The sequence below is a fragment of the Lysinibacillus sp. AR18-8 genome (assembly GCF_001705465.1).
GTDB classification, from domain to species: Bacteria; Bacillota; Bacilli; order Bacillales_A; family Planococcaceae; genus Lysinibacillus; species Lysinibacillus capsici.
On record NZ_MDGU01000005.1, the window covers coordinates 57,672 to 115,342 of the forward strand.

At 37.4% G+C, this 57,671-nt stretch carries 57 protein-coding genes, 1 pseudogene and 1 riboswitch (2 of these 59 cut by a window edge); of the genes and pseudogenes, 45 read left to right on the forward strand and 13 right to left on the reverse strand.

Translation table 11 applies throughout. The features are described from left to right. The 3 genes from BFM98_RS03800 to BFM98_RS24390 all read left to right on the forward strand — a co-directional run. Positions 1 to 180, forward strand: partial view of a histidinol phosphate phosphatase domain-containing protein gene (locus tag BFM98_RS03800; RefSeq protein ID WP_048391480.1) — the 3' end only. 831 nt of this gene lie to the left of the window's left edge; 180 of the gene's 1,011 nt are visible here — the last part of the coding sequence; its start codon lies beyond the left edge, outside the window; it ends in the stop codon at positions 178 to 180. Between the two features lie 115 nt (positions 181 to 295). Further along, a complete protein-coding gene (locus BFM98_RS03805) occupies positions 296 to 1,564 on the forward strand; it encodes a carboxylate--amine ligase (RefSeq protein ID WP_066036565.1) in 1,269 nt (422 codons plus the stop codon). 51 nt (positions 1,565 to 1,615) lie between these two features. Then, on the forward strand, positions 1,616 to 1,744 hold the full coding sequence (locus tag BFM98_RS24390; protein WP_255409654.1) for a hypothetical protein: 129 nt from the start codon (positions 1,616 to 1,618) through the stop codon (positions 1,742 to 1,744). A gap of 1,397 nt (positions 1,745 to 3,141) precedes the next feature. Here BFM98_RS24390 and BFM98_RS03810 read toward each other — a convergent pair. Continuing rightward, positions 3,142 to 3,870, reverse strand: a complete 729-nt coding sequence (locus tag BFM98_RS03810) for a hypothetical protein (protein WP_233732487.1) — start codon at positions 3,868 to 3,870, stop codon at positions 3,142 to 3,144. A 349-nt stretch (positions 3,871 to 4,219) separates the two neighbouring features. On the opposite strand from BFM98_RS03810, the pseudogene BFM98_RS24215 reads away from it, so the two are divergent. The 12 genes and pseudogenes from BFM98_RS24215 to BFM98_RS03875 form a co-directional block, all read left to right on the forward strand. Continuing rightward, a pseudogene (locus tag BFM98_RS24215) lies at positions 4,220 to 5,423 on the forward strand (IS3 family transposase); the annotation flags it as partial. 782 nt (positions 5,424 to 6,205) lie between these two features. Continuing rightward, on the forward strand, positions 6,206 to 7,759 hold the full coding sequence (gene miaB, locus BFM98_RS03825; protein WP_004225844.1) for a tRNA (N6-isopentenyl adenosine(37)-C2)-methylthiotransferase MiaB: 1,554 nt from the start codon (positions 6,206 to 6,208) through the stop codon (positions 7,757 to 7,759). Next, positions 7,760 to 8,197: a YlbF/YmcA family competence regulator gene (locus BFM98_RS03830; protein WP_048391473.1), complete on the forward strand. Its 438-nt coding sequence runs from the start codon at positions 7,760 to 7,762 to the stop codon at positions 8,195 to 8,197. A 134-nt stretch (positions 8,198 to 8,331) separates the two neighbouring features. Next, entirely contained in the window at positions 8,332 to 8,985 is a 654-nt protein-coding gene (gene cotE, locus BFM98_RS03835; protein ID WP_175400709.1) for an outer spore coat protein CotE, read from the forward strand. A 128-nt stretch (positions 8,986 to 9,113) separates the two neighbouring features. Beyond that, positions 9,114 to 11,684 carry a DNA mismatch repair protein MutS gene (gene mutS, locus BFM98_RS03840; protein WP_066036566.1) on the forward strand — a complete coding sequence of 857 codons (2,571 nt, stop codon included), beginning with the start codon at positions 9,114 to 9,116 and terminating at the stop codon, positions 11,682 to 11,684. 15 nt (positions 11,685 to 11,699) lie between these two features. Next, positions 11,700 to 13,562 carry a DNA mismatch repair endonuclease MutL gene (gene mutL, locus BFM98_RS03845; protein WP_066036567.1) on the forward strand — a complete coding sequence of 621 codons (1,863 nt, stop codon included), beginning with the start codon at positions 11,700 to 11,702 and terminating at the stop codon, positions 13,560 to 13,562. Positions 13,563 to 13,580: 18 nt separating this feature from the next. Continuing rightward, entirely contained in the window at positions 13,581 to 15,074 is a 1,494-nt protein-coding gene (gene glpK, locus BFM98_RS03850) for a glycerol kinase GlpK (protein WP_054550562.1), read from the forward strand. An 18-nt stretch (positions 15,075 to 15,092) separates the two neighbouring features. Further along, positions 15,093 to 16,739, forward strand: a complete 1,647-nt coding sequence (locus tag BFM98_RS03855) for a glycerol-3-phosphate dehydrogenase/oxidase (protein WP_066036568.1) — start codon at positions 15,093 to 15,095, stop codon at positions 16,737 to 16,739. A gap of 3 nt (positions 16,740 to 16,742) precedes the next feature. Beyond that, positions 16,743 to 17,660 carry an alpha/beta fold hydrolase gene (locus tag BFM98_RS03860; RefSeq protein WP_066036569.1) on the forward strand — a complete coding sequence of 306 codons (918 nt, stop codon included), beginning with the start codon at positions 16,743 to 16,745 and terminating at the stop codon, positions 17,658 to 17,660. After that, positions 17,647 to 18,549 carry a tRNA (adenosine(37)-N6)-dimethylallyltransferase MiaA gene (gene miaA / locus BFM98_RS03865; protein ID WP_066036570.1) on the forward strand — a complete coding sequence of 301 codons (903 nt, stop codon included), beginning with the start codon at positions 17,647 to 17,649 and terminating at the stop codon, positions 18,547 to 18,549. The genes BFM98_RS03860 and miaA overlap by 14 nt, the downstream gene beginning before the upstream one ends. A 97-nt stretch (positions 18,550 to 18,646) precedes the next feature. After that, positions 18,647 to 18,877 (forward strand): RNA chaperone Hfq, encoded by a 231-nt coding sequence (gene hfq, locus BFM98_RS03870; RefSeq protein ID WP_004225825.1) that lies wholly within the window; start codon positions 18,647 to 18,649, stop codon positions 18,875 to 18,877. A 95-nt stretch (positions 18,878 to 18,972) separates the two neighbouring features. Then, entirely contained in the window at positions 18,973 to 19,275 is a 303-nt protein-coding gene (locus tag BFM98_RS03875; RefSeq protein ID WP_009371183.1) for a rhodanese-like domain-containing protein, read from the forward strand. Between the two features lie 43 nt (positions 19,276 to 19,318). Here the strand turns inward: BFM98_RS03875 and BFM98_RS03880 are convergent, their stop codons facing one another. Next, entirely contained in the window at positions 19,319 to 19,714 is a 396-nt protein-coding gene (locus BFM98_RS03880; RefSeq protein ID WP_048391393.1) for a hypothetical protein, read from the reverse strand. 408 nt (positions 19,715 to 20,122) lie between these two features. Further along, positions 20,123 to 20,298: riboswitch (cobalamin riboswitch) on the forward strand. A 92-nt stretch (positions 20,299 to 20,390) separates the two neighbouring features. Here BFM98_RS03880 and cobT point away from each other — a divergent pair. Further along, positions 20,391 to 21,446, forward strand: coding sequence for a nicotinate-nucleotide--dimethylbenzimidazole phosphoribosyltransferase (gene cobT, locus BFM98_RS03885; protein ID WP_066036571.1), 1,056 nt, complete (start codon positions 20,391 to 20,393; stop codon positions 21,444 to 21,446). A gap of 51 nt (positions 21,447 to 21,497) precedes the next feature. Here cobT and BFM98_RS03890 read toward each other — a convergent pair whose 3' ends face one another. Then, entirely contained in the window at positions 21,498 to 22,103 is a 606-nt protein-coding gene (locus BFM98_RS03890; RefSeq protein WP_004225816.1) for a trimeric intracellular cation channel family protein, read from the reverse strand. Between the two features lie 341 nt (positions 22,104 to 22,444). Here BFM98_RS03890 and BFM98_RS03895 point away from each other — a divergent pair, with 341 nt between their 5' ends. The 3 genes from BFM98_RS03895 (at position 22,445) to glnA (ending at position 25,620) form a co-directional block, all read left to right on the forward strand. Further along, a complete protein-coding gene (locus tag BFM98_RS03895; protein WP_066036572.1) occupies positions 22,445 to 23,698 on the forward strand; it encodes a methionine gamma-lyase family protein in 1,254 nt (417 codons plus the stop codon). Positions 23,699 to 23,852: 154 nt separating this feature from the next. After that, a complete protein-coding gene (locus BFM98_RS03900; protein ID WP_004225812.1) occupies positions 23,853 to 24,230 on the forward strand; it encodes a MerR family transcriptional regulator in 378 nt (125 codons plus the stop codon). 55 nt (positions 24,231 to 24,285) lie between these two features. Further along, complete coding sequence (glnA, locus tag BFM98_RS03905) at positions 24,286 to 25,620, forward strand: type I glutamate--ammonia ligase (protein ID WP_004225810.1); 1,335 nt, start codon at positions 24,286 to 24,288, stop codon at positions 25,618 to 25,620. Positions 25,621 to 25,718: 98 nt separating this feature from the next. Here glnA and BFM98_RS03910 read toward each other — a convergent pair whose 3' ends face one another. Continuing rightward, positions 25,719 to 26,024 carry a CotD family spore coat protein gene (locus tag BFM98_RS03910; RefSeq protein ID WP_016991980.1) on the reverse strand — a complete coding sequence of 102 codons (306 nt, stop codon included), beginning with the start codon at positions 26,022 to 26,024 and terminating at the stop codon, positions 25,719 to 25,721. A gap of 558 nt (positions 26,025 to 26,582) precedes the next feature. Here BFM98_RS03910 and BFM98_RS03915 point away from each other — a divergent pair. From BFM98_RS03915 to BFM98_RS03935, 5 genes are all read left to right on the forward strand, one after another. Then, positions 26,583 to 27,593: an ABC transporter substrate-binding protein gene (locus tag BFM98_RS03915; RefSeq protein WP_066036573.1), complete on the forward strand. Its 1,011-nt coding sequence runs from the start codon at positions 26,583 to 26,585 to the stop codon at positions 27,591 to 27,593. Positions 27,594 to 27,716: 123 nt separating this feature from the next. Then, positions 27,717 to 28,733, forward strand: coding sequence for a FecCD family ABC transporter permease (locus tag BFM98_RS03920; RefSeq protein ID WP_066036574.1), 1,017 nt, complete (start codon positions 27,717 to 27,719; stop codon positions 28,731 to 28,733). Further along, positions 28,726 to 29,766 carry a FecCD family ABC transporter permease gene (locus BFM98_RS03925; RefSeq protein ID WP_066036575.1) on the forward strand — a complete coding sequence of 347 codons (1,041 nt, stop codon included), beginning with the start codon at positions 28,726 to 28,728 and terminating at the stop codon, positions 29,764 to 29,766. Before BFM98_RS03920 ends, BFM98_RS03925 begins: the two co-directional genes overlap by 8 nt. A 48-nt stretch (positions 29,767 to 29,814) precedes the next feature. Beyond that, on the forward strand, positions 29,815 to 30,642 hold the full coding sequence (locus BFM98_RS03930) for an ABC transporter ATP-binding protein (protein ID WP_054550571.1): 828 nt from the start codon (positions 29,815 to 29,817) through the stop codon (positions 30,640 to 30,642). Further along, a complete protein-coding gene (locus tag BFM98_RS03935) occupies positions 30,639 to 31,400 on the forward strand; it encodes an IucA/IucC family C-terminal-domain containing protein (protein WP_048391377.1) in 762 nt (253 codons plus the stop codon). The genes BFM98_RS03930 and BFM98_RS03935 overlap by 4 nt, the downstream gene beginning before the upstream one ends. A gap of 63 nt (positions 31,401 to 31,463) precedes the next feature. Here BFM98_RS03935 and BFM98_RS03940 read toward each other — a convergent pair whose 3' ends face one another. Next, a complete protein-coding gene (locus tag BFM98_RS03940) occupies positions 31,464 to 32,036 on the reverse strand; it encodes a TetR/AcrR family transcriptional regulator (protein ID WP_048391376.1) in 573 nt (190 codons plus the stop codon). Between the two features lie 165 nt (positions 32,037 to 32,201). On the opposite strand from BFM98_RS03940, the gene BFM98_RS03945 reads away from it, so the two are divergent. The 5 genes from BFM98_RS03945 to BFM98_RS03965 all read left to right on the forward strand — a co-directional run bounded on the left by BFM98_RS03945 (position 32,202) and on the right by BFM98_RS03965 (position 37,921). Beyond that, positions 32,202 to 33,125 carry a DsbA family protein gene (locus BFM98_RS03945; protein ID WP_066036576.1) on the forward strand — a complete coding sequence of 308 codons (924 nt, stop codon included), beginning with the start codon at positions 32,202 to 32,204 and terminating at the stop codon, positions 33,123 to 33,125. A 14-nt stretch (positions 33,126 to 33,139) separates the two neighbouring features. Further along, positions 33,140 to 33,460 (forward strand): monooxygenase, encoded by a 321-nt coding sequence (locus tag BFM98_RS03950; protein WP_066036577.1) that lies wholly within the window; start codon positions 33,140 to 33,142, stop codon positions 33,458 to 33,460. 384 nt (positions 33,461 to 33,844) lie between these two features. Next, a complete protein-coding gene (locus tag BFM98_RS03955; RefSeq protein WP_066036578.1) occupies positions 33,845 to 35,200 on the forward strand; it encodes a YjiH family protein in 1,356 nt (451 codons plus the stop codon). Between the two features lie 306 nt (positions 35,201 to 35,506). Then, positions 35,507 to 35,758, forward strand: a complete 252-nt coding sequence (locus tag BFM98_RS03960) for a phage holin (RefSeq protein ID WP_054550579.1) — start codon at positions 35,507 to 35,509, stop codon at positions 35,756 to 35,758. An 81-nt stretch (positions 35,759 to 35,839) separates the two neighbouring features. Further along, on the forward strand, positions 35,840 to 37,921 hold the full coding sequence (locus BFM98_RS03965; RefSeq protein ID WP_066036579.1) for a DUF2339 domain-containing protein: 2,082 nt from the start codon (positions 35,840 to 35,842) through the stop codon (positions 37,919 to 37,921). Positions 37,922 to 37,994: 73 nt separating this feature from the next. Here BFM98_RS03965 and BFM98_RS03970 read toward each other — a convergent pair whose 3' ends face one another. Genes BFM98_RS03970 through BFM98_RS03980 form a run of 3 tightly spaced genes read right to left on the reverse strand, consistent with a single transcriptional unit; the run spans position 37,995 to position 40,212 of the window. Beyond that, positions 37,995 to 39,299 carry a hypothetical protein gene (locus BFM98_RS03970; RefSeq protein WP_066036580.1) on the reverse strand — a complete coding sequence of 435 codons (1,305 nt, stop codon included), beginning with the start codon at positions 39,297 to 39,299 and terminating at the stop codon, positions 37,995 to 37,997. Next, positions 39,299 to 39,733, reverse strand: coding sequence for a prepilin-type N-terminal cleavage/methylation domain-containing protein (locus BFM98_RS03975; protein WP_066036581.1), 435 nt, complete (start codon positions 39,731 to 39,733; stop codon positions 39,299 to 39,301). Before BFM98_RS03975 ends, BFM98_RS03970 begins: the two co-directional genes overlap by 1 nt. Before the next feature lie 11 nt (positions 39,734 to 39,744). Continuing rightward, positions 39,745 to 40,212: a type IV pilus modification PilV family protein gene (locus BFM98_RS03980; protein ID WP_066036582.1), complete on the reverse strand. Its 468-nt coding sequence runs from the start codon at positions 40,210 to 40,212 to the stop codon at positions 39,745 to 39,747. Positions 40,213 to 40,763: 551 nt separating this feature from the next. On the opposite strand from BFM98_RS03980, the gene BFM98_RS03985 reads away from it, so the two are divergent. The 11 genes from BFM98_RS03985 (at position 40,764) to BFM98_RS04035 (ending at position 51,115) form a co-directional block, all read left to right on the forward strand. Continuing rightward, positions 40,764 to 42,095 (forward strand): G5 domain-containing protein, encoded by a 1,332-nt coding sequence (locus tag BFM98_RS03985; RefSeq protein ID WP_066036583.1) that lies wholly within the window; start codon positions 40,764 to 40,766, stop codon positions 42,093 to 42,095. Positions 42,096 to 42,112: 17 nt separating this feature from the next. After that, the gene (locus tag BFM98_RS03990; protein ID WP_483306194.1) at positions 42,113 to 43,783 is read left to right on the forward strand and encodes a GspE/PulE family protein; all 1,671 of its coding nucleotides are present in this window, start codon (positions 42,113 to 42,115) and stop codon (positions 43,781 to 43,783) included. An 11-nt stretch (positions 43,784 to 43,794) separates the two neighbouring features. Next, on the forward strand, positions 43,795 to 44,841 hold the full coding sequence (locus BFM98_RS03995) for a type IV pilus twitching motility protein PilT (RefSeq protein ID WP_048391346.1): 1,047 nt from the start codon (positions 43,795 to 43,797) through the stop codon (positions 44,839 to 44,841). Further along, a complete protein-coding gene (locus BFM98_RS04000; RefSeq protein WP_036080216.1) occupies positions 44,838 to 46,043 on the forward strand; it encodes a type II secretion system F family protein in 1,206 nt (401 codons plus the stop codon). Before BFM98_RS03995 ends, BFM98_RS04000 begins: the two co-directional genes overlap by 4 nt. A gap of 125 nt (positions 46,044 to 46,168) precedes the next feature. Next, complete coding sequence (locus BFM98_RS04005; protein WP_066036584.1) at positions 46,169 to 46,645, forward strand: prepilin-type N-terminal cleavage/methylation domain-containing protein; 477 nt, start codon at positions 46,169 to 46,171, stop codon at positions 46,643 to 46,645. 56 nt (positions 46,646 to 46,701) lie between these two features. After that, the gene (locus BFM98_RS04010; RefSeq protein ID WP_048391342.1) at positions 46,702 to 47,163 is read left to right on the forward strand and encodes a prepilin-type N-terminal cleavage/methylation domain-containing protein; all 462 of its coding nucleotides are present in this window, start codon (positions 46,702 to 46,704) and stop codon (positions 47,161 to 47,163) included. Between the two features lie 122 nt (positions 47,164 to 47,285). Then, complete coding sequence (pilM, locus tag BFM98_RS04015) at positions 47,286 to 48,260, forward strand: type IV pilus biogenesis protein PilM (protein WP_066036585.1); 975 nt, start codon at positions 47,286 to 47,288, stop codon at positions 48,258 to 48,260. Next, positions 48,260 to 48,853, forward strand: a complete 594-nt coding sequence (locus tag BFM98_RS04020; RefSeq protein ID WP_066036586.1) for a PilN domain-containing protein — start codon at positions 48,260 to 48,262, stop codon at positions 48,851 to 48,853. The genes pilM and BFM98_RS04020 overlap by 1 nt, the downstream gene beginning before the upstream one ends. Beyond that, positions 48,850 to 49,542, forward strand: coding sequence for a hypothetical protein (locus BFM98_RS04025; protein ID WP_066036587.1), 693 nt, complete (start codon positions 48,850 to 48,852; stop codon positions 49,540 to 49,542). The genes BFM98_RS04020 and BFM98_RS04025 overlap by 4 nt, the downstream gene beginning before the upstream one ends. A gap of 64 nt (positions 49,543 to 49,606) precedes the next feature. Further along, a complete protein-coding gene (locus BFM98_RS04030) occupies positions 49,607 to 50,359 on the forward strand; it encodes a prepilin peptidase (protein WP_054550590.1) in 753 nt (250 codons plus the stop codon). A gap of 33 nt (positions 50,360 to 50,392) precedes the next feature. Further along, entirely contained in the window at positions 50,393 to 51,115 is a 723-nt protein-coding gene (locus BFM98_RS04035; protein ID WP_066036588.1) for a gamma-glutamyl-gamma-aminobutyrate hydrolase family protein, read from the forward strand. Positions 51,116 to 51,222: 107 nt separating this feature from the next. Here the strand turns inward: BFM98_RS04035 and lexA are convergent, their stop codons facing one another. Further along, positions 51,223 to 51,840 (reverse strand): transcriptional repressor LexA, encoded by a 618-nt coding sequence (gene lexA / locus BFM98_RS04040; protein ID WP_004232118.1) that lies wholly within the window; start codon positions 51,838 to 51,840, stop codon positions 51,223 to 51,225. A gap of 166 nt (positions 51,841 to 52,006) precedes the next feature. Here lexA and yneA point away from each other — a divergent pair, with 166 nt between their 5' ends. Then, a complete protein-coding gene (gene yneA / locus BFM98_RS04045; RefSeq protein ID WP_066036589.1) occupies positions 52,007 to 52,321 on the forward strand; it encodes a cell division suppressor protein YneA in 315 nt (104 codons plus the stop codon). Continuing rightward, positions 52,318 to 52,983 carry a YneB family resolvase-like protein gene (locus BFM98_RS04050; RefSeq protein WP_066036590.1) on the forward strand — a complete coding sequence of 222 codons (666 nt, stop codon included), beginning with the start codon at positions 52,318 to 52,320 and terminating at the stop codon, positions 52,981 to 52,983. Before yneA ends, BFM98_RS04050 begins: the two co-directional genes overlap by 4 nt. Positions 52,984 to 53,010: 27 nt before the next feature. Here BFM98_RS04050 and def read toward each other — a convergent pair whose 3' ends face one another. From def to BFM98_RS04070, 4 genes are all read right to left on the reverse strand, one after another. Further along, entirely contained in the window at positions 53,011 to 53,586 is a 576-nt protein-coding gene (gene def, locus BFM98_RS04055; RefSeq protein WP_066036591.1) for a peptide deformylase, read from the reverse strand. After that, entirely contained in the window at positions 53,579 to 53,770 is a 192-nt protein-coding gene (locus BFM98_RS04060) for a helix-turn-helix transcriptional regulator (RefSeq protein WP_066036592.1), read from the reverse strand. Before BFM98_RS04060 ends, def begins: the two co-directional genes overlap by 8 nt. A gap of 98 nt (positions 53,771 to 53,868) precedes the next feature. Continuing rightward, a complete protein-coding gene (locus tag BFM98_RS04065) occupies positions 53,869 to 54,402 on the reverse strand; it encodes a DJ-1/PfpI family protein (RefSeq protein WP_048391323.1) in 534 nt (177 codons plus the stop codon). Between the two features lies 1 nt (position 54,403). Continuing rightward, positions 54,404 to 54,937, reverse strand: coding sequence for a GNAT family N-acetyltransferase (locus BFM98_RS04070; RefSeq protein ID WP_066036593.1), 534 nt, complete (start codon positions 54,935 to 54,937; stop codon positions 54,404 to 54,406). Positions 54,938 to 55,124: 187 nt separating this feature from the next. Here BFM98_RS04070 and BFM98_RS04075 point away from each other — a divergent pair, with 187 nt between their 5' ends. The 3 genes from BFM98_RS04075 to BFM98_RS04085 form a co-directional block, all read left to right on the forward strand. Further along, entirely contained in the window at positions 55,125 to 55,358 is a 234-nt protein-coding gene (locus BFM98_RS04075) for a DUF896 domain-containing protein (RefSeq protein ID WP_004232132.1), read from the forward strand. Between the two features lie 127 nt (positions 55,359 to 55,485). Continuing rightward, positions 55,486 to 57,480 (forward strand): transketolase, encoded by a 1,995-nt coding sequence (gene tkt, locus BFM98_RS04080; protein WP_048391318.1) that lies wholly within the window; start codon positions 55,486 to 55,488, stop codon positions 57,478 to 57,480. 109 nt (positions 57,481 to 57,589) lie between these two features. Next, positions 57,590 to 57,671, forward strand: partial view of an HAD family hydrolase gene (locus tag BFM98_RS04085; RefSeq protein WP_066036594.1) — the beginning only. It continues 566 nt past the right edge of the window; 82 of the gene's 648 nt are visible here — the first part of the coding sequence; the start codon lies at positions 57,590 to 57,592; the stop codon falls past the right edge of the window.

The window sequence follows — 57,671 nt, forward strand, 5'->3', positions numbered from 1 at the left end:
GGTCCTCGTTTTTTACAAACCTTACTTGAGCATGGAGTTGCTTTTACTGTATCCTCTGATGCACATTTCCCAGATGATTTAGGTAAATATACATTTGCCAATACAGAGCTGCTAAAGGGTTATGGCGTTCAAGCTATTGCCTCCTTTGAACAGAGAGTGAAAAAAATGATGACGTTATAGGTTGAGTAAAGGGCACTAAAGCTTCAATGTAGTGCCTTTTATTCGTATTACATAAGTACAATTTTACTCGCATACAAATGATTAAATTCATTTTTATAATGTGAGGCGATTCAGATTGACATCTATTAAAGAACAACCCTTTTTACCTATTATTATACAATCGGGTCAGCATGCGTACGGGGTAGCACGCTCATTTTATGCAGCCTACCGCATGAAAAGTCTTGTCATTGAGCCAGCAAAAAAAGGGAGGACGATGCGCTCACTCCTTTTGAAAGGCTCACAGGGAATTGCCACGCAGAATAGCGGTATTCTGGATTTTCAATACGTTGAACATTTAGATGATCCTACCCGTTTTGTACAAGTGCTAGTGGGATTGGCCATGCAGTGCCAACAAAAGAAATTGATTTTATTAGTTTGTGACTGCTACTATGCAGAGCTTATCATTGAAAATAAAGAGCAGCTTGAAAAGTACTTTATTTTACCTTACATTGATCAGGCTTTACTAAATAGGGTGCAAACAAAGGAGAAGTTCTACAGGCTTTGTGATAAATATCAGTTAAAATACCCCAAAACCATCATTATAACAAAGGAACATCATCCAAATAGAGAAATTCCAATCCAGTATCCCATTATTATTAAACCCTCCAATACCGTGGCATATACGAACTGTTCCTTTCCTGAAAAGAAAAAAATATATCTAGTGCACGATGCAGATGAGATGCAGCACATTATTCGCTGTATTTATCGTTCTAGCTATCAAGACACCTTAATCGTTCAAGAATTTATTCCAGGCGACGATTCCTATATCCGTGTTCTAGATGTATATGTAGGAAGAGATCGAAAAGTAAAATTAATGTGTCTTAGCAACAAGCTACTCGAAGATCCATCTCCACAAAACAAAGGTATTTCTTTAGCTGTTATGACCGATTATGATGAACAGCTAATGGAATCCATTCGGCATTTTTTAGAGGACATCGGCTATACGGGCTTTGCTAATTTTGATATGAAATATGATGCAAGGGACGGGAAATACAAGCTATTTGAAATGAATTTGCGAGCAGGGGCTTCAAGCTACTATGTGACCGCAAGCGGGTATAATTTAATGCAATATGTGGTGGATGATTATTTATACCAGGTTAATCATGAACGAACATATGTCCAGACGAAGCATGTATGGTCACTACTTCCTGCAAAAACGCTATTTAAATACATGAAGAATGAAAAATTAAAAATAGAAGCAAAGCAATTAATGAAAGAAGGGCAATACACGGATGCATTACTATATAAAGAAGATATGAATATCAAGCGTTGGATAAAGCTGAAATTGTATCATTCATATTTACAGATAAAATACAGCAAGTATTTTAACAAAAGCAATGGTTAGCATATGTGAAATGAAGGATAGGGCTTTAAGATTCGTATTTATTATTTCATTTTGTTAAGTGATTTAGATATTGAAAAGCGTTATGAGACATTAAATTTAGGTATAGAAAATGCTTTAATAAGAATGAATCAAAGAAAGGATTATCTTTTAGATGAAATTGTTTTAGAAAGCTTCGAATAACTGATAAATAAAATTGGTACCTTCAAATATAGTAAAAAAATATTGTAGTACAGCTTTATTGGAAATAACGGATGAATTGCGCAAAAATAAAATTGAAAATGATGGGTATTTCAATTTGTTAAAAATAATTAGTGAATATAATATTGATTATGCTTATAAAATCTTTTAATAGCGAGTTCACATGTGTATGACAATAGGGTTAGGAAAGACTCTTTTGAGAGAGCTGTGGATAATATCGAACAATTAAAAGCTATAGAGTATTTTCATAAATTGTATAAATCAGAAATCAAATTATTTAAAGTTTATCTAATGAATTTAAAGATATAAAGATTGATTTGTTGACTTTAGAAGAAAAACTAAACCAACAGTAGGAAAAGATTTAACCAATAATCTTATTAATATTGAAATGATATCAACGAAAACATCTCAAAGATTTTTTCGATGGAGACTTAATTCGCTTAATTGATTATCTAAGAGAAAGTAGCTATTCAGATTACAGATATAACAATTATGTATCTGATACAATACATTATATAGTTGCTGCGGCTTTTAAAAAAAGTCACTTAGATATCAAATAAAAATAGTGGGGCACTAAGGTTATTTTGAATTACTTCAAATATATTCGCTTTTAGAAGGAAGTGGAGATAGAGAGAAATGTAGAGAATTATTTAGTTTCCTATAAAATTAGTAGAATTATTGGTCTTTTAAAGAAATAATTTTTAAAAATGAAATGATAGAATCTTATCTTTACAGACTGTGCTTTTTCTTTTGGTTATTTATTGCAATAACAGTTTCGGAATATTCAAACATATTTTGATGAGAATATTTAAATTTTACCGATTTATATTTGCCGAATCGACAAATCATACTTATAGCTCAATCTCTTATCACCTCTTAAAAAGGTATATTTGTTATTTTAAGTTATTCTTTAATCCCCACTATTATCATATCAATTTATGTTTAAATGACAAAATATATAAGTGAAAATGAGTGTGTATTTTATGGTAATTTTATGACATTGTAAATATAGTGTAGTATAAGAAAAGGCGTGTGCGCACGTGACCTAGAATAGCATAAAAAAGAACACTCATTTGTTTTTAACTCTAAAACAAATGAGTGTTTTTTCAGCTTTCATCGTTCTGAATAGTAGTCTGATTCAGAGGTTCTGCTCATTCCCACTTCAAAAAAATAACAATGTTATTTAATGAAATAGTGCAGAATACAATAGCACTAAAAAACTAAGTAGAGTGAAACTAAATAGAATTATTAGAGGTAATTTCTCTTTACGTTCTTTGATTCGATTCATTCTAAGAAATAGTACAATACAAAGGGTGAGTGAAATACCAAAAAGAATAATAGGAACTATAGATAACACAACTATCCCCCTTTATTAATAATTAACATTGAGAACCTATCCAGAAAGGATCTGGATTTACTGTACCTGTCCATTTAATCCATAATCCACAGTCCTTAACGCTTGATAAGTTTAAGGCAGTTGCCCCAATATCAATTAATCCTATTGCAATAATAGTAGCTAATCCAAGAGGAGGAGCAATAAAGGCAGCGATAGCAGCTCCAAGTGTAGCTATTCCTGCTCCAATTTGAATATAAGTTATTATCTTGGAAGCTTGACAACTATCAAAGTAAGTATAGAATCCAACTGAAGTCTTTTCATACTTACTTTTACCGTTACATGCAGCTAACGGCTGGACAGAATTCATTAATTCAAAGTCTTTTGTAGTAGACTCAATTAAGTCTTCAGATACATTTTCTTTTCTAGCTGACTCTTCATCAAAATAAAAACCATTTTCATCATATGTTACAAATGGCTGTATAGCCAATGTATCGTTTATTATTTGATTATGTTCATTTACTTTTGATATTGCAAGCTTGATATCAGAATCTGTTGCACCTTGTTTTTTTGCTAAATTAGTATCTATAGCAATATAGTCTCCATCGAAACCTATTGTTTTATCAAATTCTTTATCTAATTCTAATACACTTGTAAGAATAGTCGATAAATTATCTATTGTTTCATTTTCTATTTGTGCTGCGGTTGCGGGAAACTGCGTTGTTATTGAAAACATAAAAATTATTGCAACGATTCCTGTAATAATTTTTTTCATTTTTTATCCCATCCTTTTAATAATATGATTCTCAACACTGTGTGACAACCAATATCTAGTAAACTATATTATTTCCATTTAGTAACCTCCTTCTAGTAGATTATTTATATAATAACGTAATAATTTACAAAAATAAACAAATATTAACAATTTTGATAATGATTATCCAATTGTGGAATTATTAATAGGGTTTTAACCAAAGATAAAATTATATAGCTTTTCATAATCTTTATTTAACGTAGTGCTTTATTTAAATATTCGATTTATGAAATATTAAATCTGTACATTTTAAATTTAAATAATTTATTAAATCTGTGCAAATATTGCATAAGTAAATAGTTCTATATAAGGAAGAAAGAAAACGTTTGAGGAACATATTCAAATTGTCAACTACTGTTTAAAGAGCCAGAAAAATTATCAATTAGCAGCACAAGCCTATGATGTTTCGTATCAACAGGTATACCATTGGGTGAAGAAATTTGAAGCGACTGATGAAGAGGGATTACGTGATCATCGCGGTCGAACAAAAAATGAAGTTGAATTAACAGCCGAAGAAAAACTTAAGGTTAGAAATCAAACGAATCGAGCGTGAAAATGAGTGCTTACGTGCTGAAAATCTATTTTTAAAAAAGTTAGAGGAAATCGAAAGGAGGCGTCGCTAAGCCAAATTCGCTTACAACAACGCTATTTAGCAATTCAAGAATTACACCAAGAGGAGAAACTTTCGATTCTTTTATTATGTGAAATCGTGGGTGTTTCGCGCGCCGCTTACTATAAGTGGCTAAGTCGTAAGCCATCTAACAGAGAAGTTGAAAATGAAGCCATTTCAAAGGATATTGATCTCCTTTACCACCAAGTAGATGGCATTTACGGCTATTGTCGTATGACATTGACAATCAATCGTCAGCGAATAAAGAATAATCAAGCGACGGTTAACGAGAAGCGTATTTATCGTTTAATGCAGGTGAGTGGATTGAAGTCCGTTATTAGGCGAAAGAGAAAGCCTTATCGTAAATCTCCAGCGCATCAGTGGCGGAGAACGTATTAATCGGGCATTTACCTCGGAAAAGCCAAATGAAAAATGGTGTACAGATGTCACAGAGTTTAAGTATAGAAACGGGAAAAAACCTTATTTAAGTGCAATTATCGATTTATATGATGGTTCAATTATGAGTTATGTGTTAGGTCATTCGAATAATAATTCCCTTGTTTTCAAAACAATAAAATCAGCTATTCAATCATTACAATCAGGCGAGCAGCCATTAATACATAGTGATCGAGGTTTTCAATATACATCGAAGGGATTTAAACGAATTGTGGAAACAGCCAATATAACACAAAGTATGTCCCGTGTTGGTCGATGTATTGATAACGGACCAATTGAATCATTTTGGGGCACATTGAAGTGTGAGAAGTATTATTTGCATAAGTTCGATTCATATGAAGGGTTAAAACTAGCGATTGATGATTATATTCATTTTTATAATTACTATCGTTATCAGAAACGATTAAACGGCTTGAGTCCTTTAGAATTCAGGGCTCAAGCCGCTTAATACATTTTTTATTATTTCCACTGTCTACTTGACAGGGAGCAGTTCATTACTCTGGTGTCTTTTGTTATTTATTATTGATCAATAATATCTCAATCTTTCAATGTTCGTACATTTTCGTATTCATTAGCTTTAGTTTTATAACTTTGAGGGTGTTGCTTCCAAAATAATATTAGTATAGCCTGTTTTGATTGTAGAACAAATAATCTGAAAACAAATTGTTCGACACAGTTTTACCATCAACAATAACAGTTTGAGCTAAAGCCATTATATATTTTGAACCGCCACCTTCTTTAGCTAAAAGAGGTGTAAATTCTTCACTTGTAACCTTTGATAATAATGCAATCTGTCCAAAGCTGTGCCTCCATTTACAACTAACAATTCATCTTTTGCAGTTGAATGTAAGTCATAAATTGAAGTAATATCATTATCTACTCAAAAATACCCTGGTTTGTACTCAAAATTACTTATGTCGGGTTTTCCTTCAAGATCGTTTGTAATTCCACTGATTTGTCAGCTACAACAGTAAAGCCTATAACGCCTAAACTCCTTTGTTTTATATAAATCAATAATAACAAAGGTTTGGAATTATTTATAAACTATTCTAATTATTGTTATAACTATTGAGAAAGGTGAAGTTTCATCTATTATAAAGGATTAGTAAAAATTATTTGTATGGACAGGAAATGTGACGTTTTAGTTTTGTAACAATTACTTTTTGCTTATTAATGATAAAACATAAAAATAATTGTATAATTCATTTGTGAGGAAGGAGCGTCCGTTTAGTGAGTGAAGAAATGAGAACAGGTAAGAGTGTTTTTGAATTAGAGCAAGAACAACTGAAAACATTACCGAAAAATAAAAATAAAGAATCAGAAAAAGATTATTCAACATATTTTCAAGGGCCATCAATGATCGATGGAAAAAAACGTAAAACAGTAGCTGAACATATTCAATATGCTTTAGAAAACGGTTTCCGTGGAATAGGCGAGGGAAAAAGTTATCATATCATGACTTATGGCTGCCAAATGAATGAGCATGACACAGAAGTAATGGCCGGGATTTTTATGCAGCTAGGCTACACACCAACAGAGGTGATTGAAGAGGCTGACGTTGTCTTGCTAAATACATGTGCTATTCGTGAAAATGCAGAAAACAAAGTATTTGGAGAACTTGGTTTCCTGCTGAAATATAAACGAAAAAACCCTGAGATGCTAATCGGGGTTTGTGGCTGTATGTCGCAAGAGGAATCTGTGGTTAATAAAATTTTAAGAAGCTATCCACATGTCGATATGGTATTTGGTACACACAATATTCACCGTCTGCCAAACATTTTAAAAGAAGCCTATATGTCGAAAGAAATGGTCATAGAGGTTTGGTCTAAAGAAGGCGATGTCATTGAAAATCTGCCGAAGAAACGTCTTGGCTCCATTAAGGCTTGGGTTAATATTATGTATGGTTGCGATAAATTCTGTACGTATTGTATCGTTCCATATACACGTGGTAAAGAGCGCAGTCGCCGACCAGAGGAAATCATTGCTGAAGTTCGTGAGCTAGCGGCAGCGGGCTACAAAGAAATTATGTTATTGGGACAAAATGTCAACGCTTACGGTAAAGATTTTGAGGATATTGATTATCGTCTTGGCGATTTAATGGATGAATTAAGAAAGATCGATATTCCGCGGATTCGATTTACAACGAGTCATCCACGTGACTTTGATGATCATTTAATCGAAGTTCTTGCAAAGCGTGGCAACTTAGTGGAGCATATCCATTTACCAGTACAATCGGGCTCGAATGACGTGCTAAAAATTATGGCGCGTAAATACACACGCGAGCATTTCCTTGGTTTAGTGGATAGAATTAAAGCGGCAATACCTGAAGTAACATTAACAACAGATATTATCGTTGGCTATCCGAATGAAACAGAGGAACAGTTTGAGGAAACATTGTCCTTATACCGTGAAGTTGGCTTTGACGCAGCCTTTACGTATATTTATTCGCCGCGTGAAGGTACACCAGCTGCAAAAATGATTGACAATGTACCTGAAGAGGTGAAAAAAGAGCGTCTTCAACGTTTAAATGAAGTGGTGGGTGAATACTCTCGCAAAGCATTAGAGCGTTTAAATGGTCAGGTTGTCGAAGTATTAGTTGAAGGCACAAGTAAACGACGCGACGATGTGTTAGCGGGCTATACGAGGAAAAATCGTTTAGTTAACTTCAAAGCACCAGCAGAAGTAATTGGTCAATTAGTGAAAGTAAAAATAACAGAGACTACATCCTATTCACTTACTGGTGAATTTGTGGAAGTCGTAAAAAATGAAAAGGTGGAAGCATAAATGACACAAGTCTTATATACAAAAGAAGATTTAATTAAAAAATCACATGAAATTGCACATATGATTGCAAATACGCCAGAGGTTGAATTTTTCAAAAAGGCAGAAGCGCAAATTAACGAAAATCAACAAGTACGTGAACGTATTGCAAGCTTAAAAAGCTTACAAAAACAAGCGGTTAATTTCCAACACCTAGGGAAAGAAAAAGCATTAAAAATGATTGAAGATAAAATTGCTAAAATCGAGGAAGAAATTAATGCCATCCCAGTTGTGCAACAATTTAAAGAATCACAAGGCGATGTGAATGATTTATTGCAACTTGTTTCAAATACGATCGCAAATAATGTTACAAATGAAATTATTCGCTCAACTGGTGGCGATGTTCTTCGTGGTGAAACGGGTTCATACGTAGAAAATAGTCAACCAGGTAGCTGCTCTTAACAGATTATAGAAATCAAAGCTCGAATGCTGTCATTCGAGCTTTTTTTACGTCTTCTTCTATTGAAGCATTCAGCTGCTATAATAGACCTCTCATCGAAAAGTTTTAAATGATCCATTTCATTCTCTAAAAATATATGTTCACCCAATGGGCGCTACCTGCATATGATGGAGTGAAAAGAGTCGAAGGAGGAATTGCGCTGAAACGTTTACGACAAATCGTGACGAAAGCAGTAGTTGCCAAAGGGAAGAAGAGAACGGAAGAACGTGTAACATTATCACCAACAAATAAACCGACAAGTATTTTAGGGTGCTGGGTAATCAATCACACTTGCTCTGCAAAAAGAGTCGGGAAATTTGTAGAAGTAACAGGGAAATTTGATGTCAATGTTTGGTATGCCTATAGTAATCATTCGAAAACAGCTGTGTTTTCTGAAACGATTCACTATAAAGACAAAGTGAAGCTTCACTATCGAGACGGTGAAATTAGCGTTGGTGATGATGTTCGTGTACGTGTGATACAAGAACCAAATTGTATTGAAGCGATTATCTCTCCATGTGGTACAAAGTTTGAAATTGTAGTGGAACGTGAAGTAGTTGTTGAGGTAATGGGTGAAACAACAATTTGTATTAGTGTCCATCCACTAGACTATGAAGAAGATTGGAGCCTTAATGATGAAAGTTCATCTTCATCCTCATCAAGCTCTAGTTCTAGCTCCTCTTCAAGTCCTGAAGGAGAAGGCAGGTATGTGTTAGAGTCTTCATCGTTTCCTGATGAACGACCAAGATAAGTCTAAAAAACATCATTTTTTGATACATGCGAAATGCTAGCATCTTAAAAAAGGTGAATAAAGCGTTTCGCATGTATCTTTTGTTATAATAAATATATCTATAAGGCAAGAGCGAGGTAAATAGTGATATGACAACATATACACCAATGATGCAACAGTATCTACAGGTAAAGGAAGATTACAAAGATGCCTTTTTATTTTTTAGATTAGGTGACTTTTATGAAATGTTTTTTGAGGACGCAATCAATGCCTCACAAATTTTAGAAATTACATTAACAAGCCGAGATGCAGGCGCAAAAGAGCGAATACCAATGTGCGGTGTGCCGCATCATTCGGCTAAAAATTATATTGAAACACTTGTGCAAAAAGGCTATAAAGTGGCTATTTGTGAACAAACAGAAGATCCAAAGCAAGCAAAAGGTGTGGTCAAACGTGAAGTTGTTCAGCTTATCACACCAGGAACAATTATGGAAGGAAAGGCTCTTGATGGTAAATCTAATCATTTTATTGGAGCGGCAGAGCAATTAGATGACACAACATTTGGCTATGCTTATTTAGATTTATCCACAGGTGAAGCCGTAGCGTCTTCTATTGAAGGCGATGGAAAAGCCTTATTAATGCAAATGCAGGCTTACGGAATTCGAGAACTGATTGTCACGGATAGTTTGCAGCTATTATTAGCAGAGCATGCCGTCAATGCTGGGATCGTACTTTCAATTGAAGTGAATGAAATGCCTATGGACAAAGCAGCAAGTTATCTAGAAGCTGTACCAAAACCGTTACAAATTGCGTGTCTTCGATTGTTAGCTTATATTGACCAAACACAAATGAGATCTTTATCACATATTCAGGCATTCACGTTTAATGAAATTAAAAATTATTTACGCATTGATTCTAGCTCAAAGCGCAATTTAGAGCTGATTCAATCGATTCGTGGTGGCGATCAAAAAGGTACACTCTTATGGCTATTAGATGACACCGTGACAGCGATGGGTGGACGGAAATTAAAGCAATGGCTACACCAACCGCTTGCCACACGTTCAGCAATAGAGGCTAGACTAGCGATTGTTACGGATTTATTGGAAGAATATTTTGTACGAACAGAGCTTCAAGCATCCTTAAAACAAGTATATGATTTAGAGCGTTTGGCTGGTCGTGTTGCTTTTGGCAATGTGGGTGGACGAGATTTAGCCCAATTGCGTGATTCTTTACGCCAAGTGCCAACTATTCAACAGCAGTTGGTGGGTTCAAATAAAGAAACATTACAGCAATTAGGTGCGGAACTTGATACATGCTCAGATGTCGAGGCATTATTAGCAAAAGCGATTACAGATAATCCCCCTATTACCATTAAAGAAGGGGATGTTATCCGTGACGGCTATAATGAACGCTTAGACGAACTTCGCTATGCCGCTCGTAATGGTAAGGATTGGATTGCCCAACTTGAACAAGAAGAGCGTGTGAAAACGGGTATTAAAAATTTAAAAATAGGCTATAATCGCATTTTTGGTTACTATATAGAAATTACAAAATCAAATATTCATTTAGCAGATTTAACACGCTATGAGCGAAAACAAACACTGGCGAATGCGGAACGCTATATTACACAGGAACTAAAAGAAAAAGAAGCATTGATTTTAAATGCTGAAGAAGAAAGCTTAACATTAGAGTACAACCTGTTTGTAAAAATTCGTGATGTATTAAAAACTTATATTCCGCGTGTCCAAGCACTAGCAGCAAACATTAGTGAATTGGATGTCTTATTAAGCTTTGCAAGCGTCTCAGAAAAATATCGATTTACGAAACCAGAATTTCACGGTGGACGTGCCCTTAAAATTATAGAAGGACGCCATCCTGTCGTTGAAAAAATGCTGAACAAGCAAATGTATGTACCAAACGATTGTGTGCTAGAAGAGCAGAACAATATGATGCTTATTACAGGGCCGAATATGTCTGGTAAAAGTACTTATATGCGTCAAGTAGCATTAATTGTTGTTATGGCTCAAATGGGCTGCTATGTACCTGCTGAAAAAGCGAAGCTACCAATTACCGATCAAATTTTTACTCGGATTGGGGCGGCTGATGATTTAGCGGCAGGACAATCTACATTTATGGTGGAGATGCTTGAATCGCAACATGCTATTATGCATGCAACAAAAAATAGCTTAATGCTATTTGATGAAATTGGACGTGGAACATCGACCTATGATGGTATGAGCTTGGCACAATCGATGATGGAATATATTCATGACAAAATAGGAGCCAATACGTTATTTTCTACGCACTATCATGAATTGACAGCACTTGAAAAGGATTTGCCACGCTTACAAAATGTGCATGTTTCAGCCACTGAAAAAAATGGTACGGTCGTTTTCCTGCATAAGGTGAAAAAAGGAGCGGCTGATAAATCCTATGGTATACATGTGGCACAGCTTGCTCAATTACCTGAGGAAATTTTAGCTAGAGCACGTGTATTACTTGAGAACTTTGAGGCAGGGAAAGAAGTAGTTGCCGAAACACAGGTGATAGCTGAACAACCAATACAGATGTCTTTATTTACAGAAGACGAACCGATTTCCCCAGCCGAGACAAAGGTGCTAAAGAAATTAGAAAAGGTAAATATTCTAGGTACTTCACCGATGCAGGCAATGAATATTTTATATGAGCTACAGCAAGAGCTAGTGAACGCTAAAAAATAAAGGAGTGATACGTTAGTGGGAAACATACAAATTATGGACGAATGGCTATCCAATAAAATCGCAGCAGGAGAGGTAGTAGAAAGGCCAGCTTCTGTTGTCAAAGAGCTAGTGGAAAATGCTATTGATGCTGGGAGTTCGTCCATTGATGTTTTTTTACTAGAAGCAGGTCTCACTTCTATTCAAGTAATAGATAATGGTAGCGGTATGGATGAAGAGGATGCACTAATGTCATTCTCTCGTCATGCTACTAGTAAAATTCATCAGGAACATGATTTATTTCGTATTCGAACACTTGGCTTCCGTGGTGAGGCTTTAGCATCCATTGCCTCTGTTTCTAAAATGACATTGATTACATCAAATGGTGAATCTGGAACACATTTAGAACTTGAAGGTGGACATATCCTCACTCATAAACCTGGTCCGTTACGTAAAGGGACTGATTTAACAGTCTCCCAGCTATTCTTTAATACACCTGCCCGTTTAAAATATATGAAAACCATTCAAACCGAACTAGGGCATACAATAGACCTGATGAATCGCCTCGCACTTGGTAATCCACAAATAGCATTCAGATTATTGCATAATGGTCAACAACTACTGCAAACAAATGGCCGAGGAGATGTACAACAAGTGCTAGCAGCTATTTATGGAATACATAATGCGAAGAAAATGGTGTCATTCCAAGGCGAGTCACATGATTATCGAATTTCTGGCTTTGTATCCTTACCAGAGGTAACACGTGCTTCTAAAAATTATATGACTCTATTTGTTAATGGTCGTTGGGTCAAGCATTATTTAGTACAAAAGGCCATTGTAGATGCTTACCATACGTATTTACCTATCGAGCGCTTCCCAATAGTTGTTCTATATATAGAGGGTGATCCTTACTTAACAGACGTGAATGTGCATCCTGCAAAACATCAAATTCGTTTAAGTAAAGAGGCTGAGCTTTTGAAGTTAATAGAGGAAACCATTCGTGAAACAATACGCAACATTATTCGAGTCCCACAAATGGAAAAGAAAGAAAAAATAGTTAAACCAGCTACTGAGCAATTAAACATTTGGAAGCCTGCTCCGAAGATTGATGTGGAGAAAATGAATGCCATCGTAGAAAAATTATATGATGTCCAAACCATTCAAGAAAATAATCTTGAACAGATAGTTGAGCCTAAGCCTATTTCTACGGTTAGAGAGGAAAGTTGGCAGCCTACACCACAAATAGAGGCTGAAACAATTGATGAAGTAACAATAGCTGCACAGTCGGAAATATTGGAAGAGATGCCTACGAAGGAACCCTTTCCTGAACTCGAAGTAGTGGGACAAATCCATGGCACATACATTGTCGCACAAATGGAGGATGGTTTTTATTTAATTGATCAGCATGCTGCTCAGGAACGTATTAAATACGAATTCTTCCGTGAAAAAGTCGGTCAAGTTAATCCTCATGAACGTCAGGCATTATTGTTACCACTAACATTCCATTATGCAGCAGATGAAGCTCTGATCTTACGAGAACACAGGCATGAATTAGAAGCTGTAGGCGTATTTTTAGAGGAATTTGGACAGTCATCTTTTGTTGTACGTGAGCATCCGAGTTGGTTCCCACAAGGGGAGGAACAGGAAATCATTGAGGATTTAATTGAACAGGTGTTGACAACTAAAAAGGCTGATATCAAAAAACTACGTGAGGCAGCCGCAATTATGATGAGCTGTAAAAAGTCAATCAAAGCCAATCATTATTTAACAAAAGAGCAAATGGAAACATTGCTACGAGATTTACGCAATGCAGATAATCCATTTACATGCCCACACGGACGTCCAGTGCTTATTCACTTTACATCATATGAAGTGGAAAAAATGTTTAAACGGGTTATGTAAGGGAGAGGGGGAAAATGGATGGGTGAATTTATTTTAGCGATTGATCAAGGAACGACAAGTTCAAGAGCCATTTTATTTGATAAAAAAGGTCAAATTGTTCATGTAGCACAAAAAGAATTTCAACAAATTTTTCCAAAGGCTGGCTGGGTAGAGCATAATGCCAATGAAATATGGGGTTCTATCTTATCCGTTATTGCGGCGGTATTAACCGAAAGTGGCCATGAAGCAAGTGAGGTTCATGCGATCGGCATTACCAATCAGCGCGAAACAACAGTGGTGTGGGATAAACACACAGGTCAGCCGATTTACAATGCGATTGTCTGGCAATCACGCCAAACACAGGACATTGTGAATACCTTAAAAGAACAAGGACAGGAAGAACATTTTCAGCAAAAGACAGGGCTTCGCTTAGATGCTTATTTTTCAGCGACAAAAATTAAATGGATCTTAGATAATGTTGAAGGCGCTCGTGAAAAGGCAGACAATGGGGATTTATTATTTGGGACGATTGATACATGGCTTGTTTGGCGATTATCAAAGGGAAAGGCTCATGTGACCGATTACTCAAATGCAGCTCGAACAATGCTCTACAATATTCATGAATTGAAGTGGGATGAGGAACTTTGTGAGCTTTTAGCTATCCCAATGTCCATGCTTCCAGAAGTGAGAAATTCATCAGAAATATATACAGAAACGGCTCCAAGTATATTTTTTGGAGAAAAAATTCCGATAGCTGGAATTGCGGGTGATCAGCAAGCCGCACTTTTTGGACAAACTTGTTTTACCAAAGGAATGGCTAAAAACACGTATGGCACTGGCTGCTTTATGCTATTAAATACAGGAGAGCAGGCAGTGACATCGGAAAATGGTTTATTGACAACCATTGCGTGGGGAATTGATGGGACAGTGACCTATGCATTGGAAGGTAGTGTATTTGTAGCAGGATCAGCTATTCAATGGCTACGCGATGGACTTAGGATGATTCGTACAGCAGAGGATTCTGAATCCTATGCTAGAAAAGTAGATCATACCGATGGGGTTTATGTTGTCCCTGCCTTTGTTGGACTCGGTACACCTTACTGGGATACAGATGCACGTGGCGCCATTTTTGGGTTAACACGTGGAACATCAAAAGAACATTTTATTCGAGCAACACTAGAATCATTAGCCTATCAAACGAAAGATGTACTAGATGCAATGGAAGAAGCAGCAGGTACTCCGATTGAAGTACTCCGTGTAGATGGTGGAGCTGTCAAAAATCAATTTTTAATGCAGTTCCAAAGTGATGTTTTACAGCTACAAGTAGAGCTAGCAAAACTGAATGAGTCAACAGCACTCGGTGCAGCCTATTTAGCGGGGCTGGCGACAAGCTTCTGGCCAAACCAAGAGGCTTTATCTGCATTATGGGTGAGTGGGGAAACCTATCAACCTCACATGGATGAAGAACAAGCCACAGCTCTGTATACAGGATGGCAGAAGGCTGTAGAGGCAACACGAATTTTTAAATCATAGCTATTGGGGGAGAAAGGTATGTTTTCATTTGAGCAGCGACCAAAAATTTTATATTATCTAGAGCACTATAGCTTTGACGTATTAGTCATTGGTGGTGGTATTACAGGTGCAGGAATTGCATTAGATGCCGCATCAAGAGGCCTTTCTGTCGCATTAATTGATATGCAGGATTTTTCAGCTGGTACGTCGAGCCGTTCAACCAAATTGATTCACGGTGGTCTACGTTATTTAAAGCAATTTGATGTAGGAGTTGTAGCCGAGGTAGGGCGAGAGCGTGAAATTGTTTATGATAATGCTGTACATGTCACAACGCCTGAAAAAATGCTATTACCTTTATATAAAAAGGGTTCACTCGGTCCCTTCACAACATCTATGGCATTAAAGGTCTATGACCGCTTGGCAGGCGTCAAAAAACATGAACGTAGAACGATGTTAAATGCTCAGGAAACCCTGGCATTAGAGCCTTTACTCAATCAAGAGGGCTTAGTCGGCGGTGGCTATTATGTAGAATACCGTACAGATGATGCCCGTCTAACAATTGAAGTATTAAAAAAGGCTGTAGAATATGGAGCGCTTTGCCTCAATTATGCTGAAATGACGGAATTTATTTATGAAAAGAAAAAGCTTGTTGGCATTAAAGTGAGGGATCATGTGACGGGGAAAATGCTCAATGTCCATGCCGCCCAAATTGTGAATGCAACGGGTCCTTGGGTTGATGACGTACGACAAAAAGATAAAGTAGCAGATAACAAGCAATTACGTCTAACAAAGGGCGTTCATATTGTCCTCAAACAAAAGGATTTCCCGCTAAAGCAAGCTGTTTATTTTGATATTGCTGATGGTCGTATGGCCTTTGCCATTCCACGAGATGGCAAAACCTATGTAGGGACTACGGATACTGTGTATGAAGGTAATCCTGTACATCCAGTGGCAACACAAAAAGATGTGGATTATCTAATTGAGGCTGCTAAAAAGGTCTTTCCAACTGCTACTATCACAAGAGACACAATTGAATCCTCTTGGGCAGGCGTCCGACCTCTGATTTATGAAAAAGGTAAGGATCCATCAGAAATTTCAAGGAAAGATGAAATTTGGACAGCGCCAAGTGGTTTAATGACGATTGCGGGTGGTAAGCTTACGGGCTATCGCCAAATGGCTGAAACGATTGTGGATAAAATTGTGAAGACCCGTCGCTACAAGCATGCAAGTGCCTGTTTAACACGTGAGCTAGCACTTTCTGGTGCAAAGGGGATTAACGCTATTAATTTCCCTGACTATATTGCCTATAAAGCACGTGAAGGCGTACAATATGGCTTAAATTATGATGAAGCCAAGCATCTCGTACAAAAGTATGGCACGAATGTAGATGCCTTATTTGATCGGGTGAAATTTTTACATGAACATGGTAGTACAATGCCTCTTGCCTTACATGCGATGCTACTGTATGGCATTGAAGCCGAAATGGTCTATACACCAAGCGACTTCTTTATCCGTCGGACTGGTTTATTATACTTCGATATTGAAGCAGTAAAGCTTTATAAACAGCAAGTGATTCAGGTGATGCAACAACGCTTAAATTATACAGAGGAGCAAAAAAATAGATATATTGCTGAATTAGAGCAAGCCATTAACGATGCAACAAATTTTGTGATAGAAGGGGAGTAAGGGATGGAGCGTTATATTCAAATGTCGGATGATCAATTTGTCTTCACGCGAACATTGGAGCCTTCGACGCCATGTATTGGACATATTCACATTTTGCATGGCATGGCAGAGCACAGTGGTCGCTATTTAACATTTGCGAAAACACTCAACGCAGCAGGCTATGTTGTGACGATGCACGATCACCGTGGGCATGGTGAAACGGCAGCATATAATGGGACATTGGGCTTTTTTGCTGAAGAAAACGGCTTTGAGCGTGTTGTAAAAGATGCTCATGAAGTGATTACACAACTTCACGTACCATACGCTAATGTACAATTAATTCTCTTTGGCCATAGTATGGGTTCTTTCATTACTAGACGCTATATTCAATTATACGGAGAGCAAGTAGATAATGTTATTCTCTGTGGCACTGGAAATGTGACAGCCTTGCATGCTGTAGGAAATCTAGTAGCCAAGGCTTTAGCAAAGGGACTAGGAAAAGAAACTGAAAGTAAGCTGTTAAATCAATTGAGCTTTGGTAGCTTTAATAAGCAATTTCCTAATCCGAAGACTGCCTATGATTGGTTATGTTCAGTACAACAAGAGGTGGAAAAGTATATCGATGATCCCTATTGTGGCTTTATTCCAACGAATCAATTTTTCGTGGATTTGACAACTGGCTTTGCCACACTAAATCGTAAAAGAGAATTAGCAAAAGTAAGAAAAGACCTCCCTATTCTCTTGATTAGTGGCAGTAAAGATCCGGTTGGTGAACAGGGGCTAGGCGTTTACAAAGTTGCTGAACAGTTAGCAGCGGTGGGTGTAGAGGATGTAACGGTTTATTTATTCGAGGATAAACGACATGAAATTTTAAATGAAGACAATCAAGAAGCGGTCTTTCAAGTTTTATTACGGTGGTTAGAAAAATATGATAGAAACTAAATTGCAGCAGGCAGAGGTCGTAGCAATAGTGGGACCGACTGCCTCAGGTAAAACGGCATTAAGCATTGAACTGGCAAAAAAATATCACGGTGAAGTCATTAATGGTGATTCCATGCAAGTTTATAAAGGGCTCGATATTGGGACAGCTAAAATTACCGAAGAAGAGATGGAGGGCGTTCCTCATCATTTACTTAGCTTTTTAGAGCCTACAGAATCTTTTTCGGTAGCAGATTATCAAAAATTAGTACGTGCGAAGATCGCGGAAATACAAACTCGTCAAAAATTACCTATAATAGTAGGAGGCTCTGGCTTATATGTACAAGCTGTCCTCTATGATTTCCAATTTACTGATGAAAAAGTAGATGAAGAAGCACGAAAAGCCTACTATGAGGAATTAGCAAAGCTTGGCCCTGAGGCAATGCATGACAAACTAAAACAACTAGACCCTCAAACAGCGGAGACAATCCATCCAAACAATACACGTCGTGTTATTCGTGCATTAGAAATGCTGGAATTAAGCGGTGTATCAAAAGCAGCGGAAGCGCAAAATCGAGGGGAAGTACCCCTTTACGACCATGTTATTTTAGGGCTAGGTCAAAACATGTCCCGTGACGTGCTATATGACCGTATTAATCGTCGTGTTGATTTAATGGTGGAAAATGGTCTTCTGCAAGAGGTGAAGGGATTATGGCAGCAAAATATCCGTGGAGTACAGTCTATACAAGCCATCGGGTATAAAGAATTATATGATTATTTAGATGGCAAATGTACCCTAGAGGAAGCCCTTGATAGCTTAAAACAAAATTCCCGTCGCTATGCAAAAAGACAGCTTACTTATTTCCGTAATAAAATGGATGTCCATTTTATTACGCCGGATGATCGATTATAAGAATAAAGAAAAATTTCTAAAAATTACTAATTGATAAATTGGTAGAACGTGCTACTATAGGAATGAAGAGGTAGAAAGTTAGTAGGGAGGCTATTTGATGAAATCAATCAATTTGCAAGATACGTTCTTGAACCAACTACGTAAAAACAGTGTTTTTGTAACTGTATTTCTGTTAAACGGATTTCAGTTAAAAGGGACTGTGAAATCATATGATAATTTTACAGTATTACTACTTGATGCTGAAAATAAGCAGCACCTAATCTACAAGCATGCCATTTCTACATTCGTACCAGCAAAACAAATAGAGTTTTTAGAGACAGAAGTATAATAAGTTTGTTAAACAGTTAGTGTTCTCACACTGGCTGTTTTTTTTGCTACAAGCTATAATGATAGTGGAATTTGATATTTTGGAGGACAAAGTTTATGAAAACAATGGAAACAACACAATTATTAGATCTGTTAGATGCAAATGAGGACCTATATATTATCGATGTACGTGAAGAGGATGAAGTAGCCCATGGCATGATCCCAGGTGCTCAACATATTGCACTCGGAACTATCCCTGAACGTTTAGAGGAATTAGATGTAGAAAAGCCATATATTATTGTATGTAAGGCTGGAGCTCGTTCTGCCAATGCGTGTGCTTACTTAGAGGCACAAGGATTTGATGTAACAAACCTTGAAGGCGGCATGCTGGCTTATGATGGAGAATTAGAATTTAAATAAATCATGAAAAAAGAAAGAGTATACACTCTTTCTTTTTTCATGATTATTTTTTCAAGGCATCCATGATAAAATTAAAATTCTCTTCAAAGTTTTTGTAGATATTAACATTTTTTTGTCCCTGCACTTTTGAAGCATAACTAGCAAAGTTTAGACCAGCTCCATAAATTTGTAGTGCTCCATTCGCCAAATCCCCTTTTTGGAGAAGCTCAATGCCATCTTTCAAGAAATTTTGACTCTCCTCGAAATGACACTCCGTAATGTATTTATCACCACTATGAAATAACTTTAAATTTTCTAGTATTTTATTTGCTGTCTCTTCACTGATCGAAGCGTCGATATTGATTAACAACTGATTGATCGGTTTTACGAGTTTGGCATAGAGGCTATCGTGCGTTTCACAGGTTTCAGCAATAGCGTTTCTTAATTGTTTTGCATTCATCGTATCTACTCCTAACTTTTCATCGTTTTACTATTGATACTTACCCTAATTTTAATCATAGAAATAATTTATGTTTACATTGAACAGATTATTAAGATTTCAACTTTTATGTTCAACATTACTCAGTGAATTGGCAGAACATATGCTATGGAAGGTAGAGATGATTGAAAAGTCTGTAGTTTACTTGTTATGGCAATTGATTCAGTAATGGATTTTTGTACAAGCCGAGTGTTAGACATAGAGAATTCTAAAAAGCACTAATTATGGAAGACTAGGAATCAAGTGAAGGATTCATTTATTGTGACAAGCTCTTGATAGCTTATATTGTGAATAGCAGTATGTACTAAGTTAACACTCAAAAGATTTTTTCCTCTTGACACTAAAAAAGTTGTAAAGTAGATTTAACATAATTACATAAAAGCAATAGGTGCCCATTAGGGAGAATAGGGAATAAAGTGAAAAGCTTTAGCGGACCCGCCACTGTATAAGGGAATTTCATAGTGTATGCCACTAGCAAATTGCTGGGAAGGTACTATGAGGTGTTGAACTTGAGCCAGGAGACCTGCCTACATGCTTTAGAAGATATAGATGATGGAAAAGTCTGTAGTTTATTTGTCATGACAATAAACTACAGACTTTTTATTTTGTCTTAATGAGAACGAGAGGAGAAATAATCATGCAATTATTACAAGACACGATTCAAAACATTCAGGGGGCTGATATGAAAAGTATGGAGCAAGCTAGAAAGCGGATTGATGCGCTTTGTAAGCCCCCAGGTAGCTTGGGTAAACTAGAATCACTTGCCGTACAGCTCTCTGGTATAACAGGACAATTATATCCGATGGTCGACAAAAAAGTGATGATTGTCTGTGCTGCAGATCATGGTGTTTGCGAGGAAGGTGTAACCACGAATCCACAAGATGTTACGGTCTTTCAAACATTAAATTTTCCTAAGGGGGGTACAGGCGTTTGTGCGATTGCGGGGATTACCAATGCAAAGGTGGTCACAGTAGATGTGGGTGTAAAAGAAGATATTCCACTTGATGCAGGTGTCATTATTCATAAAATTAAATATGGTACAGATAACATGGCACAAGGTCCAGCTATGGCCAAACAAGAAGCCATTCAATCGATAGAAGTAGGAATCCGTGTGGCCACTGAGGAAATCATAAAAGGTGCTGATGTACTTGGGACTGGAGAAATGGGCATCGGCAATACAACACCAAGTGCTGCGATATTAGCTGTTTTGACGGGATGCAACCCTATCGAAGTAACGGGGTTTGGTGCAGGAGTAGGCCAAGGAGGCATTGCCTATAAAGCGGCAGTTATTGAAAAAGCAATTACCTTAAATCAGCCTAATCCAAATGATGTTATTGATGTTCTGGCTAAGGTTGGAGGGTTAGAGATAGGGGCGATGACAGGTATTATTCTTGGCGCTACTGCCCATCGTAAACCCGTTGTCATTGATGGATTTATTTCAACTATAGCAGCCCTCATTGCTTATAAGCTCGAACCAAAAGTAATCGATTATATCATTCCTTCCCATGCTTCAGAGGAACCAGGGGCAAAAATTGCCGCTGCCTTACTAGGCATTGAACCAATGTTGCACATGAATATGCGTTTAGGCGAAGGTTCTGGAGCAGCCTTAGCCTTTCCTATTTTAGATGCAGCTTGCTCGATGATGAAAAACATGGCGACTTTAGAAGAATCAATGCAGTTGTTAAAAAGATAAAAACAATAAAACAGCCAATGACTTAATTTTTGGTCATTGGCTGAATGGTGTTTATGCACGATTTAACTTTCGTAATGGCAAGCGCCACTTCATCATATAGGAAAGAATACGTAAAGCTGTAATCACTGCGAATAAAATATAAAGGAAAATGTCTCCTGTAAAAACCTCGAATCCGATTAGCAATCCTGCAAGAGCTGCCCAAACACCATAAACTTCATCACGGAGAACTAATGGTTTTCTTCTAGCTAATAAATCTCGTACAATACCCCCACCTGAACCTGTCAAAACAGCAGCTACAATGACTGCGCTTACTGGCATATCAAGCTTAACAGCATAGAGTGCGCCTTGAATAGCGAATGCTGATAAGCCAATCGCATCTGTGAAGTTACCCCAACGATGCCAATGTTGAATCAGATGATGCGGAAAAATAAAGAATATCGTAATCGCAGCAAGCGCTATTTGAAACATCATATCCTGTCCCCAAAGTGTTGTGACAGGTAGTCCAATGAGTAAATTTCGGATAGCTCCTCCACCAAAAGCAGTCACAATACCAAGTATATATACACCGAATAAATCGTATTCTTCTTCCATGGCAATAATTGCCCCAGAAATAGCAAAGGCAATTGTTCCTATAATACTAAAAACCTCCCAAGCCATCCCTTTCACCCCTTCTATCAATAAATAAACTTTATTAAAAGTTAAAAGACTTTTTACGTAACAGAATCTATGAATTTAATAGCCAAAATCGGTCATTAAATACGCATCTTGAAATGAGTCCGCACATTAGCTTAGCGTAAAATCCTCTTAGAAACAATAGGCAAGTTTTACAGGTGCACATACAAATTGATAAAATGTGATTAAAATAAAGAAAAACATTCGTCAAAAGCGTTCATATACCAGTAGTTGGTTAGGGAATTCTAGAGTGATTGAAGTCAATTTAGATAGTCAATAAATCTTACTGATTGAAATGCGAGACATTGTGAAATGGAGAAGAAAGAATGACGTTTACATCAAATTTATCAACAGAAACGCTATCGTTAGCGGCAAAAGTAGAGGAGCAAGTTCGGCCTTATCATGCCAAGGTAGAAGAAATGGCGTTCTACAATCAGCAGAAGGTGCTAGCAGCTTTCAGAAAGCATCAAGTAAGTGATTATCATTTACACCCATCAAACGGCTATGGCTATGATGATGAGGGGCGGGATAATCTAGAGCGTGTTTATGCGGAAGTATTTGGTGCAGAGGCAGCCATAGTCCGACCACAAATTATTTCAGGGACACATGCAATCACGCTTAGTCTATTCGGTGTTTTGCGTCCTGGTGATGAGCTGCTTTATATTTCTGGTCAGCCATATGATACATTGCAATCCATTGTCGATGGTGGTGATAAAGATACAGGTTCACTGAAAGATTATAAAATCGGTTATCGACATGTGGATTTACTAGATAATCAGGTTATTGATTGGGCAGGTGTAGAAGCGGCCATTACAGCACAAACCAAAATGATCGCGATTCAGCGTTCAAAAGGCTATGCAACACGTCCATCCTTTACAATTGAAGAAATTGCAGATATGTGTGAAAAGGTACGTAAATTAGCTCCGAAAGCTATTATTTTTGTAGATAACTGCTATGGCGAGTTTGTAGAGGCCCAGGAACCTACAGAGGTTGGGGCTGACTTAATAGCAGGCTCGCTCATTAAAAATCCAGGTGGAGGCTTGGCTAAAATTGGTGGCTATATTGCTGGCCGCGCAGATTTAGTGGAGAAATGTGCCTATCGTATGACATCCCCAGGTATTGGAGCAGAAGCGGGGGCCACATTAAATACACTAGGTGATTTTTATCAAGGATTTTTCCTGGCACCACATGTTGTATCGCAAGCACTAAAAGGGGCGATATTTACAGCTGCAATGCTTGAGGAAATCGGCATGAGCACTTCTCCGAGCTATCATGCGAAGCGTACAGATTTAATTCAATCAGTATCGTTCCAAACGGCTCAGCAAATGATTGACTTTTGTCGCGAAATACAAGCGAACTCACCGATAAATGCCCATTATGCTCCTGAACCAGCCTATATGCCAGGCTATGAAGATGATGTCATTATGGCGGCTGGAACATTTATTCAGGGGTCCAGCATTGAGCTAACAGCGGATGGCCCAATACGACCGCCATATACAGCATTTATCCAGGGCGGACTAACATATGAACACGTTAAATTTGCTATTTGCAGTGCGGTTCAAGCCATTCAAAAAGTATAACAAGACAATAGATAAAGCCTAAATATGAATAGTTTTTTACAATTTTTAATCAGATTGAAAAAAATAGTGCTAACCATGTTAGATAACCTTACATGGTTGGTTGACAGTAAAAAAATTTCGTTATATGATAAGCGGGTATTGGAGGAGGACTTAAATGAGTCGTGAAATTAGACGAACTATGCCGTTATTATCGATGAGTATCGTGATGCAATTAACAGAGCTTTCGGCAAGACAAATTCGTTATTATGAAGAACACCATTTAATTGAGCCGCACCGAACAGAAGGCAATCGACGTATGTTTTCACTAAATGACGTCGACACATTGCTTGAGGTTAAAGATTACTTAGAACAGGGTATGAATATGGCGAAGATTAAAAAAATATTTGCTAAAAAGAAAAATCCTGTTGCAACAACTGATGAGCAAGATTTAAGTGATTCAGAATTACGCCAAATTATGCGCGAAGAAATGCGTCAAGCACAGCGCATGCAAAAATCGTCCATCCGAAGAGGGGATTTATCTCGATTCTATTAATAAATAGGGTAGGGTAAACATAAAAGCTAGACAAATTATAGGAGTGTGGAAAACTGTGGGTAAATACACAAAAGAGGACATTAAACGTCTCATCGAAGAAAAAAACGTAAGCTTTATTCGTTTACAATTTACAGATATTCTTGGCACTATCAAAAATGTTGAGATTCCTGTAAGTCAATTAGACAAAGCACTGGAAAATAAAATGATGTTTGATGGCTCATCTATTGAAGGTTTCGTTCGAATCGAAGAATCTGATATGTATTTATATCCTGATCTTGATACTTTCGTAGTATTCCCTTGGACTTCTGAAAAAGGGAAAGTAGCACGTTTTATCTGTGATGTTTACACTGCGAAAGGCGAACCGTTTGCTGGTGACCCACGTAACAACCTAAAACGTATTCTTAAAAAAATGGAAGAAATGGGCTTCTCAAGCTTCAATTTAGGGCCTGAGCCAGAATTCTTCTTATTCAAATTAGATGCAAAAGGCGAACCAACATTAGAAGTAAATGACCATGGTGGTTATTTCGATTTAGCTCCAACAGATCTTGGTGAAAATTGCCGTCGTGATATTGTGTTAGAGCTAGAAGAAATGGGCTTTGAAATTGAAGCATCACACCATGAGGTAGCTCCAGGACAACACGAAATCGACTTTAAATATGCGGATGCTGTTACTGCATGTGATAACATCCAAACATTCAAATTAGTGGTTAAAACAATCGCTCGTAAACATGGCTTACACGCTACATTTATGCCAAAACCACTATTTGGTGAAGCAGGCTCTGGTATGCACTTTAACGTGTCACTATTTAAAGGCAAAGAAAATGCGTTCTATGATGAATCTACAGAATTAGGTCTTTCTGAAACAGCTATGCAATTCATGGCGGGTGTTCTTGCACACGTACAAGGTTTCACAGCTGTAACAAACCCAACAGTTAACTCTTATAAACGTCTAGTACCAGGTTATGAAGCACCATGTTATGTAGCATGGTCTGCACAAAACCGTTCACCATTAATTCGTATTCCATCTGCACGTGGCCTTTCAACTCGTGTTGAAGTACGCTCTGTAGACCCTTCTGCAAACCCATATTTAGCGATGGCTGTTATTTTAGAAGCAGGTCTTGAAGGTATTCGTCAAAGCCTAACACCACCTGCTGCAATTAACCGCAACATCTATGTGATGTCGGAAGAAGAGCGTCAAGCAAATGGTATTGAAAATCTACCTGCAGCACTTGATGATGCACTAACATTACTTGCTAAAGATCAAGTAGCACAGGAAGCATTAGGTGAGCATATTTATGCAAACTTTAAAGAAGCAAAAGAAATCGAGTTCGATATGTACCGTACAACTGTTCATCAGTGGGAACGCGATCAATATTTAAAAATGTATTAATCATAAAGATACCGAGTGCCTGATAAAGGGTACTCGGTTTTTTTCTGAACATATTAGGAACGATGGGGTCATATGACAACCCCATCGTTATTTTAGTATTAGCGCATATGTTTATGATGGTGTGGCATATGGCAAGGGTTAGGTGGCATACCGCACATTGTATGTGTTTCACAGCATTCATTCACGACAGATTCTGTGCATGGGAAATAATACTGATGATCAATCATATGTTTGTTCACTGTTGTAACATGTGCAGGTTGTACGTGTGGAACAACTGTATGGATATAATTTGTGCGTACATATTGCTCTGGTGGTAAAAATTGTGGTGGATCATATTGCATTGGCATCATTTGTGGCGGACAGCAGTGTGGACCTTTTGCCGGATGGCGTCTTCGTTGAAACATGTTATTACCTCCTGTTTTGATAAGTTGTAGTTCATTATTAAGATATGAGATATACGTCGATAGGGTCTATTTATTTGCCTATTAATGCATAGGTAAATCTAACAAGTAACTAAAATAGTAGAAAATCTATAATCAATTTGCCTACGTCTTTGAGTGAAATGAAAGCATGACATATTGTTGAAAATGATGATGTCAACGGCAGGAAAAGCAATTTCGCGGGGCGAGGCGTTTTCCGTTCCATCATCGTCCTTTCCAAAGGGCGATGATCCTCCCCCTCGATCATGCTGCAAAACTTCTTTCATTTCTAACAGTAGTGAACAAAATAGCACATATTTTCAAAGTGAAGATAATGAGTCTAACAACCATCCAAATGCTTGGTTTTCAACACGATGAATAGGTTTTTCAAATAACGTTCTTCCTAGCGTCATAATGTAAAATAAATTTTTATTAAAAAAGTATGTTTTTTGAAAAAATAGATATTGTCAATAAAACAATCGTACAGTATACTCTTTAATTGATAATGATTATCGTTGTCGATTATTTCTTAGGAGGAAATTTATGCCAAAATTATCACTGCAAAAAAAGAACTTTTTTGTACTTTTCACACTACTATTAGCCTTCGCGTTATTATTAGTTGGGTGTGGGGAGAAAACATCGAACTCCAGTAGTTCACAAGAGAATGACAAAGCAGAAGAAAGTAACACTGAAACAGAATCTTCTAGTCGTGAGATTACACATGCAATGGGTACTACAACGATTGAAGGCACACCTACAAAAATCGTTACACTATATCAAGGCGCAACAGATGTTGCAGTAGCTATGGGCATTAAGCCAGTTGGGGTAGTAGAATCTTGGGCTGAAGCGCCTGTTTATAATTATATGAAGAATGAGCTTGATGGCGTTGCAATTGTAGGACAAGAAACACAACCAAACCTTGAAGAAATTGCAAAGCTTAAACCAGATTTAATTATTGCTTCTAAAGTACGTCATGAAGAAATTTATAATCAGTTATCGCAGATTGCTCCAACAGTTGCTCATGAAACGGTTTTCGATTTCAAAGGAACAGCTGAAATGATGGGTCAAGCAATGAATCAAGAAGATAAGGTGAAAGAATTACTTGGCGATTGGGATACGCGAGTAGCTGATTTCCAAACAAAAATCAAAGAGAAGCTTGGCGATAAATGGCCATTCCATGTTTCTGTTGTCAACTTCAGAGCAGACCATGCTCGCATTTATGTGACAGGTTATGCGGGTTCTATTTTATCTGAGCTTGGATTCCAAGGTCCTAAAAATTTAACAGATGATTCTTTAGAAATTGTGAAGCTAACTGACAAGGAAAGCATCACTCAAATGAATGCTGATGTTATTTATATGTTTATGGAAAATGATGAGACAGTGAAAAAAACTTATGAAGATTGGACAAACCATCCACTTTGGAAAGAGCTTGACGCAGTGAAAGCGAATCAAGTTTATCAGGTAGATGAAATTAATTGGAATCTAGCAGGTGGTATTACTAGTGCTAATTTAATGCTAGATGATATTTATGACAAGTTTGAATTAGAAAAATAGTGAATGAAGGATGGGCTGTTAAAAGTGTTAGAGAATACTTGAATAACAGCCCTCTCATTGTAGTGTTTGAGCATAATTGAAACCTACATAAGCTAAATTGTGGATCAAGAAAGTTGGCATAACATGAGAATTATTCTTTCCAGTACACCGATGAAACAAATAGGTTTATTCATCAGCTGTTTGATTCTTTTGCTGGCATTTATAATCAGCATAGCTATTGGTCAAACGTCCATACCTTTTTCGTCAATCTATGATGCTATTTTTCATTTTGATGCTGCTAACAAGGAGCATGTCATTATTCGAACATCTAGATTTACAAGAGCTGTGATCGCTACAGTAGTTGGCGCAAGCCTTGCCATTGCGGGCGCATTAATGCGAGCATTAACAAGAAATCCTTTAGCAGCTCCTGATATTTTAGGTATTAATGCAGGGGCCATATTTTTTATTGTCAGTGCTATTACTCTTTTTTCCGTTCAATCTTTAATGAGCTATATGTGGATTGCCTTTTTAGGGGCAGGTGCAGCGGGGGCGATGGTTTTTTTCCTAGGCTCATTAGGAAGAGATGGGTTAACACCGATAAAAATAGTATTAGCTGGTGCAGCGATTACAGCTCTATTTGTCTCGTTTACGCAGGGGCTTTTAGTCATCGATGAACAAGGTTTACAAAGTGTCCTGTTTTGGTTAGCGGGTTCTGTATCGGGGCGTAGTATTGAAATGCTCGTGCCTGTCCTACCGTTTATTTTAGGAGTGACAGTCGTGGCAATATTTATGGGGCGTTCAATCAATATTTTACAATCAGGAGATGATATTGCCAAAGGATTAGGACAACGAACAATGCTCACGAAAATCACGCTAGGCATAATTATTATCATACTGGCAGGCAGTTCAGTAGCTGTTGCAGGTTCAATAGGCTTTATTGGCTTGATTGTCCCTCATATGGCGCTCCATCTTGTTGGCACGGATTATCGCTGGATTATTCCCTACAGTGCCGTGTTGGGAGCAATATTGCTACTGTTGGCTGATATTGCGGCAAGATATGTGATTATGCCATTGGAAATGCCGATTGGTGTCATGACAGCCTTAATCGGAGCTCCTTTCTTCATTTATATTGCACGAAAGGGGTTAGCAAAAAATGCCTAATTATGTGTCGGTTCGAACGAAAACTAATCGTATATCTTTTCAAATTGCTAAAAGAACGGCTTGGATTCTACTACTTTTAAGCTTATTATTAGTCCTCATAACGGTTCTTGGTTTATCTGCGGGGAGCGAGTTTATCCATCCTGTCACTGTGGTGAAAGAATTATTAGGCTATGGCAATGGAGATTACGATTTTGTCTTACATACATTAAGGCTCCCGCGTGTGTTGATGGCCTTATTAGTTGGTGCTGCGCTGGGAGTGGCCGGTTTAATTTTACAAGGAATTATCCGTAATCCTCTTGCTGCCCCAGATATTATTGGTATAACGAGCGGAGCATCGATGGGGGCAATTATTTTTATTGTGTACTTTATGGGATCAGTCAGCATTCAATTTTTACCGTTAGCTGCTATATTAGGTGCTGGTATTGTCTCCTTCATCATTTACCTACTATCATGGAGAAAAGGAGTCACACCAATTCGAATGGTACTAATTGGAATTGGCATCTCAGCTTTAGCAAAGGCGGTTGTGACGATGCTGCTTGTAATCAGTAATGTAGCCGCTACAACGAAAGCCTATTTATGGCTGACAGGTAGTTTGTATGGGGCCAATATGCAGGATGTCTTTTTGCTATTACCATGGCTAGTCATTTTAGTGCCACTAACATTTATTTTAGCAAGAACGGTGAATGTGAAGGAATTAGGCGATGAAATAGCGATAGGGCTAGGAGTAAAAGTACAAGTGTATCGTTTACTTTTTCTACTCATTAGTGTCATGCTAGCTGGTTCTGCAGTAGCTTTTGCTGGTGGCATCGCCTTTGTTGGATTAGTGGCTCCTCATATGAGCAGAATGCTTGTTGGGCGTTCCTTTGCAGGATTAATTCCTGTGACAGCTATTATAGGTGGAATCATTGTCATTGTGGCTGATATGGTGGCACGCACAGCCTTTTTACCAAAGGACTTACCTACAGGAGTCTTTACTGCTGCAATTGGCGCACCATTCTTTATTTATTTATTATTTAGAACGCGCAATCAATAAAGCTTCATAATAAAAAAGTTAAAAGCGGGAGAAGAAGGTGACAGGAATTTGAAACATGTCTTAGAAGCACAAAATTTACATGTAAGCTATGGAGAAAATCTTATTTTAGAGGATTTGAATCTTCAAATACCAAAAGGAAAAATTACAGTACTAGTTGGGGCCAACGGTTGTGGAAAATCTACACTACTTCGGACATTTGCACGATTACAAAAAGCGAAGTCGGGTGAAATTTTTTTAGATGAGAATAAACTAGATGCCATTTCAACGAAAGAGGTAGCGAAACGTTTAGCTATTTTGCCGCAGGGCCCTGTTGCACCAGAAGGATTAACTGTTCAGCAATTGATTAAGCAAGGTCGTTATCCACACCAAAGTTGGTTAAAGCAATGGTCTACGGAGGATGAAAAAATTGTTAACAATGCGCTTGCAGTAACACAGATGACTGAATTTGCCGATCGTCCAGTAGATGCATTATCAGGTGGTCAGCGGCAACGTGTATGGATTGCTATGACATTAGCGCAAAAAACAGATCTTATTTTACTAGATGAACCTACAACTTATTTAGATATGGCACATCAAGTAGAAATTTTAGATTTACTATTTGATTTAAATGACAAGGAAGGGCGTACTGTCGTTATGGTATTACACGATTTAAATTTAGCCTGTCGCTATGCCCATCATATTGTGGCGGTACGTAATAAACAGGTTTATGCCCAAGGCAAGCCAGAGGAAGTGGTGACAGCAGAGATGGTCCAGGCTGTTTTTCGTATGGATTGTACCATTATTAAAGATCCGCTTTTTGGTACACCTTTATGTGTGCCACATGGCAAGGGGCGAACAGTTCAAACAGTGGAATTAGAGGAGGTAGGGATCTGTTGAGCCTATCACTGTCAGCTGAAGAAACATCCGTGTTACTAAGAGAGTATCGATTGTCGATAGAGCCTGCAGTAGATGCTACATACTCTTTATATGCCAAAAATTTATTGGACAATGAACAAGCTCTAGATTATTTACAAAAAATTGCCCATTTCTTTCAATCGCCTTCTATCCTAGTTACGGCATCGTTGTTTGCGAAGCGCTATAGCGTCTTAACGATAGCTTCAGCCTTCTATGCTATGTCCAGATACGATAAAGGACTACATTGCAGAATTGAAAATATGTGGGTAGAAGCGGAATATTCAAAACCTTGGCTTCCTACTATTCGGCTAATCGATCGCACAGTGTCAATACCTACTGAAGACCGTGAAAAATGGCGTGATGAGGTTCTTAGAGAAATCTTTGCGAATAATTTAGCGAAGGTTTGGCAGTCATTAGCGAAAATAAGTAAAATTCCAAAAACAATCTTATGGGAAAACACAGCTATTTATGTGAATTGGCTCTATGAAACGAAAATAGGGGAAGGAGCCAGTGAGCAAGAAAAGGCTCGTATACAAGAGGATTATCACTATATTGTAAACCTAGCACCAGGCTCCATTTTTGGAGAGAGAAAAAATCCTTTGACGGACTATTGTGGTCCTAAAGTGACAATTATGGAATCGGAGCAACCTGTACGCTTGAGAAAAACATGTTGTTTCTATTATCATACCTCTGATGAAGCAAATGATTATTGTATCTCCTGTCCAAAAATAAAAAGATAATCATAACAACAAAATCTCTAAACCACCAAAAGTGAGTAAACACTTATAGCATTTCATAGGTGTTTATTCACTTTTATTTTTGCCATCAATACCTGCCATTAAATAAGGAATTGCAGGTTTGATAAATTCTTCGGGCTGTATCTCCTGATTGCTAGTTCTCCATTCTATAGAAGCGCCATAGATTCCCCAGCTTAATATTACAGCAGTCATTTTTAACGCTTCGTTCTCTGTCGCTGCATTTTGTTTCAATAACATTTTGTAAAAGATAATTTCAAGCTGCTCTCTAATAATGCGAGCAATTGTCTCTTCATAGCCTCTATGACAACGATTAGACAATGACTTTTGAAAATTAGTTATCGCTTTAAAGAGAATAATGAAAGCTCCTTCATTAAGTTCGTTATGTTGTAGAAAGTCATCATTCAAATTAATTAATAATACTTCTGATAGGACCTTCTCTAACAAATCATATATATCTTCAAAGTGATAATAAAAAGTCGCACGATTAATCATAGCCTCTGTCGTAATATCCTTAACCGTTATATCCTTGAACTCTTTTTTACTAGAAAGTGTAATGAAAGAATCCATGATTAATTTACGAGTCCGTATAACACGAAGATCTGTCTTAGATGAGGTCATTACTTACACTCCTTTTTAAACAATTTCTTCAAAGTGTTGTATAAACAACAATTCAAATAGATTATTGGTTTATTGATGATTTTATTATGAATAAAATACAACTGTAAGGCAAATAAGAGAGTTATATATTTATATTTAATGAAAGTAAGAAAAGGGGATAGTCAATTGAAGAATCATCCAATGGTTTGTGATTTAGAGACAGGTGTATGTGGAGTAGCTGGCGAGGAGGAATTAGGGATAATTGATTTTAATCAACCAAAGAAATCCATTGAAGTATACTATGTAACTGATCCAATATGTTCTCATTGTTGGGCACTCGAACCCGTTCTTCGACGTTTTATCGAGCAGTACGGACACTATTTTAACTTTCATACGATTATGGGAGGATTACTAGAAAAATGGGGTGATGGTCCAGTAGACCCTGCTAATGGAATATCTGGACCTGCCGACGTTGTAGGACACTGGAGAGAAGTTGGAGAATATTATCGCATGCCAATAGATGGAACAGTGATGATGAACAATCCAGTGCAATCATCCTATCCACCATCTCGTGTTTTTAAAGTGATTCAAAAAAATCAGCATGATGCTATAGCATTTGAATATTTGCGCAGAGCAAGAGAAGCGCTATTCGTATTTAATCAAAATATTGCAGATACATCCGTTATGATTGACATTGTAAATAAACTGGGGCTTGATGGAGTGGCTATTGTAAACGAATCAGAACAAACAAGCGGGCAACAGTTATTAAATGAAGATTTTGACCTTGCAAGAAATCTGGGCGTAAGAGGATTTCCAACAATTATTATGATGAATGAAGATCATAAAGGGTTGAAAATTGTTGGTGGGCGTCCATTTGTAAACTATGTGGAAGGACTAAAACAGGTTCTCGATTTTGAAGAGCTGCAACCAAAACAACAGCCATCTCTTTTAAGCTTGCTTGAAAAAGAAAAGCTTCTATTTTCGAAAGAAATTGAAGTCATGTATGATTTGGAAAAGTCAGAGGTTATATCTTATGTGAAAAAAGAGCTTTCATCAGATCAATATGAAATGAAGGAAATACTTGGTGAATGTTATATTACTACTAAATAATGAGGAGAAGGGCAATGACATACGTATTACAGGTAGATTTTAAATTGGATGGACCATTTGGTGACGAGATGGCAGAAGCGTTTTCTGATTTAGCAAAAAGTATTTATGAAGAGGAAGGACTTTTGTGGAAAATTTGGACAGAGAGCCCTGAAACAAACGAAGCAGGCGGCATCTATCTATTTGAATCAAAAAGCACAGCTGAACAATATATAGCAATGCATTCAAAAAGGCTAGCTGAATTTGGAATCACTACGATCAACGCAAAAATCTTTGCTATCAATTCAAAACTGACTGAAGTTACGAAAGGTCCAATAAAACAATTAAAAAATCACTGATGCATCATAGAATTACTAGCTAATTCAAAGGAGTCTAATTTCTAATTAAGAAGTTAGGCTTTTATTTTATGAATGTATAAATATTCTGAATATTGTGAGGTTGAACCAATTGCGTTGTAGCGTTTACAATAGTTTTATATCACGTTTATGTTATAAAAACATGAATAATTTGAGTGTTTTTCTGTTTAATGCTCAATACTTCAAAGCTTTTAAATTGTTCTATAGCAGAAGGAGGGATGAGATATTGAATGAAAACAACATATTTTTGCTTATATAGTAGTTCAACAATTGATAAATAAATGTTTCTTATAAACACTATTTTAATTGTTGTTATGCAAAATACATAAATTATTGAGATTAAAAGAGATGAGGTTTTATAAAAAAATGAAAAAGTATTCTGTTGCTACATATTTTTACTTCATTATTCCGTCTTTAATTGGTATCTTTCTATTTATGACCCCCATTTTAACGGAAGAGGGCTGGAAAGTACCCATTGCCATATTAGCCAATGTTTTAGCGGGGATTGTGGCCCCGATCATTAGCTATTTTACAATTGGAATGTTTGCCATCTCTGCAATTGGTGCACTTATAGCGAAATTTATCCCTCGTAAAAATGCTAAAGAACCTAGTATGTTGGATACATTGTTTTATGTTAATTGGTTTTGGACAATTACTCGTATTATCGGTTTAGCCTTTGCTTCAATGGTGGTCTTCAATTTTGGACCGTCTGCCATCAATAATGAAAATACGGGTGGACTCCTCATGGATCCAAATGAGGGACTTGTGACGTTCTTATTTACCATTTTTTTGTTTGCGGGTTTCCTTTTACCATTTTTAACAAACTTCGGTTTACTTGAATTTTTCGGGACAATGATGGTGAAAATTATGCGGCCACTGTTTAAAAGTCCAGGGCGTTCTTCAATCGATGCTCTTACGTCATGGGTAGGTGATGGCACAATAGGTGTGTTAATGACCAGTAAACAATATGAGATGGGGAACTACACAAAAAAAGAAGCTGCGATTATTGCCACAAGTTTCTCAGTAGTGTCCATCACATTCTGCATCGTTGTATTGGATACTGTACATTTGGCACGCTATTTTATTCCTTATTATTTGACAGTAGTACTTTGTGGAATTGTATTAGCCATTATTATGCCTCGAATCTATCCACTTGCGAAAAAGGAGGATACGTATATAGATGGGACACCAGTGGATTATTCACGTGAGAAATTACCAGAGGGCTATAATTCTGTTTCACATGGTTTAGAAAATGCACTTGCTGTTGCGCATGCAAATCGAGATCCACGACAATTTTTCAAAGATGGCTCTAGAAATGTAATTGATTTATGGGTGGGTGTGGCCCCTATCGTTATGGCTTTTGGAACAATTGCCTTAATGCTTGCTGAATTTACAAGTATCTTTGCGATTTTAGGAAAACCGTTTGAACCAATTTTAACCGTCCTTGGCTTGCCTGAAGCGGCTGAAGCAGCGCAAACAATGGTCGTAGGCTTTGCCGATATGTTTCTACCCTCTATTTTAGGTGCAGGGATTGAATCGGAAGTTACTAGATTTGTTATTGCTGTTGTTTCTGTGTCACAGCTGATCTATATGTCTGAGGTAGGTGGACTTATTTTAGGTACAAAAATTCCATTGAAGTTTTTGGATTTAGTCGTCTTATTTATACTACGTACGCTTATTTCTCTTCCAATTGCAGCATTGGTTGGTCATCTACTCTTCTAACTAAAATGCCAAGTCTTAAATGGACTTGGCATTTTTCATGTTGTTGAAATATCAACGGTAGAAAATTTCTTGACGCCATAAAAAAAGGGAGGTAGCTGATATTGGTAGGGACGTTTCACTCCTTTTCCATTTATACAATACGGCAACCTAACAAAATATATGAATATGCCTTCTGCGTTTGAAAATAGCTTGCATCACAAAATATTATCAAAAAATCCTAGTAACTTGGCAAGAGTTCCATTTTTGCATATGTGTCACATAACCACTATGCATATACTGTGGCAAGAGGGGGGGAGGTGAGCTTTTATGAGAATTAATTGGAAGGTTCGTCTTCAACATATTCCATTTTTACTAGGGCTATTTTCATTGTTGCTCTTACTCGCACAACAAGTGGCTGCAATTTTTGGCTATGATTTTACAGGTGTGATGAGTGAGCAAATATCATCTCTTTTAAATACAGTCTTATCCATTTTTGTGTTAATGGGGGTCATTGTCGATCCAACCACACGGGGCACTAGTGATAGTGAACGTGCCTTAATGTATCGGAGACCGCGATAAAATGAACAAAAAGTGTAATTTTACAATAAGAATAAATATGTTATAATGTTAGAAAATTGATAAAGTGGGGAGGATGATTGAATGTCCCTTGAATTGGAGCGCAGAATTGCGAAGCTCGAGGAGGAAATGGCGGATTTACGTCAGGAGTTGACAGTATTAAAAGGTTCACAAAGCACTGAAAAAATTAATACTCTTGATGCCAGACAGTCGATGATCAAGCAATCAGAACCAATTAAACCAAAACCAGTACTGGAGTCGAAGCCTATCCCGACTAAAGTAGCGGAAAAAGAAGTGCAACCACAGCCATCGATGGAGGAACGTGTTATGTGGGCACTTCCAAAAGTATTCATGGTTATTTTAGTAATGGGCGTACTTTGGGGTCTAAAACTTGTCAGTGACTATGGCTATTTATCGGATGGCGTGAAAATCATCCTTGCCTATGTATTATCGGTGGGATTGGCGGTTATTGCCTACGTACTAGAGCGTAGGAAAGTAGGCTCATCGGCTATAACGATTTCTTTATATGGTGGGGCATTTATTGTCGGCATTTTAACAACCGCAGCGAGTGCCATATTATATGAAATCATTGGTCTTATTCCAGCACTAGGCATTACGCTGCTTTATATTGGCTATGGTATTGCCATTAGCTATTTGAAGAAAAATGAAGCACTAACTGTTTTTGTTGCCTTTACATCATTATTACTACCTTACCTACTAGAATATATGGATTTTAGTGCTGTCATTATTTTATTATTTGTGGTTGTATTGTTTGCTGCATTGCAATTAGTTATTTACCAGCACAAGCAAAAATTAGCCCTTTATATCGCCACATTCTTTTCAATGCTAGCAGTGAGTGTTGTAGCATTTATGAATAGTGATCAGCAAGTAGTTTTTGCACTTGGTTTACTTGTGATTCTAGCAATCTTTTATGCAATATGGTGTTTACTGTATAACGCACAATCCAAATGGAAGCCACTTCACATAGGACTCCAATTTTCTTTAGGCTCATTTAGTTTATTACTGCTGAACCTAATCATTCGTTCTCTTGAAAATGGAGAAATGCTACTACTCATTTTAATGGCTTTATTTGGCGCTGTAGCGTTTTATAGCTACCGTCAAAAATGGCAGGAGGTACTGGATAGTGCTGTGACACTTGTGTTTATCACCTTCTGTAATATGATACTTCTATTGAATATTCCGAATAAAGTGGATGATTTATTGTATCCTTTGATTGCATTTGCAGGCGTGATGATGAGCTTACGAATACGTGCAAGTATGATGAAGGTCGTTACTTCACTTTCCCTTGTGATGACATTTACACTAAACTTTATTTTCCATGAACCAAGTCCATTTTTCAGCATCGATCATTTAAGCTTATTTATGCCAATCATCTATTTCATCATTATTTATTTATATGCAAGACGTCCAAAAGAGACACTCTCACCTTTTGAAAAGGTCATGAAGGATTTGTATGTAATCGATATTTTAGCAGTGGTCACAGCTGGCTATTTCTTAGCCTATATTAGCAAGCTAGATGCCGTATACTTTACAGCCGCAAATGGCATTCCATATATGGTGTGTATCGTACTAGCTGTCTTATTTACTGGTTCTTTATTTGTAGAGGAAACTTACAAAGGACGTGCATTAACGCCAGTACTTGGTGCATTTTTCCTACTAGTCTCCTTGATGATCAGCACTAGAGTGTCAATGTTGGAAAGCTTAAACACTATCACTAGATTAATTTATTTAGCAGTGATTGTAGCGATTGTCGCTGATGTGCTTGTAAAAGGAATTATTTATCGATTGTACGAGGACCGTCTGGGGAAATATGTGGACGCTATTGTAAGTACGGGGATCGTGCTCACGATGATTTCCATATGGGGGCTGATCCATCAATTTACGTATAACAACGCCCTTGATTGGAAGCTAAGTATCGCCCTTACATCCATTACATTATTCTTAACAGCTAGTGTTTCACTATGGATTAGTTCCACACATCATTTAAAAACATTGCGCACAACAGGCTTTATTATTTTAGTTATCGCATTTATTAAGCTAATTTTCTTTGACTTATCTGCCCTTGATTTATTGATTAGAGCTGTTCTATTTATTACCATTGGTGGTATTGGGATGCTGTTGTCGGGTAGGTTGTTGAGGAAATAAAAAATGGGTTATTTAGCGTGCTTTATTCATTATCGCACGCTAAATAACCCTAAATTTTTTACGTTTTTAGTTCTTAATATGAATATTCATATTCAGTAGTATAGTCAATTGAACCAGGAGACACTGTAGGGCTACCGCCTGCGCAGGCAGCTTCAAACGTGTCATTGCCAACAATAACAGATTTATGAGTGCTAGAAGAAGTTCTAGCATATATTTTACTCGTACCGCCTGAATTATCATTGATATTGCCTATAGCTAAATCCCCATTGACACAAATGTTTGCATTCCTTCCAAGATTCACTCCCTGATAAATATTGGCACTTCCTTGTACATATATAGTTGAGTTTGAAATTTGATTTATCTGTCCCATCATAAATGATCCACCGATATACATAGTTGAATTGTTTAGATTATCTAAATTTCCATACAAAGTGGTACTTCCCGCAACTTCAATAACAGAGTCGACTATACGACCATTAAACTGATTTACAAAAAGCGCACCACCAACATGTAATTTTACGTTAGTCATTGAATTTAAGTTTTGACCATTCATACTACCAACTATATAGAGTGTTGAGTTGGCACTAGGGTAATTCATATTTGGAACTGTAAGAGTTCCACTTACTCGATAGATGGAGTTATTGAATTTTAACTCATCATTTTGAGAATAAGTAATATTTCCTTTGATTTGGCATTGTTTATTGGATAAATCCGCCCTTGTTCCAGTTGGACAAATATTTAAACTAGTCCCTGGATCAGCAATTGTATTGCCTGTAATAATTGATTCGTCAGATTCATTATTAGTTGTTGGGTCAATCATATTGGAAAAATCAACGGAAATTGTTCCCTTAATTTCTGCATTTTTTGCTTCGTCATGCCCTATACTTGTAAAGTTAATAATAAGTGCATCATCAGCTCGTGAAAATGTTACAGGGGTAACCTCAAAGGAATTTTTAGGATTTGAGTGTACTTTCATTTTAATAGTTTTTTCTTCAGGATCATCTTCTTTATCATCACTTTTTTTTAAAGATAAAACTATATCTGTTAAAACCTCTTCCATATCTTTTATAGCCAAACCTATATAATGTTGATCATCTTGTAATTGCTTTGCTTTAATATCTTCGTTTCTCTGATCTATAATCTTTTTGATAATATTTTCTTGTTTTGTAATAATTTCATTTGTCATAGCATGTTGAAAATAACTTGCGCCCATTTCTGCGATAGATTGGGATTGGAATGTACTTTCCACAATGTTATGTTGTTTTGTTGTATTGGAGGAAATTGCTAGAAATGAGAAGAAAATCACAGTAATTAATATAGATATAATTAATACTAACGCCAATACATAACCATTATTATTATTTAGGACATTCCTCACTATTTTTTATCCTCCTTTAAGCGACTTAATAAAGAATTGATTTCGATTTTATTTTTAGGGTTGCTCTTTTCCTCAATTGTTAAGTGTATATCTGCATCAGTTGTTTTGGGATTTATAGTAAAATCATTTGCTTGGATACACATCTGACTATTTTCAAACACTTCTGTTTTTGTTGTACTTTTGGTAGTGTATTGAACCGATAGGATACAGTTGTTTGAAGTGGCACCATATTCAATAGAACGTTTATGAATAGAGTTTAAACTAGCAATAATAACATTAGCTTCTTGTTGCATTTGATTTTTAGATACAGCTTTCTTTGAATATTCTGTGCCTTGAAAAAATATACTCCATGCTAGAATTGAAATGATAGACAATATAATCACTGTTGCTAACACTTCTACTAAAGTAAGTCCTCTTTCATTATTATTTTTCATAATTTTCACCCTCAGTAAAAGACATAACCATAAGTTTCTGCTACTAAAATATTGTTATTTTTATATATAAAAATACTAATCTGATTGGCTTTTGTGGGTTGTGAATCTAGATCTGGTGTTTTTGTTATTTTAATCTCAGTATAATATTTTGAAGGCTTTGATCTAGTATTAGATGTTTTAATGGTAATCGTATCATCACCATCATATGTAAGCTTGTCATCAGATTTGATAAATGAAAACTTACCATTTGGATTAGCCAACAAAGTATTAAAATCACTCTGTAATGCAGATTGCCAATAAGCTAGCTCTTTTGATGCAAGGTTTACAGCAATTTGTTTATCTTCATTTTGGTTATTTTTTTTACCCATTTGGGGTAGTAAATTAATTACAGAAACCAGTATGATAGCTAGAAGAACGATAGACGCAACAACCTCTATTAGTGAAATACCACGTTCGTTAAATACCTTTTTGGGGCTCATTTCTTCAACACCTTTCCATGATAAAAAAATTGAAGACTAAGTAATGATAGTGCTAAATTTATGTATTTAATTAAATTGAAATCTTGTGTGAACTATTAAAATTGGTCTATTCTTCAATAATCTCAATTTGATATTTTGGCTTCGAAGGATAAAATTTTAACTTGATATAAATAGTACGTTCAACTATGAATGGAAAAGATAAATAAGGGTAAATAAATCCTACAGCTTCATTTCACTCAATAAACAGCAAATGGCTTTAATTTTTTAATAATTTACATCCTAATATCATACAACGGGATTACATACTTAAAAATATTTAGATAAAAATTACTATCTAGGATATTATAACAAATTACAGAGTTGTTTCTATAGAATTATAAAACACTTTGTGATTCTATAGAACTACCTTTTGAATTATTTTTGAATTTTTGTATAAAAATCAAAAGTAAAATCGGAATAAAGTTGCATTTTGGTAGTGTCAGAATACCATAGTTGTAGTATCATTTGTATATAAATAGAAAAACCACTAAGTTAAATAAAGGATGATGTGGATGAAAACATACATAAAAATAATTAGCTTGTTTTTGGTAATTGTTCTAGTTGTGGGATTTTTTGTTCCATCATTTGTGCTAAATGACACAGTTTTTGCTAAAGAAGGTCCTCAATCTTCAACTATTGGGGGTATTGAGATCCATGATGTGAAAACAGTAGATTTAGCAACTACGCTACAAAATGCAATTTCAGAATGGCAAGGTGCCGAAATGGAAATTGTTAGTGATGGTATAGCCAAAACCATTGACTCGAAACAATTTGTTTTTGATCCATCAGCAGCTATTGCTCAGTACGAAATGCTGACTAAAAAGCCTTGGTATGCTTTTTGGCAAAAAGAAAAAGTCGTTCATATTCCCATTCCTGTTACCGTCAATGAAGCAATTACGCAGCAAATAGATGAAGCAGGTGTTTGGGATACAGATAAAACACTCCAGAAACTAATCTTACAAGCCAGCTATTTGAAGGAGCATAAGGTCGAAGCCGTTATCAATGAAGGTTCCATGCAAACAGGGGAAAGGATTGCCTTTCAGATTGCCGAGCTACCAGCAAATAGTCAAGGAGTAGCAAAAATCATTCCGTTATTAAATGATGTAAATCTAGTTCCAAATCAATCCATCTCGTTGCTTACACTTTTAGGTGAACAGGCCGGGGTTGTCAATGATGCAGGTTTAGATTTTGTGGCATCAATGCTATATAGTGTAATTCTTCAAACGGATTACGAAATTTTAGAAAGACACTCTCAGGAAATAAATCCAAGCTATTTGCAACAGGGAATTGAGGCAGATATCAATGCAGCATTAGCAAAAGACTTACAATTTATTAATCGGTCTGAGCAGCTCGGTAAACTGAAAGCATCTATAGAGGGTAATCAATTAAAGATAGAAGTTTTTGCAGCCGCGAAAGACAAGGACATCACAGTACGTGTTAGTAAGGATAAAATTGTAAAGCCACGCATTATTTATCGCTATTCGAAGGAGTTAAAGGCTGGACAAGAAAGAGTGGAGCAAGAGGGTAAAGAGGGTTCAAGAGTGGAAGTTTATCGTTCCATTGTAGAGAACGGAGCAACAGAAGAACAATTCATTAGTAGAGATTATTATGCACCTCAAAATCGAATTGTTATGCGTTCTTCGCAGGAGCCTGTTATTATCACAACGCCTACTCAGAACGTAGGGGCGGGTGCAACAGATCCTGATTTAGAAGTGGATTTAGATGGTAATGGTTTGCCTGATGTGAAACCTTCAAAATCAGAGGAAACAAAGCAAGAAGATGGACCAGAAATTGTCTATGGCTACTATGATAAAGGTGGTAATTTTGTACAAACAAGTCCTTAACGATTGGAGGTATGTTTATGGCAATGAAGCCAGGGCGTAAACGTTTAGGGGATTTACTGGTGGAATCAGGTGTTATCACAGCTGACCAGCTTGAGTACGCATTAACTACTAAGATGAAAAATGAGAAGCTTGGAGATTTCCTTATCAAAGAAAATTTCTTAACAGAGCAGCAGCTTATTGAAGTCTTAGAATTCCAGCTTGGTATCCCTCATATCAGCCTGAATCAGTTTTCAATTAGTCCCGAATTATTACAGCTAATTCCAGCGGAGCTGGCAAAGCGGACAAATATTATGCCGATTCGCAAAGAAAAAAATAAATTGTTTATTGCAATGGAAGACCCAATGGATTATTTCGCCATTGAGGAAGTTCGTATGACGACAGGCTGTCAAATCGAGACAAGTATTGCGGCAAAAGATGATTTATATCGGACGATAACAAAATACTATGATTTACAGGAATCAATGGATGCGGCAATGTTGGATTTGGCTGCCACAAGTACGGAAACACAAGAGGAAATAGAGAATGAGGATTCACCTATTGTTCGTTTAGTGAATCAAATTATTGCGAATGGTGTCGCACAGCGCGCTAGTGATATCCATTTTGATCCGCAAGAAACAGAGCTTCGTGTCCGCTATCGGGTAGATGGTGTGCTACGTACTGAGCGATCCTTGCCAAAGCACATGCAAAACGTCGTATTGGCGCGTATTAAAATTATGGGGAATTTAAATATTACAGAAAATCGTATTCCGCAGGATGGACGTATTAAAACCAATGTTAATTTTAGACCTGTCGATATCCGTTTAGCTACACTACCAACAGTTTATGGTGAAAAGGTAGTTATGCGTATTTTAGATTTAACTAATTCAGCCAATGATATTGATAAATTAGGCTTTAGTGCAAGTAATGAAGCACTTTTCAGGAAAATGATAGCCCATCCAAACGGTATGATGCTGATTACTGGACCAACAGGCTCAGGTAAGTCCTCTACGTTATATGCGGCCCTTTCTCATTTAAATGAAGAAGGCGTCAACATAATTACGGTTGAGGACCCAGTGGAATATCAGTTAGATGGTATCAATCAGATTCAAGTAAAAGAGGAAGTCGGCTTAACATTTGCGGTAGGGTTACGCTCAATTTTACGACAGGACCCCGACATTGTAATGGTAGGGGAAATTCGTGATCTTGAAACAGCTCAAATTGCTATCCGTGCTTCACTAACAGGCCATTTAGTATTAAGTACACTGCATACTAACAGTGCTATCGAATCTATCTCACGGCTCCATGACATGGGGATCGAGCCATTTTTATTATCCTCTTCCCTTGTAGGAATCATGGCGCAACGTCTTGTACGAAAAGTTTGTCGTGATTGTGCTGAACCATATATATTCACTTCTCGTGAACTAGAAATACTTGAGGAGAATGGGGTGGGAGGCGTAACACATGGTAAAAAAGGGCGTGGATGTCCTGCCTGCAATCAAACAGGCTACAGAGGACGTATGGCGATTCATGAAATCCTCCCTGTTGATCGCCAAATAAAGGATATGATTTTAAATCGTGTTGGTGATCGCGTCCTCCGTGATTATATGAAAGAAAAAGGCTACCATACCCTATTAGTGGATGGATTACAAAAGGTTGTAGCAGGCCAAACAACCACTTCAGAAATATTACGTGTTGCAAGTGCAGACTAGGGGTGAAAAAAATGACAGCATATTCAATCGTTGAATTATTAACACGTGCATTTGAAGAAAAAGCATCTGATCTTCATTTAACAAAAGGTATTCCACCAGTATATCGTATCCATGGGCAACTAGAGCATTATGGCACAATCCCACTTGAAACAGAGGATTTGAAGGCAATGGTAAAGGTCATTCTTCCTGTCCATAAACAACAGGAATTTGAGGATAAGGGAGAAACGGACTTTAACTTTTCATTGCCTGGGAAATGTCGATTCCGTGTCAATGCATACCATCAGCGAAATGAAGTGACGATTGCAGCTCGTTTAATTGAGGCTAAAATTCCTTCTATTGAAGCACTCAATATGCCACAGGTGTTATATAAGCTTGCGGAAAAACCACAAGGCTTAATTTTAGTAACTGGCCCAACAGGCTCAGGGAAATCAACTACCTTGGCAGCAATGATAGATCACATCAATGAAACAAGATCTAAACATATTATTACGTTAGAGGATCCAATTGAATATTTGCATACACATAAGAAGTCTGTTATCAATCAACGTGAGATTGGTGTCGATACAATGAGCTTTGCCAATGGTTTACGTGCATCATTACGTCAAGACCCAGATATTATTTTAGTTGGGGAGATGCGAGATTATGAAACCATTTCAACGGCTATTACGGCTGCTGAAACAGGGCATTTAGTTATGGCTACACTGCATACAAGTAGTGCACCAACGACGATCGACCGTATTATCGATGTATTTCCACCGCATCAGCAGAGTCAAATTCGTGTGCAGCTTGCGAATGTACTACAAGGTATTGTTTCTCAGCGTTTATTTGTACGTAAGGATGTAAAAGGGCGTATTGCTGCGACAGAAATTTTAGTACAGGCACCTGCTATTTCTAATTTAATTCGTAACGAAAAAATTCACCAAATTCCAAGTGTGATGCAGACAAGTAAAGCATTGGGTATGCACACATTGGAGTATTCCATGCAACACCTAATTACCACAGGTAAGATTTCACTAGAGGATGCAAGACCATATATGAACGCTGGTGATTATAGTTGACGATATTTCGTTATAGTGGTCGGACCAAAACAGGAGCACCTAAAAAGGGCATTATCGAGGCACCGAATAAAAAGGTAGCCATGGAAAAGCTTCGAGCACAAGGAATTAATGCACGAGAACTTCAGGAGTCAAATAGCATTTTACATAAAGATATTGCTTTTGGAACAAAAGTAAAGCACCAGGAATTTGTTATTTATTGTCGACAATATGCGACATTAATTCGTGCTGGCGTTCCTGTCGTTGAAGCGACCCATATTTTGGGTGAGCAAACACGGAGTAAACCACTAAAGCGAGCATTGATGCAGGTTGAAGAGGATATTCGAAATGGTATGGCATTTTCAGATGCAGCAGGCAAACACCCAAAAGTGTTCCCATTGCTATTTGTCAATATGATGCGTGCTGGTGAGGCTACAGGGAACGTCGACGATACATTAGATCGTCTTGCAAGCACACTAGAGAAGCAATACAACATTAAGAAAAAAATTCAATCTGCCATGACCTATCCAGCGATTTTATCGCTTCTAACACTAGTGGTTGGTATGTTTTTAATGGTGTTTATTGTGCCAACCTTTATGGATGCATTTAAAGAAATGAATTTGGAAATGCCGTTAATAACGGTCATTGTAGTGGGTATTAGTGATTGGCTCATTCAGTTTTGGTACCTTGTGATTTTAGGGCTTTTGGTATTAGTAGTGGGCCTTCACTATTTCTATAAAAATAATAAAGAGTTTCATTATGCCGTCAATGTATTTTTACTGCGTATGCCAATCTTTGGACAGCTTTTGCAAAAGGATATTATCGCGAGAATGACAAGAACCTTGTCAACACTCTTTAGCAGCTCCGTACCAATCTTACAAGCCTTAACAATTGTCGAAAAGGTTGGTGGTAATCCGGTAATGGGGAAAGTAGTACTGGAAGCGCGCGATAATTTAGAAAAGGGTGGCACATTATCAGAGCCACTTGAAAAAAGCTGGCTATTTCCACCGCTTGTAACACAAATGACATCAATTGGCGAGAAAACAGGGTCCTTGGATTACATGCTCGAAAAGATCGCTGATTTTTATGAAGAGGAAGTAAACCGTGCTGTCGATACCATGAAGTCACTCATTGAGCCTTTAATGATTGTGGTACTGGCTCTAGTTGTTGGAGTCATCGTTGCGGCTATATTCTTACCAATGTTCCAACTATATGAAAATATGTAATGTTTACAATATTTATATGGATGCCCTTTTGTTCCGCTTAATGGGAAATATCTACTTAGATTTGCTAACAAAAGGAAGCGGCAAGTAGGTATCTTCATGGTTAAGTATTAAAGGAGAGACTGGACATGGAAATTAGGGTAAAGAACGAAAAGGGCTTGACATTAGTCGAGTTATTGGCAGTCATTGTTATTCTAGCTATCGTTGCTGCCATTGCAATTCCAGCTATAAGTAATGTCATTGATAATTCACGTTATAAGGCATTAAAAGCAGATGCCATTAATGTTATTCATGCTGCGCAGTTTTATTTTATGGAGCATCCAACCGCTGATCAATGGCAAATCGTCGAAGTGGAAAAATTAGTATCCGACGGTTATTTAGACAGTGCTGGCAAAATATTAGAGGCAGATAAAGAAGGTCAGAGTGCCAATGTTCAATTTATCGAGGGCACCTACTACTTCAATGCGCATGCGATTTATTACAGCAATGGAAAATATATAAATTTTGATAATGCCACCTTACAGCATATTGCAGACGATATTCGTAAGGGCAGCAAGGGAACTGGTGGCAAATGTATTGGGCGAGATTGTGCACCTTCGCCATAATGTTCAGAAGCGCGTGTACACACACTTCATATAAAACTATTAAGGAGGATTTCAAAATGTTAAAAAAGTGGAAAAATAAAAAACTATTGAAAAATGAGAAAGGTTTAACATTAGTTGAACTATTAGCTGTAATTGTTATCCTAGCAATTATCGCAGCAATCGCTGTACCTGCAATTGGTAATATTATTAATAAGTCGAAGGACCGTGCAATTTTAGCGGAAGCATCAAATATTCTAGCGGGGGCTAAAATTGCTTATATTGATGGGGCGTGTAAAGCTGTAGCTGACGAATGTAGTTCTTCTGAACTAGACCCTTTTGTGGATGGAATTAAATTAGATGGTACTAAGGTTACGTTTAAAGATGATACATGGACAATTACTTACCCTAATTTAAATAAGATGAAAACTAATTTAAAACCATCAAGTACAACAATAAACGAGTCAGACCTTAATGCAAGACTAAAAGATGCAGGAGTAGAATCTCCTAAAGAAGAAGGCGGTGAAGGAGGAGGAAAATAAACAGACGGCATCAGTCCTCCCAACCCACTCAGAAGCGCAAGAAAATTTGCGTTTCTGGCTGGGAAATGGATGACTAATTGAAAAAATCATTTATACTGAGTAGGATAAGGAGGTCTTTTCACATGTTTAAGAGAAAAAGAAAGTCGCATGTTTCGATTGAACTGAAGGATTATGTGCTGCGTGCGATTGTGGCGAAAGGACCAGAGCCTAATCAGTGGCAGGGCTATGAATACCCTTTAGCAGCTGGAATCGTTGAAAATGGAACTATTATCGATGAGGTAGCTCTTTTTGAGGTGATTAAAGAGCAAGTAATGAAATGGACAGGGAAAAAACAGGCTGTTCGTATGTTTGTCCCTGATACGACGGTTCTATTAAAAAACTTTGAGCACCCTAAAGATGTAAAGCCTCAGGAATTACGAGGATATGCTGAAATGGAATTGGGACATTCTATTCATTTACCATTTCAAGACCCTTTAATTGATGTGTATGATGCAGATGCCGAGGACGGCAAGGCTATCTTATTTGCTGCACCTTCTGAAGAGATTACGAAACTGGTAGGGATGCTGTTAGATGTTTCATTAGAACCCGAAGCTGCCGATATTCGTGCGCTTTGTAATATACGCTTATTAGAGCACATGTCCTTATTAATGCCTAATAAAACATATTTAATTGCAGAATGGTCGATTAATGAACTCTCTATCAGTATTTTTTCCAATGGCCAAGTGGAGTTTTTGCGCTATCAAACCATTGAAGTAGATATGACGCAATGGCTGGGGAAGAAAGAGAATGAGTTTAGCTATCAATTTATTTATAATGGCGAATCAGAGAATTATCAAATGGTCGTAATGGATCAGGTTCTAGAGATTGATCGGATGATGAATTTCTTTAAGTTTTCTTTACATAAAGGTGAAAAAACAGTGGATGAAATTATCATGCTTGGCGATAACCCACTATTGAAATCAATTGGGAACTTACTCGCTTCTAATTTAGAACCACCACTAAGGGTTGTCGATGGGAAAAAAATTGAGAAATCGTTTCCGCGCTTTAAGCGAGAATTTTCAACGTTGCTTGGCTTAGCTTTGAAGGAGGTTCGTTAATGGTTCCAGATATAAACCTCTTACCACAACTTGAAAAAAGAACAACCTCTCCCAAGCTTTTTTATAGCTTGGTGATTGTCATTGTGGGACTTATTGTAGCGTATTTACTTTTTTTATTTTTTACATCCAAAAGTGAATTGTCACGATTGACTGCAGAGGAACAGGCATTAACAACACAGCTTGATCAATTGCAGCAAGAGCTAGACGCACGACAAAATGTCGATCAGGGTTCGTTGGAAGAGTCAGTAACTTTTATACAAAGCGTTTCTTATCCTGTAACACCGTTAATTGATGAAACAAAAACTTTATTACCAACTCAATCCTATTTACGTAGCTATGTTTTCGGAGAGAACTCGGTGAATATTGAAGTGGATTTTGAAACGATGACAGATATATCGAAATATGTGGAGCGACTTTTAATGAGTAGCTATTTTACAGATGCTCAAATTAACACTGTCTCAAACTTTGAAATAGAGCTAGGTGAACAAAGGGTGTTAACACCCCAACAAAAATTTAAAGAAGTACCGCGGTATTCAGTGTCCATTACAGCGACAATCGATTTTATGTATTTAGCTGGAGGACGACGCTCATGAATAAATTAACGAGTAGTAAAAATTCATCTATGATCTTGTTACTGGCGCTGATAGCTGCTATTTTATTTGCGCTGTATTATTATTTGCTTTCACCAAAATTGGATGAAGTGAATGAAAAAGAGAGGAATGTATTGCAGGTGCAGCAAGAATTAGCTAGTGTCAAAGAACAACTAGCACAATTAGACAAAGAGCAGGGACAGCCTACTATCAATATATTAGCCTTAAGACAAAAGCTACCTGTAACAAGAGCCGTTGAAAAGATTATTCTTGATTTAGCTGAGATTGAAGAGGTGACAGGAACTCGTGTACTGTCTTTAACGGTTCAAGGTGAGGACGGCACTGTGACACCTTCAGATGTATCGAATGATCTTAATATGTTGGAGCAGGCTGAAGCAGAGGTCAATGGTGATCAGGAGAACAAGGAGACTACTACACCGATTGCATCTCTTTCGAAGGACTCTTTACCAACTAATTTAAAGCTTGTTACTTTTATATTAGAGGTGGGTGCGCTTGATTTTAATTCTCTTGAAAGCTTTTTACAGGAGGTTGAACAATTAGAGCGTGTCATGAAAACCGATAAGATTGAATTTAAATTGCCTGGAGAGCAGGCACAGCTTGAGAAAGATGCAGATCTTACGTTAAAGGCAACAGTGCAAGTGACGACGTTCTATTACGAAGAACAACAATAACTTTATTGATAGGCGCACCATACTTCATTTGTATGGGCGCCTATTGGTTTAGGAGGACATAAAATTGGAAATGGCTTATACGATCTTTATTTTTTTATTTGGACTTGTCTTTGGCTCTTTTTATAATGTAGTTGGCTTACGTGTACCACAGAAGGAGTCGATTGTACATCCTCCTTCACATTGTCCAAAATGTCAGAGACGACTGACGGCGCTTGATTTAGTACCAGTTTTGTCTTATGTATTTTTAGGAGGAAAATGTCGGGGTTGTGGCAATAAAATTTCTTGGGTTTACCCAGTCATAGAATTAATGACAGGTGTATTATTTGCCTTTGCTTATTGGCAGCTAGGCTGGGGCATAGAATTGATAGTAGCACTCTTTTTTATCTCTTTATTAATTATTATCGTTGTATCAGATTTAGCCTATATGCTAATTCCAGATAAGGTGTTAGTATTCTTTTTACCTTTGCTAGCTATTGGACGAGTGCTGTCACCATTAACACCGTGGTGGGACTCTCTTGTGGGTGCTGTGGTTGGTTTTGGCATATTATATATCATTGCTGTGCTATCAAACGGTGGCATGGGTGGAGGCGATATTAAATTATTCTTTTTAATTGGTCTCGTTCTGGGTACGATTGATACACTGTTAACGCTATTTTTAGCTGCAGTTATTGGTATGATTGTCGGGATTACCATGTTATCGAAAAACAAACAGGGGAGAAAAACACCCATTCCGTTTGGGCCATCTATTGCATTGGCCGCAGTTATTGTTTATTTCTATGGCGATGTATTAATTAATTGGTATCTAGGCTTTTGGTAATTGTGCAATTTTCAAGAATGTGGAGGGAAGCAAGTGAAACCGATTATTGGTATTACAGCCTTTGTAGAGGATGATTTATCCTCTCGATTAAATGTTGCTTACAGCAAAAGTATCATTGAAGCAGGTGGAATTCCACTGATTATTCCAATTGGAGTAGAAGAAGAGGCAGCCCAGATTTTAGCCCTCACAGACGGTTTATTATTATCTGGTGGTCATGATGTGCATCCATTTCTATTCGGGGCTGAGCCTTCATTAAAGCTTGGAAAAATTCATCCAGCGCGAGATACGATTGAGTTAGCATTGATTGAAGCCGCATTCCAACGTAAGATGCCTATTTTCGGGATCTGTCGAGGAATTCAAATACTAAATGTTGCATTAGGTGGTACCTTATATCAGGATATTGATAGTGATCACTTTAGTACCAAGTTACTCCAACATATGCAGCAATCAGGTCGAGCTGTAGCTACCCATACTGTACAGGTTATTGCTGACAATCTATTAGCGACTATCGTTGAACAAGAGAAAATAGCAGTGAATTCATTTCATCATCAAGCGGTGAATGTTTTAGCAGAAAAATTAAAAGTAGCGGCAAAATCTAACGACGGTATTATCGAAGCGGTAGTTCATGAGGAGATGCCATTTTGCTTAGCTGTTCAGTGGCATCCTGAGGAACTAGCCATAGCAGGAGATGAGAGTGCTCAAAAGCTATTTTCAGCCTTTATTGAAGCGAGCATAAAATTTAAGAAGGAAGCTTAGAAGAGGCATTGTACAAAGAATCCAATCGTATGTGGATTCTTTTTTTGCGTAAAAAAGAGGATACATGCTCTTAGAAGGAACATAATCCTCAAAATCTGCTTTAATCGTTAATGTACACGTCTATAAAGACCTACAACTTGTCCTAAAATAGAAACTTGATCGACAATAATTGGTTCCATAGAAGAATTTTCAGGCTGTAAACGGAAATGGTTTTTCTCTTTAAAGAAACGTTTTACAGTTGCTTCATCCTCAGCTGTCATAGCTACAACAATATCCCCATTATTAGCTGTTGCCTTTTGTTTTACAATGACTAAATCTCCATCTAAAATCCCAGCTTCAATCATTGATTCCCCCATGATTTCTAGCATGAACAATTGATCTTCACTTGTGCCATACGTATCGGGTAATGGGAAGTATTCTTCAATATTTTCAATTGCTGTAATTGGAGAACCAGCTGTAACCTTCCCGACAAGTGGGACATGGATCACCTGTTGTTTTTGAATGGATTCTTCAGGCTCTAAAATTTCAATTGCACGTGGCTTTGTTGGATCTCGACGAATAAAGCCTTTTTGTTCTAATCGAGCTAAATGTCCATGAACAGTTGAACTGGAAGCAAGTCCAACTGCTTCACCAATTTCACGTACTGATGGCGGATATCCTTTAGCTCGTACCTCTTCCTTAATGAAAGCTAAAATGTCCTCTTGTCTTTTCGAAACTTTTTTCATGAGTGCTCACCTCTTTTTTCTAAAATCATTCTTCTTATTTGATAGTATAACAGAATGCGAACATGTATGCAAACATAGGTTCGAAAAGTGTTTGACAAAAACGTTTGTTCGCTTTATTATGGGAACATACATTCCGAACAAACATTCTTGAAAAGGGGTAATGATTATGACATGGTTGAAGAAAAACACACATATCTCAATTTTAATAGGAGCTTGTTTATTATTTGCAGCATACCTTTACATTACTGATCCAGGAAAAGTTAGTTACGCAGAAATTCAAATCGAACATGGGGATAGCTTGTGGTCGTTAGCCGAGCAATATCGTGGTAAAATGAGTACTGATGATTGGATAAAGCTTGTAAAAACTGAAAATGAACTAGCAGATATTAAAATTGTAGCGGGAAAATCTCTAGTTATTCCTGTAGTGAGTGATCAAGCCAGTCCCATCAATACTATCGAAATTGCGAGAAATGAACAATGATAAATAATCAACTATCGGCTGTTGTCTATTGTCGCGTAAGTACTGAAAAAGAAACACAAAGCTCCTCATTAGAGCGCCAGCAGGAAGAGTTGCTGCGCTATGCTAAAGAGCAAGGCTATGCGGTGAAGGGCGTGTTTAAAGATCAACATAGTGGCTATGATGTAGAACGTGAAGGCTTGCTAGAAATGCTTGATTTTATAAAAGATAAGAACATTAATGCTCTTTTTGTCCAAGATGAAACTCGTTTAGGACGAGGCAATGCAAGGATGGCTGTATTACATTTATTACAAAAGTCAGCAACTGATGTTTTTTCTATGCGTGATGCAGGCCCAGTCCAATTAAATGAAATGGATACGATGCTGCTTGAGATTTTAGCGATTGTAGAGGAATATCAACGTAGAATCCATAATGCTAAAATTCGACGAGGTATGCGACGTGCTGTAGAAAACGGTTATCGTCCAGAAAATAATTTATCGAATCGAGGTAATCCGCAGGGGCAGGAGCGAAAAGATCTACCTGTAGACGAAATTGTGAAGCTACGCAAACGTGGATTTACCTTTGAAGAAATTTCTATAACGCTTAGAGGGTTAGGCTTTGAGGTAAGTAAGGCGACTGTACATCGTCGTTTCCAAGAACACCAAGAAAGATTAGCAGGAAAATAATATTCCTGCTAATTTTTTTTGTAAAAACTACTGAAGGGAAGATAAGCTTTCGATGATAACATGATTTGGCAGTTGGAAAGGGTGCTCTTTATTTATTCGGTCATAAAACATGATGCCATTTAAATGATCGATTTCATGCTGTACAACGATGGCCCCGTAGCCCTGTAACTGTACAATGATTTCATGTCCATCGATGTCGTAAGCTTTGACTTTAATTCTCTCATATCTCGGTACAAAACCAGGGACAGGTCGATTTACAGATAGACAGCCTTCTCCTTCCGGTAGATAAATCATATTAAGGGAATGACTCATTATTTTAGGGTTAATCAGCATCATTTCTTGGTCATCAAAGAGTACAACAAACATTCGTTTATCTACGCCAATTTGATTAGCAGAGAGTCCACTTCCAGGGCGAAGCTTATATTTTTTTGCTAGCGTTTGATTTTGGCTATTTTTCAGATATTGCAGCATGGCTAGGAGGGTATTTCGGTCCTCATTTGTCACTGGTATCGACACTTCTTGAGTTTGTTTTCTTAAAATTGCCGAGTGTTCTTTCACAAAATCCTTCATTGTAATCATATAATCCGGGTGAAATTTAGTCATAGATAAACACCTCATCAATACGGCTATTGAGAACCTTAGCAATCTTAAAAGCTAATTCTAGGGTCGGATCATATTTATCATTTTCAATACTATTAATGGTCTGTCTCACAACTCCACACTCTTTTGCAAGAGCAGCTTGTGTTATGCCTAATTTTTTTCTTAAAATTTTGATGATGTTCTTCAGAAAGATCCCTCCATTTTGTCCAAAGTATTAGACATATATCGTAAGATAAGAATTAAAAAATGTCCAACTAATTGGACATTTGGGTTTTAAATCATCACTTAATACCAATTTTCATCAAAATTTAGCTTTAACGCATGCCCGAAACAAATACCGAAAGGAATAAAACCTCTTCCTCTTGCTGTAATGATATTTCCATCTTGTACCACTAGTTCATCTGAATAGTTATGAAGTTCAAAGCACCCTAACTGCTCCATGCCATCTAAAGGTAGTCCTACTGTATATTTTTTGTTCTTTAAGACCCCTGCTTTTGCTAATAGGTAAGGGGAGCTAGAAATACTTGCAATCATTCCTCCTTTTGCAGATAGAAGACGAATGAAGTCTAGTAAGCTCTCTTCAAGTTGTAATGTAGAAATATCCATACAGCCTGGTAATAGTAGACTATCAATATCGTCAAGCTCTACCTCATTCACGGATAAATCAGCTATACAATTTAAACCAGATTCTCCTCTGATAGGTTTGGTATTCGATCCAAGTGTGATGATGGGTTTACCGCCTTGCATTAATATGGACAAAGCAACACTCAATTCATATTCACTAAATTGTGGGTATAATAACACCGCAGTTTTCTTCATTTCATACACCTCTTACCTTTTGAGTGTTCCATTCTTCCTCTAAAATAGCGTAATAGTATTCATCCCACCAAGTCTCTCCATGAGGAATGCATTTTTTGAAAAATCCTTCTTGGCGCATTCCGATTTTTTCCATGACTCGGTAAGAAGCGATATTTTCTGGCTGGCATGTGGCAATAATTCGATGAAGTTTCATTTTATTAAAGCCGTGATCTAATAGGGCCAGAGCAGCTTCAGAAGCATAGCCATGATTATGATAGGCAGGATTCATAACCCATCCAATTTCATAAGTATGGTCGCCAAAGTATTTGTGGAAAACAAGATGACCAATGACTCGCTGTTGTTCACGTAAAACAATGGCGAAATGTTTTGCTTGCTCGTTGCTATTCTCTGTTACGAAATTTTGAACCTGATCTTCATTCAACACACCCTCTGGCATATAGTGCATGACCGTTTTATCGGACATATAGCTATAAACAGCCTGCCAATCTTGGGCTTCAAATGTTCGAATAAGTAGTCTAGGTGTTGTGATGTTCATGATAGCTCCTCCTATTATCTATCAAATTTTTCCTTTTATTATTAGTTATACACCTCTAACTTCTGGAAGTCATGTAAATAATGGCTAAGAAGTGTTTTTAAGGGTTGGTATAACTGCATTTTAAGGGAAACCATGCTATACTTTGCATACTGAGGTCATTAAGCTAGGTACTGAAAGGTGTGTAACCATGTTATCAAAGGAAAAAATTAACCGAATTAATGAATTATCTGCTAAAGCGAAAAGCGGACAATTAACAGAGGAAGAAGCAAAGGAGCGCACAGCGCTTCGCAAGGAGTATTTAGATACGTTTAGAGCAACGATGCGAGATACGATTGAAAACGTTAAAGTGGTCGATGCAGAAGGAAATGATGTAACTCCTGAGAAGGTAAAACAAGCACAAAAAAATAAATTTCTAAATTAATGTGACACAATTCAATAAAGTATGTATGAAAACGCAAATAGTATAACAAAAAGCATTGTTTTCTAAAGCAATGTTGACTAAACTGTAAAAGAACAATATATAGGACGAGAAAGGATGTCACAATATAATGACTCAACACGCGGATCTTTTAGCAATTAATGCTATCCGAACTTTGTCAATCGATGCTATTGAAAAAGCAAATTCTGGTCACCCAGGTTTACCAATGGGAGCAGCGCCAATGGCTTATACGCTTTGGACAAAACAATTACGCCATAATCCAGCAAATCCAAAATGGTTTAACCGTGATCGTTTTGTACTATCAGCAGGTCATGGCTCAATGCTTTTATACAGCTTACTTCACCTTGGAGGCTATGGTTTACCAATGGAAGAAATTCAAAACTTCCGCCAATGGGATTCATTAACACCAGGACATCCTGAATATGGTCATACAGTAGGGGTAGAGGCAACAACTGGTCCTCTTGGGCAAGGAATCGCTATGACTGTTGGTATGGCAATGGCTGAGCGCCATTTAGCGGCTACTTACAATAAACCAGGTCATGACATTGTTGACCACTACACATTTGCGTTATGTGGCGATGGTGACTTAATGGAAGGCGTAGCAGCAGAGGCGATTTCATTAGCTGGTCACTTAAAACTTGAAAAATTAATCGTGCTTTACGATTCTAATGATATTTCTTTAGATGGTGACTTAGAAAAGTCATTTTCAGAAAACGTTCAAAAACGCTTTGAATCTTATGGTTGGAATTATTTAAAAGTGGCAGATGGTACAGATGTAGATGCTATTAATGCAGCCATTGAAGAAGCCAAAAAATCTACTGGCAAGCCAACATTAATTGAAGTGAAAACAGTGATTGGTTTTGGTTCTCCAAATAAATCTGGTAAAGCAGATTCTCACGGTGCACCACTTGGTACAGATGAAGTTGTCTTAACGAAAGCTGCCTATGAGTGGGCACATGAACCATTCCAAATTCCTGCAGAAGTTTACGATACATTTAATGCGGCTGCTGAAGTACAAGGCGCACAACCAGAGGAAGCTTGGAATGCAAAATTTGCTGCATACAAAGAAGAATTCCCAGCGTTAGCAGCTCAATTCGAGAAAGCGATGAATGGTGAATTACCAGAAGACTTTGCTTCTGAGTTACCTGTATATGAAGCTGGTAAATCTGTAGCAACTCGTTCTTCTTCAGGCGATGCAATTAATGCTATTGCGAAGAAAACACCTTCATTCTTTGGTGGTTCAGCTGACCTTGCTGGCTCCAATAAAACAACGATGAAGGGTGCAGGAGATTTCTCAGCAGACGACTATGCTGGACGTAACATCTGGTTCGGTGTTCGTGAATTTGCAATGGGTGCTGCTATGAACGGAATGGCTCTTCACGGTGGTTTAAATGTATTCGGTGGTACATTCTTCGTATTCTCTGATTACGTTCGTCCTGCAATTCGTCTATCTGCATTAATGGGTCTTCCTGTAACATATGTATTCACACATGATTCGATTGCAGTAGGGGAAGATGGTCCAACACATGAACCAATCGAACACCTTGCATCATTACGTGCAATGCCAAACCTATCTGTTATTCGCCCTGCGGATGCAAATGAATCAGCAGTTGCGTGGGAGCTTGCAGTAGCAGCAGAAAAAACACCAACTGTTCTTGTATTATCTCGTCAAAACTTACCTGTTCTTGACGCTTCTATTGAAACAGTACGTGAGGGCGTAGCAAAGGGTGCTTACACAGTGTCTCCAGCTGCAAAAGAAGTGGCAGATGCTATTTTAATTGCAACAGGCTCTGAGGTTTCGCTTGCTGTCGAAGCACAAAAAGCATTAAAAGCAGACGGTATAGATGTAGCAGTTGTTTCTATGCCATCTATGGATCGCTTCGAAAAACAAGACGCAGCTTACAAAGAATCTGTTCTACCAAAAGCTGTTACAAAACGTCTTGCAATTGAAATGGGGGCATCATTCGGTTGGCATAAATATACTGGCTTTGAAGGCGATGTTCTAGCAATTGATAAGTTCGGTGCATCTGCTCCGGGTGAATTAGTAATGGAAAAATACGGCTTCACTGTTGAAAACGTAGTAGCAAAAGTGAAAGCACTATAATTTACAACAAATACCACAATACTCAGCGATTTAAACATCAACTGAGTGTTGTGGTACTTTTTTTAGCAGCAAACACAGTATGTGAAAACTCCATAAAAAGGGTGAGCGAATGAAGAACTATAAAGTTGTGTTATTTGACCTAGATGGAACATTATCTGATCCCAAAATAGGAATCACTAAATCAGTGCAAC

Excerpts from the sequence above, each read along its gene's own strand:
- BFM98_RS03950 (WP_066036577.1), top strand. The coding sequence starts at position 33,140 with ATGACATACGTATTACAGGTAGATTTTAAATTGGATGGACCATTTGGT.
- BFM98_RS03875 (WP_009371183.1), top strand. The coding sequence starts at position 18,973 with ATGAAAACAATGGAAACAACACAATTATTAGATCTGTTAGATGCAAAT.
- BFM98_RS03810 (WP_233732487.1), bottom strand. The coding sequence starts at position 3,870 with ATGAAAAAAATTATTACAGGAATCGTTGCAATAATTTTTATGTTTTCA.
- BFM98_RS03830 (WP_048391473.1), top strand. The coding sequence starts at position 7,760 with ATGACACAAGTCTTATATACAAAAGAAGATTTAATTAAAAAATCACAT.
- BFM98_RS03855 (WP_066036568.1), top strand. The coding sequence starts at position 15,093 with ATGTTTTCATTTGAGCAGCGACCAAAAATTTTATATTATCTAGAGCAC.
- BFM98_RS03880 (WP_048391393.1), bottom strand. The coding sequence starts at position 19,714 with ATGAATGCAAAACAATTAAGAAACGCTATTGCTGAAACCTGTGAAACG.
- BFM98_RS03995 (WP_048391346.1), top strand. The coding sequence starts at position 43,795 with ATGACAGCATATTCAATCGTTGAATTATTAACACGTGCATTTGAAGAA.
- mutS (WP_066036566.1), top strand. The coding sequence starts at position 9,114 with ATGACAACATATACACCAATGATGCAACAGTATCTACAGGTAAAGGAA.
- BFM98_RS03895 (WP_066036572.1), top strand. The coding sequence starts at position 22,445 with ATGACGTTTACATCAAATTTATCAACAGAAACGCTATCGTTAGCGGCA.
- BFM98_RS03955 (WP_066036578.1), top strand. The coding sequence starts at position 33,845 with ATGAAAAAGTATTCTGTTGCTACATATTTTTACTTCATTATTCCGTCT.
- BFM98_RS03920 (WP_066036574.1), top strand. The coding sequence starts at position 27,717 with ATGAGAATTATTCTTTCCAGTACACCGATGAAACAAATAGGTTTATTC.
- BFM98_RS04020 (WP_066036586.1), top strand. The coding sequence starts at position 48,260 with ATGGTTCCAGATATAAACCTCTTACCACAACTTGAAAAAAGAACAACC.
- BFM98_RS03890 (WP_004225816.1), bottom strand. The coding sequence starts at position 22,103 with ATGGCTTGGGAGGTTTTTAGTATTATAGGAACAATTGCCTTTGCTATT.
- miaA (WP_066036570.1), top strand. The coding sequence starts at position 17,647 with ATGATAGAAACTAAATTGCAGCAGGCAGAGGTCGTAGCAATAGTGGGA.
- BFM98_RS03985 (WP_066036583.1), top strand. The coding sequence starts at position 40,764 with ATGAAAACATACATAAAAATAATTAGCTTGTTTTTGGTAATTGTTCTA.
- cobT (WP_066036571.1), top strand. The coding sequence starts at position 20,391 with ATGCAATTATTACAAGACACGATTCAAAACATTCAGGGGGCTGATATG.
- pilM (WP_066036585.1), top strand. The coding sequence starts at position 47,286 with ATGTTTAAGAGAAAAAGAAAGTCGCATGTTTCGATTGAACTGAAGGAT.
- BFM98_RS03980 (WP_066036582.1), bottom strand. The coding sequence starts at position 40,212 with ATGAGCCCCAAAAAGGTATTTAACGAACGTGGTATTTCACTAATAGAG.
- BFM98_RS03915 (WP_066036573.1), top strand. The coding sequence starts at position 26,583 with ATGCCAAAATTATCACTGCAAAAAAAGAACTTTTTTGTACTTTTCACA.
- BFM98_RS03940 (WP_048391376.1), bottom strand. The coding sequence starts at position 32,036 with ATGACCTCATCTAAGACAGATCTTCGTGTTATACGGACTCGTAAATTA.
- BFM98_RS04010 (WP_048391342.1), top strand. The coding sequence starts at position 46,702 with ATGTTAAAAAAGTGGAAAAATAAAAAACTATTGAAAAATGAGAAAGGT.
- BFM98_RS04005 (WP_066036584.1), top strand. The coding sequence starts at position 46,169 with ATGGAAATTAGGGTAAAGAACGAAAAGGGCTTGACATTAGTCGAGTTA.
- BFM98_RS03990 (WP_483306194.1), top strand. The coding sequence starts at position 42,113 with ATGGCAATGAAGCCAGGGCGTAAACGTTTAGGGGATTTACTGGTGGAA.
- BFM98_RS03960 (WP_054550579.1), top strand. The coding sequence starts at position 35,507 with ATGAGAATTAATTGGAAGGTTCGTCTTCAACATATTCCATTTTTACTA.
- BFM98_RS04065 (WP_048391323.1), bottom strand. The coding sequence starts at position 54,402 with ATGAAGAAAACTGCGGTGTTATTATACCCACAATTTAGTGAATATGAA.
- BFM98_RS03900 (WP_004225812.1), top strand. The coding sequence starts at position 23,853 with ATGAGTCGTGAAATTAGACGAACTATGCCGTTATTATCGATGAGTATC.
- BFM98_RS04070 (WP_066036593.1), bottom strand. The coding sequence starts at position 54,937 with ATGAACATCACAACACCTAGACTACTTATTCGAACATTTGAAGCCCAA.
- BFM98_RS04025 (WP_066036587.1), top strand. The coding sequence starts at position 48,850 with ATGAATAAATTAACGAGTAGTAAAAATTCATCTATGATCTTGTTACTG.
- glpK (WP_054550562.1), top strand. The coding sequence starts at position 13,581 with ATGGGTGAATTTATTTTAGCGATTGATCAAGGAACGACAAGTTCAAGA.
- BFM98_RS04075 (WP_004232132.1), top strand. The coding sequence starts at position 55,125 with ATGTTATCAAAGGAAAAAATTAACCGAATTAATGAATTATCTGCTAAA.
- lexA (WP_004232118.1), bottom strand. The coding sequence starts at position 51,840 with ATGAAAAAAGTTTCGAAAAGACAAGAGGACATTTTAGCTTTCATTAAG.
- tkt (WP_048391318.1), top strand. The coding sequence starts at position 55,486 with ATGACTCAACACGCGGATCTTTTAGCAATTAATGCTATCCGAACTTTG.
- BFM98_RS03965 (WP_066036579.1), top strand. The coding sequence starts at position 35,840 with ATGTCCCTTGAATTGGAGCGCAGAATTGCGAAGCTCGAGGAGGAAATG.
- BFM98_RS03975 (WP_066036581.1), bottom strand. The coding sequence starts at position 39,733 with ATGAAAAATAATAATGAAAGAGGACTTACTTTAGTAGAAGTGTTAGCA.
- BFM98_RS03925 (WP_066036575.1), top strand. The coding sequence starts at position 28,726 with ATGCCTAATTATGTGTCGGTTCGAACGAAAACTAATCGTATATCTTTT.
- cotE (WP_175400709.1), top strand. The coding sequence starts at position 8,332 with ATGTTCACCCAATGGGCGCTACCTGCATATGATGGAGTGAAAAGAGTC.
- yneA (WP_066036589.1), top strand. The coding sequence starts at position 52,007 with ATGACATGGTTGAAGAAAAACACACATATCTCAATTTTAATAGGAGCT.
- BFM98_RS03860 (WP_066036569.1), top strand. The coding sequence starts at position 16,743 with ATGGAGCGTTATATTCAAATGTCGGATGATCAATTTGTCTTCACGCGA.
- BFM98_RS03910 (WP_016991980.1), bottom strand. The coding sequence starts at position 26,024 with ATGTTTCAACGAAGACGCCATCCGGCAAAAGGTCCACACTGCTGTCCG.
- def (WP_066036591.1), bottom strand. The coding sequence starts at position 53,586 with ATGACTAAATTTCACCCGGATTATATGATTACAATGAAGGATTTTGTG.
- BFM98_RS04050 (WP_066036590.1), top strand. The coding sequence starts at position 52,318 with ATGATAAATAATCAACTATCGGCTGTTGTCTATTGTCGCGTAAGTACT.
- hfq (WP_004225825.1), top strand. The coding sequence starts at position 18,647 with ATGAAATCAATCAATTTGCAAGATACGTTCTTGAACCAACTACGTAAA.